The sequence below is a fragment of the Alcaligenes sp. RM2 genome, from assembly GCF_052931795.1.
Genome location: NZ_JBRFIO010000003.1, coordinates 342,264 through 399,062 on the forward strand (window position 1 = coordinate 342,264; position 56,799 = coordinate 399,062).

The 56,799-nt window shown below is 56.6% G+C and carries 49 protein-coding genes (2 of these 49 running past the window's edge); 28 read left to right on the forward strand and 21 right to left on the reverse strand.

Annotation, left to right across the window (positions count from 1 at the left end; genetic code table 11):
• Window positions 1–782: the beginning of a BTAD domain-containing putative transcriptional regulator gene (locus ACU6HM_RS13235; RefSeq protein WP_336974787.1), read on the reverse strand. Its footprint begins 2,827 nt before the window's first position; 782 of the gene's 3,609 nt are visible here — the first part of the coding sequence; it begins with the start codon at window positions 780–782; its stop codon lies beyond the left edge, outside the window.
• Window positions 783–977: 195 nt separating this feature from the next.
• Here ACU6HM_RS13235 and ACU6HM_RS13240 point away from each other — a divergent pair, with 195 nt between their 5' ends.
• The 3 genes from ACU6HM_RS13240 (at window position 978) to ACU6HM_RS13250 (ending at window position 3,792) form a co-directional block, all read left to right on the forward strand.
• On the forward strand, window positions 978–1,724 hold the full coding sequence (locus ACU6HM_RS13240) for a GntR family transcriptional regulator (RefSeq protein ID WP_336974789.1): 747 nt from the start codon (window positions 978–980) through the stop codon (window positions 1,722–1,724).
• A 178-nt stretch (window positions 1,725–1,902) separates the two neighbouring features.
• On the forward strand, window positions 1,903–2,796 hold the full coding sequence (locus ACU6HM_RS13245; RefSeq protein WP_035273671.1) for an MBL fold metallo-hydrolase: 894 nt from the start codon (window positions 1,903–1,905) through the stop codon (window positions 2,794–2,796).
• 21 nt (window positions 2,797–2,817) lie between these two features.
• Window positions 2,818–3,792, forward strand: coding sequence for a Bug family tripartite tricarboxylate transporter substrate binding protein (locus ACU6HM_RS13250; RefSeq protein WP_250756056.1), 975 nt, complete (start codon window positions 2,818–2,820; stop codon window positions 3,790–3,792).
• 1,204 nt (window positions 3,793–4,996) lie between these two features.
• Here ACU6HM_RS13250 and ACU6HM_RS13255 read toward each other — a convergent pair.
• Together ACU6HM_RS13255 and ACU6HM_RS13260 are read right to left on the reverse strand one after the other, a co-directional pair.
• Window positions 4,997–5,968 carry a Bug family tripartite tricarboxylate transporter substrate binding protein gene (locus ACU6HM_RS13255; RefSeq protein ID WP_446763929.1) on the reverse strand — a complete coding sequence of 324 codons (972 nt, stop codon included), beginning with the start codon at window positions 5,966–5,968 and terminating at the stop codon, window positions 4,997–4,999.
• 37 nt (window positions 5,969–6,005) lie between these two features.
• Complete coding sequence (locus ACU6HM_RS13260) at window positions 6,006–7,595, reverse strand: sulfatase family protein (RefSeq protein ID WP_031232491.1); 1,590 nt, start codon at window positions 7,593–7,595, stop codon at window positions 6,006–6,008.
• A 106-nt stretch (window positions 7,596–7,701) separates the two neighbouring features.
• On the opposite strand from ACU6HM_RS13260, the gene ACU6HM_RS13265 reads away from it, so the two are divergent.
• Window positions 7,702–8,616: a LysR family transcriptional regulator gene (locus ACU6HM_RS13265; RefSeq protein WP_009464011.1), complete on the forward strand. Its 915-nt coding sequence runs from the start codon at window positions 7,702–7,704 to the stop codon at window positions 8,614–8,616.
• A 115-nt stretch (window positions 8,617–8,731) separates the two neighbouring features.
• Window positions 8,732–9,844: a diguanylate cyclase gene (locus ACU6HM_RS13270; RefSeq protein WP_446763930.1), complete on the forward strand. Its 1,113-nt coding sequence runs from the start codon at window positions 8,732–8,734 to the stop codon at window positions 9,842–9,844.
• Between the two features lie 73 nt (window positions 9,845–9,917).
• Here the strand turns inward: ACU6HM_RS13270 and ACU6HM_RS13275 are convergent, their stop codons facing one another.
• Window positions 9,918–12,350 (reverse strand): penicillin acylase family protein, encoded by a 2,433-nt coding sequence (locus tag ACU6HM_RS13275; RefSeq protein ID WP_446763931.1) that lies wholly within the window; start codon window positions 12,348–12,350, stop codon window positions 9,918–9,920.
• A gap of 186 nt (window positions 12,351–12,536) precedes the next feature.
• Between ACU6HM_RS13275 and ACU6HM_RS13280 the strand changes: the two genes are divergently transcribed.
• The 6 genes from ACU6HM_RS13280 (at window position 12,537) to ACU6HM_RS13305 (ending at window position 18,859) form a co-directional block, all read left to right on the forward strand.
• The gene (locus ACU6HM_RS13280) at window positions 12,537–13,124 is read left to right on the forward strand and encodes a hypothetical protein (protein ID WP_009464005.1); all 588 of its coding nucleotides are present in this window, start codon (window positions 12,537–12,539) and stop codon (window positions 13,122–13,124) included.
• A 417-nt stretch (window positions 13,125–13,541) separates the two neighbouring features.
• Window positions 13,542–14,759, forward strand: coding sequence for an ABC transporter substrate-binding protein (locus tag ACU6HM_RS13285; protein ID WP_446763932.1), 1,218 nt, complete (start codon window positions 13,542–13,544; stop codon window positions 14,757–14,759).
• Window positions 14,760–14,826: 67 nt separating this feature from the next.
• The gene (locus ACU6HM_RS13290) at window positions 14,827–16,722 is read left to right on the forward strand and encodes an ABC transporter permease (protein ID WP_369327120.1); all 1,896 of its coding nucleotides are present in this window, start codon (window positions 14,827–14,829) and stop codon (window positions 16,720–16,722) included.
• Window positions 16,719–17,486, forward strand: a complete 768-nt coding sequence (locus ACU6HM_RS13295) for an ABC transporter ATP-binding protein (RefSeq protein ID WP_035273692.1) — start codon at window positions 16,719–16,721, stop codon at window positions 17,484–17,486. Before ACU6HM_RS13290 ends, ACU6HM_RS13295 begins: the two co-directional genes overlap by 4 nt.
• Entirely contained in the window at window positions 17,486–18,262 is a 777-nt protein-coding gene (locus tag ACU6HM_RS13300) for an ABC transporter ATP-binding protein (protein ID WP_088453187.1), read from the forward strand. The genes ACU6HM_RS13295 and ACU6HM_RS13300 overlap by 1 nt, the downstream gene beginning before the upstream one ends.
• 48 nt (window positions 18,263–18,310) lie before the next feature.
• Window positions 18,311–18,859 carry a DUF924 family protein gene (locus ACU6HM_RS13305; protein ID WP_045931264.1) on the forward strand — a complete coding sequence of 183 codons (549 nt, stop codon included), beginning with the start codon at window positions 18,311–18,313 and terminating at the stop codon, window positions 18,857–18,859.
• A gap of 155 nt (window positions 18,860–19,014) precedes the next feature.
• Here the strand turns inward: ACU6HM_RS13305 and ACU6HM_RS13310 are convergent, their stop codons facing one another.
• On the reverse strand, window positions 19,015–21,855 hold the full coding sequence (locus ACU6HM_RS13310) for a c-type cytochrome (RefSeq protein ID WP_446763933.1): 2,841 nt from the start codon (window positions 21,853–21,855) through the stop codon (window positions 19,015–19,017).
• The gene (locus tag ACU6HM_RS13315; RefSeq protein WP_009463902.1) at window positions 21,852–22,328 is read right to left on the reverse strand and encodes a (2Fe-2S)-binding protein; all 477 of its coding nucleotides are present in this window, start codon (window positions 22,326–22,328) and stop codon (window positions 21,852–21,854) included. The genes ACU6HM_RS13310 and ACU6HM_RS13315 overlap by 4 nt, the downstream gene beginning before the upstream one ends.
• A gap of 400 nt (window positions 22,329–22,728) precedes the next feature.
• Here ACU6HM_RS13315 and ACU6HM_RS13320 point away from each other — a divergent pair, with 400 nt between their 5' ends.
• From ACU6HM_RS13320 to ACU6HM_RS13335, 4 genes are all read left to right on the forward strand, one after another.
• Window positions 22,729–24,987, forward strand: a complete 2,259-nt coding sequence (locus ACU6HM_RS13320; RefSeq protein WP_022983291.1) for a xanthine dehydrogenase family protein molybdopterin-binding subunit — start codon at window positions 22,729–22,731, stop codon at window positions 24,985–24,987.
• A gap of 61 nt (window positions 24,988–25,048) precedes the next feature.
• Window positions 25,049–25,873: an alpha/beta fold hydrolase gene (locus ACU6HM_RS13325; protein WP_115634365.1), complete on the forward strand. Its 825-nt coding sequence runs from the start codon at window positions 25,049–25,051 to the stop codon at window positions 25,871–25,873.
• Window positions 25,874–25,954: 81 nt separating this feature from the next.
• The gene (locus ACU6HM_RS13330) at window positions 25,955–27,007 is read left to right on the forward strand and encodes a 2,5-dihydroxypyridine 5,6-dioxygenase (RefSeq protein ID WP_446763934.1); all 1,053 of its coding nucleotides are present in this window, start codon (window positions 25,955–25,957) and stop codon (window positions 27,005–27,007) included.
• Between the two features lie 7 nt (window positions 27,008–27,014).
• The gene (locus tag ACU6HM_RS13335; RefSeq protein WP_446763949.1) at window positions 27,015–27,617 is read left to right on the forward strand and encodes an N-carbamoylsarcosine amidohydrolase; all 603 of its coding nucleotides are present in this window, start codon (window positions 27,015–27,017) and stop codon (window positions 27,615–27,617) included.
• A gap of 123 nt (window positions 27,618–27,740) precedes the next feature.
• Here the strand turns inward: ACU6HM_RS13335 and ACU6HM_RS13340 are convergent, their stop codons facing one another.
• The 3 genes from ACU6HM_RS13340 to ACU6HM_RS13350 all read right to left on the reverse strand — a co-directional run bounded on the left by ACU6HM_RS13340 (window position 27,741) and on the right by ACU6HM_RS13350 (window position 32,534).
• Entirely contained in the window at window positions 27,741–31,043 is a 3,303-nt protein-coding gene (locus ACU6HM_RS13340; protein WP_446763935.1) for an autotransporter outer membrane beta-barrel domain-containing protein, read from the reverse strand.
• An 814-nt stretch (window positions 31,044–31,857) separates the two neighbouring features.
• Complete coding sequence (locus ACU6HM_RS13345) at window positions 31,858–32,277, reverse strand: type II toxin-antitoxin system VapC family toxin (protein WP_250756047.1); 420 nt, start codon at window positions 32,275–32,277, stop codon at window positions 31,858–31,860.
• 2 nt (window positions 32,278–32,279) lie between these two features.
• Window positions 32,280–32,534, reverse strand: coding sequence for a type II toxin-antitoxin system prevent-host-death family antitoxin (locus ACU6HM_RS13350; protein ID WP_009454760.1), 255 nt, complete (start codon window positions 32,532–32,534; stop codon window positions 32,280–32,282).
• A gap of 159 nt (window positions 32,535–32,693) precedes the next feature.
• Between ACU6HM_RS13350 and ACU6HM_RS13355 the strand changes: the two genes are divergently transcribed.
• Entirely contained in the window at window positions 32,694–33,308 is a 615-nt protein-coding gene (locus ACU6HM_RS13355) for a nucleotidyltransferase family protein (protein ID WP_446763936.1), read from the forward strand.
• Here the strand turns inward: ACU6HM_RS13355 and ACU6HM_RS13360 are convergent.
• Both ACU6HM_RS13360 and ACU6HM_RS13365 read right to left on the reverse strand, forming a co-directional pair.
• Window positions 33,305–34,045 carry a flagellar brake protein gene (locus tag ACU6HM_RS13360; protein WP_009454764.1) on the reverse strand — a complete coding sequence of 247 codons (741 nt, stop codon included), beginning with the start codon at window positions 34,043–34,045 and terminating at the stop codon, window positions 33,305–33,307. The two genes, ACU6HM_RS13355 and ACU6HM_RS13360, sit on opposite strands and share 4 nt — an antisense overlap.
• Before the next feature lie 112 nt (window positions 34,046–34,157).
• The gene (locus ACU6HM_RS13365; RefSeq protein WP_009454766.1) at window positions 34,158–35,078 is read right to left on the reverse strand and encodes a delta(1)-pyrroline-2-carboxylate reductase family protein; all 921 of its coding nucleotides are present in this window, start codon (window positions 35,076–35,078) and stop codon (window positions 34,158–34,160) included.
• 215 nt (window positions 35,079–35,293) lie between these two features.
• Between ACU6HM_RS13365 and ACU6HM_RS13370 the strand changes: the two genes are divergently transcribed.
• Entirely contained in the window at window positions 35,294–35,710 is a 417-nt protein-coding gene (locus ACU6HM_RS13370) for a YidB family protein (RefSeq protein WP_022983226.1), read from the forward strand.
• Window positions 35,711–35,858: 148 nt separating this feature from the next.
• On the opposite strand, the gene ACU6HM_RS13375 is transcribed toward ACU6HM_RS13370, so the two are convergent.
• A complete protein-coding gene (locus tag ACU6HM_RS13375; RefSeq protein ID WP_446763937.1) occupies window positions 35,859–37,139 on the reverse strand; it encodes a bifunctional O-acetylhomoserine aminocarboxypropyltransferase/cysteine synthase in 1,281 nt (426 codons plus the stop codon).
• 273 nt (window positions 37,140–37,412) lie between these two features.
• On the opposite strand from ACU6HM_RS13375, the gene ACU6HM_RS13380 reads away from it, so the two are divergent.
• Window positions 37,413–40,112, forward strand: a complete 2,700-nt coding sequence (locus ACU6HM_RS13380; protein ID WP_250756045.1) for an AsmA family protein — start codon at window positions 37,413–37,415, stop codon at window positions 40,110–40,112.
• Window positions 40,109–40,501 (forward strand): MOSC N-terminal beta barrel domain-containing protein, encoded by a 393-nt coding sequence (locus ACU6HM_RS13385; RefSeq protein WP_031232400.1) that lies wholly within the window; start codon window positions 40,109–40,111, stop codon window positions 40,499–40,501. Before ACU6HM_RS13380 ends, ACU6HM_RS13385 begins: the two co-directional genes overlap by 4 nt.
• A gap of 62 nt (window positions 40,502–40,563) precedes the next feature.
• On the opposite strand, the gene ACU6HM_RS13390 is transcribed toward ACU6HM_RS13385, so the two are convergent.
• The 3 genes from ACU6HM_RS13390 to rsmD form a co-directional block, all read right to left on the reverse strand.
• Window positions 40,564–40,821 (reverse strand): YfhL family 4Fe-4S dicluster ferredoxin, encoded by a 258-nt coding sequence (locus ACU6HM_RS13390; protein ID WP_009454772.1) that lies wholly within the window; start codon window positions 40,819–40,821, stop codon window positions 40,564–40,566.
• Between the two features lie 85 nt (window positions 40,822–40,906).
• Window positions 40,907–41,413 carry a pantetheine-phosphate adenylyltransferase gene (gene coaD / locus ACU6HM_RS13395; protein ID WP_009454773.1) on the reverse strand — a complete coding sequence of 169 codons (507 nt, stop codon included), beginning with the start codon at window positions 41,411–41,413 and terminating at the stop codon, window positions 40,907–40,909.
• A 20-nt stretch (window positions 41,414–41,433) separates the two neighbouring features.
• Window positions 41,434–42,063: a 16S rRNA (guanine(966)-N(2))-methyltransferase RsmD gene (gene rsmD / locus ACU6HM_RS13400; protein ID WP_009454775.1), complete on the reverse strand. Its 630-nt coding sequence runs from the start codon at window positions 42,061–42,063 to the stop codon at window positions 41,434–41,436.
• A gap of 55 nt (window positions 42,064–42,118) precedes the next feature.
• Between rsmD and ftsY the strand changes: the two genes are divergently transcribed.
• Complete coding sequence (gene ftsY / locus ACU6HM_RS13405; RefSeq protein WP_446763938.1) at window positions 42,119–43,525, forward strand: signal recognition particle-docking protein FtsY; 1,407 nt, start codon at window positions 42,119–42,121, stop codon at window positions 43,523–43,525.
• 141 nt (window positions 43,526–43,666) lie between these two features.
• On the opposite strand, the gene ACU6HM_RS13410 is transcribed toward ftsY, so the two are convergent.
• Together ACU6HM_RS13410 and ACU6HM_RS13415 are read right to left on the reverse strand one after the other, a co-directional pair.
• Window positions 43,667–45,196: a CYTH and CHAD domain-containing protein gene (locus ACU6HM_RS13410; RefSeq protein WP_022983223.1), complete on the reverse strand. Its 1,530-nt coding sequence runs from the start codon at window positions 45,194–45,196 to the stop codon at window positions 43,667–43,669.
• 119 nt (window positions 45,197–45,315) lie between these two features.
• Window positions 45,316–46,143: an IclR family transcriptional regulator gene (locus ACU6HM_RS13415; protein ID WP_022983222.1), complete on the reverse strand. Its 828-nt coding sequence runs from the start codon at window positions 46,141–46,143 to the stop codon at window positions 45,316–45,318.
• Between the two features lie 115 nt (window positions 46,144–46,258).
• On the opposite strand from ACU6HM_RS13415, the gene ribBA reads away from it, so the two are divergent.
• Genes ribBA through ACU6HM_RS13445 form a run of 6 tightly spaced genes read left to right on the forward strand, consistent with a single transcriptional unit; the run spans window position 46,259 to window position 50,437 of the window.
• Entirely contained in the window at window positions 46,259–47,425 is a 1,167-nt protein-coding gene (gene ribBA, locus ACU6HM_RS13420; protein ID WP_009454780.1) for a bifunctional 3,4-dihydroxy-2-butanone-4-phosphate synthase/GTP cyclohydrolase II, read from the forward strand.
• Between the two features lie 14 nt (window positions 47,426–47,439).
• Window positions 47,440–47,958 (forward strand): 6,7-dimethyl-8-ribityllumazine synthase, encoded by a 519-nt coding sequence (gene ribH, locus ACU6HM_RS13425; protein WP_009454781.1) that lies wholly within the window; start codon window positions 47,440–47,442, stop codon window positions 47,956–47,958.
• Window positions 47,912–48,427 carry a transcription antitermination factor NusB gene (nusB, locus tag ACU6HM_RS13430; protein ID WP_042488795.1) on the forward strand — a complete coding sequence of 172 codons (516 nt, stop codon included), beginning with the start codon at window positions 47,912–47,914 and terminating at the stop codon, window positions 48,425–48,427. Before ribH ends, nusB begins: the two co-directional genes overlap by 47 nt.
• Before the next feature lie 13 nt (window positions 48,428–48,440).
• The gene (gene thiL / locus ACU6HM_RS13435; RefSeq protein WP_369327112.1) at window positions 48,441–49,403 is read left to right on the forward strand and encodes a thiamine-phosphate kinase; all 963 of its coding nucleotides are present in this window, start codon (window positions 48,441–48,443) and stop codon (window positions 49,401–49,403) included.
• 9 nt (window positions 49,404–49,412) lie between these two features.
• Window positions 49,413–49,934 (forward strand): phosphatidylglycerophosphatase A family protein, encoded by a 522-nt coding sequence (locus ACU6HM_RS13440; RefSeq protein ID WP_009454786.1) that lies wholly within the window; start codon window positions 49,413–49,415, stop codon window positions 49,932–49,934.
• Window positions 49,931–50,437, forward strand: coding sequence for a CinA family protein (locus tag ACU6HM_RS13445; RefSeq protein ID WP_009454788.1), 507 nt, complete (start codon window positions 49,931–49,933; stop codon window positions 50,435–50,437). Before ACU6HM_RS13440 ends, ACU6HM_RS13445 begins: the two co-directional genes overlap by 4 nt.
• 4 nt (window positions 50,438–50,441) lie before the next feature.
• On the opposite strand, the gene ACU6HM_RS13450 is transcribed toward ACU6HM_RS13445, so the two are convergent.
• Entirely contained in the window at window positions 50,442–51,242 is an 801-nt protein-coding gene (locus ACU6HM_RS13450; RefSeq protein ID WP_022983221.1) for an IclR family transcriptional regulator domain-containing protein, read from the reverse strand.
• A 149-nt stretch (window positions 51,243–51,391) separates the two neighbouring features.
• Here ACU6HM_RS13450 and ACU6HM_RS13455 point away from each other — a divergent pair, with 149 nt between their 5' ends.
• Together ACU6HM_RS13455 and ACU6HM_RS13460 are read left to right on the forward strand one after the other, a co-directional pair.
• Complete coding sequence (locus ACU6HM_RS13455; protein WP_254498881.1) at window positions 51,392–52,378, forward strand: Bug family tripartite tricarboxylate transporter substrate binding protein; 987 nt, start codon at window positions 51,392–51,394, stop codon at window positions 52,376–52,378.
• A 10-nt stretch (window positions 52,379–52,388) separates the two neighbouring features.
• Window positions 52,389–53,657 (forward strand): CaiB/BaiF CoA transferase family protein, encoded by a 1,269-nt coding sequence (locus tag ACU6HM_RS13460; RefSeq protein ID WP_254498882.1) that lies wholly within the window; start codon window positions 52,389–52,391, stop codon window positions 53,655–53,657.
• Window positions 53,658–54,058: 401 nt separating this feature from the next.
• Here ACU6HM_RS13460 and pyrF read toward each other — a convergent pair whose 3' ends face one another.
• The 3 genes from pyrF to groL all read right to left on the reverse strand — a co-directional run.
• The gene (gene pyrF / locus ACU6HM_RS13465) at window positions 54,059–54,886 is read right to left on the reverse strand and encodes an orotidine-5'-phosphate decarboxylase (protein ID WP_009454796.1); all 828 of its coding nucleotides are present in this window, start codon (window positions 54,884–54,886) and stop codon (window positions 54,059–54,061) included.
• 5 nt (window positions 54,887–54,891) lie between these two features.
• Complete coding sequence (locus ACU6HM_RS13470; RefSeq protein ID WP_009454798.1) at window positions 54,892–55,275, reverse strand: diacylglycerol kinase; 384 nt, start codon at window positions 55,273–55,275, stop codon at window positions 54,892–54,894.
• Between the two features lie 154 nt (window positions 55,276–55,429).
• A protein-coding gene (groL, locus tag ACU6HM_RS13475; RefSeq protein WP_009454800.1) for a chaperonin GroEL crosses the window boundary here: on the reverse strand, window positions 55,430–56,799 show its 3' portion. The gene runs 277 nt beyond the window's last position; only the last 1,370 of its 1,647 coding nucleotides appear in the window; its start codon lies beyond the right edge, outside the window; the stop codon is at window positions 55,430–55,432.

Here is a 56,799-nt window from a genome sequence, read left to right on the forward strand (position 1 = left end):
ACCGTCGTGGGTAAGGATTTGGCAGGGCTGATCGAGCGTGCCGGCAAATCCACCAGACTGCGTGTCTGGGCACTGGGTTCGCAACCCAGGCGGTCGGCCAGCAAGACCGAGCATTGCTCGTAGGCGTGCAGGGCGGCTTCATGCTGGCCTTCCTGTTTCAGCAGCCGAATCAGCTCTTGATGCAGTTTTTCTTCTTCAGGCCAGATCAGGAGCCAGCGTTTAAGGTAACTGACTGCTTGCGGTGCAGGCAGCGTGCTCAGGCCAGACTGTATGTAACGGTCACGGCATTGCGACAGAGTTTGACGAATGTTTTGCTGTGTATCCTGCAACCAGTCCTGTAACTGCTCGCCATGGTGCAGTTTTACCTGCCCCAGCAAGGGGCCCTGATACAGGTTCAGGCGCTCCAGATCGTTAAGCGATGGCTGACTGGGGTGTTGCAACAGGCTGAGCACATCCACCTGGGTGTGGCTGGGGTCCAGGGCCAGGGTGTCATTGGTAATGTGCAGGGCCTGATCACAACCTTCAAAAGCGCGGCGCAAGGCGTGCAGCGCGTGGCGTAAACGAGCGCGGCCCACACTGATGGGGTCTTCATGCCAGATCGTTTCAGCCAAACGGCTGCGACTAATCGGCTTGCCCTGGGCCAAGGCCAACATGGACAATAAAATACGCGCTTTATCGTAGTTAATGATTTGTGCGCGGCATTGTCCTTTCACCAGGAGTCGGTAGGTACCGAGCAGGTAAATTTGGGCCAAGTGCGAGGCGGAGGAAGGCAAAACATCCATGGGCTCGGGCTCGTATCAAGAGTTAAGCAATGATTGGGATAATGTATCCGATACGTTTAATTTTCGTTTACCAACTTTTGCAAAAATAAACGCTTTGCTTGTTCAAGATTAAACCTTTTTGGGACATCTCCGGCTTAACTCATCGCAGGCTATGATGTGGACTTGTCACTTTCCTGTGCTTGCTTGCCTCTTGGTATGGTCGATCCCACACGTTCATCGCTGCGCAAACAGTCCAAATTGCCTCTGTCGCTCAAGGTGAAATATACCTTGCGAGCGCGCCTGGAGCGTGGCGAATGGCCGGTGGGAACGCGTATTCCCACGTTAGAGGAGTTGATGCAGGAGTATGGCGTCTCGCGCGCTACCGTGCGGGCGGCACTGGATGAGCTGGAACACGAAGGCCTGATCGAGCGCACACGCGGCAAGGGCACGTTTGTTATTGGCGACGTCGCGCAAGACCATTGGCTGATGTTGCCCACCAATTGGGATGCCTTGATTGAACATCTGACGCGTCTGGATTCGGTCATGGTGGAGCTGGACAATGGTCTGGGATCCTTGCCCATTGAAATTACCGGGCAGTCCTTGCCCGATGAATATTGGTGGACCAGCCGTGTGAATTACGCTGATGGCGTGGCTTACAGCCTGAATACGGTCTACGTGTTGAATACACTGGCCCAGACCTTGCAACCGGAATTAAGTCAGGAACCTGTGCTGCTGGTGCTGAATCGTCTGGCTCGCGAGCAGATCCATACTATTCGTCAGACACTGACCGTGCGGGTTGCCGATGCGGATTTAGCACGCCATTTGAATATGGATATAGGCATGCCTGTGGTGCGGGTAATTCGCCTGATTGTGAACCGTGCAAATCAACTGGTTTATGCGGCACAGGTCTTTTATCCCGCTAAATATCTCAGCATTCAGACCGAGCTGACACCTGGCCTTTAAGACTGCCATCCCAGGCGCGCTGCGCCTTTACGACACTCCTAGGTAAAAACACCAAGTTATGCCGCTCGATAGCGAGGTGTACACTTTTTCCATAAAGTCCTAAAAATAGAACTTTATGACTTTATAGGGAAGGCACTGTTCTGGTGCTGGATGTTTTTATTGTTTGGAGGAGTTTTACGTGAAGATAACCATGCTTGGCACCGGCGCTGCGTTGCCAGATCCCGATCGTGCTCAGTCGTCCATTTTGGTGACGCTGGAGAATGGCAAGAATTATCTGTTTGATTGTGGCGAAGGGTCCACGCGTCAGATGGTGAAGGCCAATATCAATCCAGCCGATGTGCCTTGGGTGTTTTTAAGCCATCTGCACTATGACCACGTGTGCGGTCTGCCTTTTTTTGTACTGTCCAGCTGGGTTTTTAACCGTGAAGGCAAGCTGAAGGTTTTTGGCCCCAAAGGCACGCAGGATTTTGTGGATCATTCCTTCGAGAATGGCGCGTTTCGTGTGGATATTCAGGCTCGTGCGGCTTATCCGGCTCGTCAGAAAAATATTGAAGCGGTACGCCCCGAGGTCTTCGAGGTGGAGCCAGGTCTGATGTACGAGGACGAGGACGTCAAAATCTACATTGATGTGGTGGACCACATTCCTAGCGAAATTACGGACTGCTTTGGTATTCGTATGGAGGCTGAAGGCAAGGTTGTGGCGTTCAGTGGCGACACGGCTCCGTGTGAGTCCATGATTCGCCTGGCGCAGGATGCGGATCTGCTGATACATGAGTGCACTTTTCCGGAGTCTTTCCTGAAGCATCGCGCGCAGTCAGGGGTAGGCACGTTTGCCCATACCAGTCCTTTGCAGTTGGGCGAGATCGCTCGTAAAGCCAATGTGAAGAGTTTAGTGGCCACGCATTTTGGACATTACGACTCCACCAGTCCGGTGATTAAACGTGCGGCGGGCAATCATTTGCCGGTTGATTTGATGGGGCCGGAGCGTCTGGATGAAGTGGCTCGGGATATTCGCAAAAGCTACAAAGGCGATTTGCGTTTGGCAACGGATTTGATGCGCATAGACCTGTAAAAGGCGCGCGGGGGAGACAAGATGCAAGCAATTAAAAAGACGGTGGTGGGCTTGGTGGCTGCGCTTGGTCTGGCTGCGGCAGGTCCGGTCTGGGCGGATTATCCCGATCACCCTGTGCGAGTGGTGATTCCTTACCCTCCAGGAGCGGCGGGTGACATTATTTTCCGTATCTTGCAGCCCGAACTGTCGATGGAGCTGGGGCAGACGGTAATTACGGATTACAAGACCGGCGCGGGCGGCAATATTGGCACGCAGATGGTGGCGCGCTCCAAGCCGGACGGCTACACCTTGCTGTTTTCAGCCACCAATAATTTTGTGATCAATCAGTTCTTGTACAAGAACATGGGTTATGACCCGTTCAAGGATTTGTATGTGATCAACAAGGTGGCGGATGCGGCGGCTTTTGTTTATGTGAATGGAGATTTGCCGGTCAAGAATATGGCTGAATTCCGGGATTATGTTCAGCAGCGCAAAGGGCAGGTGAATTACGGGACGCCAGGAGCAGGCACAACGCCGGAGCTGTCGGCCTGGAAGCTGTCCGAGGCTCTGGAGGGCGACATGCTGGGTATTCATTACCGAGGCTCGGCGCCGGGGATTCAGGCTTTGTTGAGCAATGAAGTGCAGATGTTTGTCAGCAGCTATGGTTTGGGGGCGGCTTTTTTGCCTGAAGGTCGTTTGAAGGCCTTGGCAGTGGCCTTGCCAGAGCGCTTCCCGGCTTTGCCTGATGTCCCCACGATGGAGGAGCTGGGCTACAAGGACGTGGTGATCAGCAACTGGTGGGCGTTGGCTGTTCCTGCCGGGACGGAGACGGAGATCGTGAGCAGGATTGAAGGGGCTTTGGAGAAGGTTCTGGCTGATCCGGCTATTCGCAGCAAGTTGCTGGATCAAGGGTATTTGCTGTCCAAGGTTTCTGCTGAGGAGTTTCGGAAGGGACTGCCTGCGGAGGCGGATTATTGGCACGATATCGTGACTAAGGCTGGGATTAGTTTGGATTGATATGTCGCTTGGGTACAGGGTTGGCTTGATTGGGATTGAGTGTTTTGTCGAGCCTTGTATGCGAGGGCTTGTTTGAAGTGGGAGGGCGCTGGTTTTGACAGGAGGAGGCTTTCTTCTGGACGTGCTGTTTGGGCTTTGCGTGAGGCCGGTGGATAGTTTTCTTGTGGGGCCCGGGTACGGCTTGTCTTGGCGGGTCTCTTGCCCACGCTGCGCGTGGGTACCCTTGTCAGAGTGCTGGGGCGGGCGGGTCGTGAACTCGGAGCGCGGTTTGTCCCCCGGACAAACCGCAAGCGTGCTCCTCAAACAGCACGACCCTTGCATCCCGCCCCAGCACTCTGCCTGCGGCAAGAGCCCTGACTCGCCCGCCAAGCCGTACCCGGGCCCCACAAGAAAACAAGCAACATCGTGTACATAGCCCAAACAGCACTGGAGAGTAGAAATGGTTTGGACTTGTTGAACGGTGGTTTCGTTTTTCTTGGGACGCTTCAGACAGGTTTTGAGCTTGGTTTGAGTACGTGGGTCATAGGCGAGGTGACTGGAGTTGAGGAAAAAAGGGGGGGGGATTAAGTAGCTTTTTTACGATGCTGGAGGAGGCTTTAAGGTTTTGGGGCGCTACTTTTTTGGCTTTGGCTTTGGCTTTGGCTTTGGTTATTGTTGTTGTTGTTGTTGTTGTTGTTGTTGTTGTTGTTGGCCTCTTCTGGCGCCATAGCTTTCACACCTTAAACAGGGCGTAAAAGTAGCAAACCTCATATCGCATTGAGCCATTCAGTTGGACTCTTGAAAAGAAGGGAACAGAGTAATGTGAGTTTGCCGGTTGGTGCAGGTGTAGTGGTGTTCGGGCGATTCAGAGTACTTGCCGCGGTCAGTTTGGGAATTCGGGATGCAAGCCCTGTGCTGTTTGAGCGGGGCGTTTGTACTTGGTCCGGGGGACCAAGTACCCCGCGAGTTCACAGGGCGCCCGGATTCCCAAACTGACAAGGGCACCGGTGCGTAGCACCGGCAAGTGCTCAGCCCGAACACCACTACACCTGCACTAACCGGCTCCCTGCTCCTGCTCCCTTCTTTGTACGAGCAGCCTTCTCACCAACCGTTGAGTCCTTACCCCAAAGCAACTCACGAAGAAAGCCTGCTCTCAGTAATCCCCTCGAACCTATACAGCCTCAAAAAAAACAGCCCCTGAAACCAGGGGCTGTAATTCCAACAATTACTGATCAGAACGAATATTGTTATCCCGCACAATCTGCTCCCAGCGAGCGTTACGCTGCTGCACCCATTGGGCTGGAGAAACCTTGGACGAGTCGTAGGCTTGAATATCCAGCATCCGCAAAGTCTCGGCGGTGGACGGACGCTTCACGATATCGCTGAGTAAATCGTTCCATGCCTTGATCTTCTCTGGAGGCGAACCCTTGGTGGTGAAAACCAGATACGAGAAGCTCTCGTTAAAGTTTTCCAATCCAGGCAGCTTTGCTTCGGCCAAAGTAGGAACCTCAGGCAGTAAAGGATTGCGCTTGCCGCCAGAAGTCGCCAAGGGAGTCAGCAAACCTTCCTTGATCGGACCCAAGACACCGGCAATCGTCAGAAAGCCGCTGTCCAGACGCTCGCCATACATATCATTGACCACAGCGCTATTACTGCGATACGGAATGTGATCCAGCTTGATACCGCTATCCTGCGTCAAGGCCGACATCATCAAATGCCCAGGCGAACCCATACCGGCCGAGCCGTAATTCATGGGCTTGGCGCGGGCACGCTCCAGAAACTCGGCAGGCGTTGTGATGCCGGTCTTGCTGGGAACCACCAGAACCTGGTCAAAAGTACCCAGCAAAGACACCAGGTCCAGGGAGTCCCCGATCTTGAACTTGCTGTTGACGTAAATATGCGGATTGGCTGTAGCAACCGTATCCAGTGTCAGCAGCAAGGTATTGCCATCCGGCTTGGCCCGGCCCACCGCCTCTGCAGCAATCGTACCGGCTGCACCCGCCCGGTTCTCCACCACAATCGTCTGGCCGGTGGTTTCAGTGGCTTCGCGGGCCAACATGCGACCCAGGACATCTAGCGGGCCTCCTGCCACGGAGCTGACCACAATGGTGGCCACCTCGGCACTCTGGACTGGCGTAGCCAAAGGTAAGATCAGCGCACAAATGCTTACTTTGCGCAGCAAGGAAAGGGTGGGCATAGATGTCTCCAGATAGAGGTAATTAACAGTGTTCAGCTCACGCTATCGCCAAAGGCAAGGGACTGGTTTCGCTGTGAGCCATCATGGTATCGATCAATTGGCACAAAAGCGTTGTTTTTAACGCTTGCGCGTCAGGTTCATTCCACAAATTATGTTGTTCCAGCGGATCGGCTTGCAGATCGTACAGCTCGCCAATTTGACCGCCTTCATACAGGCTCAGACGGTGCTGCTGCGTGACCAGCGAACGCAGCTTGGTGCGAATGGGCGTATTGAACAGCTTGCGCTGGTTTTCTTCTTCGATCAGTACGCCTTTGCGCCATTCCACAGGCTCCTTGTGCATCACTTTCAGCAAGGAGCGACCCTGGATGCCGTTGTAGGGCAGCTGGCCGGCACGTTCCAGCACCGTAGGCGCGACGTCAATGGTAGAGCAGACCGCCTCACTTGTGCCTTGAGTTTTCGCATCCTTGGGGTCAAACCAGATAAAGGGGCTGCGAATAATGCTTTGATAATGCACAGGGCCCTTCAGCATCAATTGATGGTCGCCCATGAAGTCGCCATGATCACTCATGAAAATGACGATGGTGTTTTCCGCCTGACCAGTGCGCTCCAGATGGTCCAGAATGCGCCCGATCTCGGCATCAATATGCGTGATGGAACCGTAGTTCAGCGCAATCGCCTCGCGGGCCTCGCGCTCGGAACAGGCAAACAGCGTAGGAGTGTGCTTGATGGCTTTGCCTTCATCGCGCAGTTGATGCAGCAATTGCAGATGGGCAGGCAGGGGATGCGGGCCCAGGTGGAAGGAGTCGGGCAGGCTGACCTCTTCAGGCTTGTACATATCCCAGTACTGACCGTGCGGAGTGAAGGGATGATGCGGGTCCGGGAAGGAGCACTGAATAAAGAAGGGCTGTTGTTCCTGGGCATATTTGTCCAGCACAGCGCGGGTCCGTTCACCAATCCAGGCCGTGGTGCTGTACTCTTCTGGCACACGGGTACGCCAGGCCTGGCCAATTCGGCTTAACTCGTAGTCCGGAGTCGGGATGGCGTTTTCAGGGCCGGACAGGGCGGCGATTTCAGGATGTTCATCCTGCAGCCAGCGGCCATAGTCGCCCCAGACCTGATCGCCGTGATCAATGGCCAGGTCCACGTGCTCGTAGCCGTAAAAAGGTAGCTGAACACCGTGATCGGCGCGATCGCGCCACCATTGGCCACATTCCTGGCCGTAATCGTTGGTAGGCAGAGGAGGGCGAGCTTCTCCCTTGGTCGGAGGATCATCCGGCCGTGGGTAGAGCGGGGGCGTATCCGTTATATTTTGCAGGTGCGCCTTGCCGACCAAGGCTGTGCTCCAGCCTGCCTGGCGCAGTACATCGACAAAGGTGCTGGAATCCAGTGGCAGGGGCACACCATTGTGACGGGCGCCGTGCACCGAGGGCATGCGACCTGTCATCAGGGACGCACGGTTGGGCATACAGATTGGGGTGGCGACGTAAAATCGGTCAGCACTCCAACCACGAGCGGCTAAAGCATCCAGATTGGGCGTTTTAACTTCTTTATTGCCGTAACAAGCCAAATGGTCTGCGCGGAGTTGATCCGCAATGATCAATAAAAAATTGGGTACTGACTGAGACATGAAGTGCCTATTTTGTAGCTTTGGGTATCCCCATTATGGAAGCAGTAGCCATAATGTTAAATTGAATAACTTGCAGGTATATATACCTCTTTCATATAGGTAAGTCATGAGCTGGAGTGAACGCATTCGCTTGAAGCATCTGCAGGTTTTAATTCGTTTGTGCGAAGAAAAAAGCATGAGCGATGTGGCCCGGCAGTCCAATATGACTCAGCCTGCCTTGTCAAAATGGCTCAAGGATTTTGAAGACAATATAGGCATGCCCTTGTTCGAGCGTCATGCTCGCGGCATTGAGCCTTTGCCAGCCGCCCTGGCGCTGGTTTCCCAGGCCCAGGGGGTGTTGAATCGCCTTGACCGCATGAATGCAACTCTGGAGCAATACAGGCAGGGTTTTCGCCAGCAATTTACTTTGGGTATTTCGCCTATGGTGGCTGCGGTTTATTTGCCGCAGTTGCTGGTGTATTTGCACGAGCGCGATCCACAATGCCATATCCGTATTCAGGAAGGCACGCTGGATATTTTGAGCCGTAATCTGGAACAGGGCGAACTGGATCTGGTCATTGGCCGTGTAGATGAAGCAGGCCGTAACCCGGCGATGGCGTATTTGCCTTTGGGTATGGTGCCTTTGGGGGTAGCGGCTTGCCGCAAGCATCCTTTGGCACAGCAAGATGAAGTGACCTGGGAGCAGACGTTGGAGTATCCCTGGATATTGCCACCACGAAACAGCCCGATGCGGCGCAGTTTTGAACTGGGCCTGGATGCCAAGGGCTTGCCGTATCCCACCTGCGCCATTGAGTCCGCCTACGCACACACCAATGCCCGTGTGGCAGTCAATAGCGACTTTTTAGTGCCCATGACACGCAGCATGGTGCCGGTCTACCCGGAGCTGTGTATCTTGAACCTGGACTGGAGCGACCCGCGCTTGCATGGTCAGTTGGGTCTGTTGTGGCGCCCGCAGGATTCGGGCGAACCGATGTTGGAAGAGGTAATTAGCTGGATGAGTAAGCAACCTCAAGTGGTGTGATTGTAAGTCGGGGTCAGCGCGGGCTGACCCTGAAAGAACTGACAGCTTGTTTTTCAAACTCATGTAACTAAAAATTGCCGTTATGTTACTTTGTTTCTTCTTAGCGAATTGATTGATGGGAACAATTCTGGAAGGCTGGAAAAACTTGCAAGCGATCAGTATTAGCTCGGTGCGCGACACACTGAGCGGGAAATATCATTCTCGTGACTTCATTCATGCCCGAATGGAGTATTTGCGCAGCCGTGTCATTCTGGTCGGCTTGTTATTTGCTTTGCTGACCCCCCTTTGGACTTTGATGGACTGGCTGGTCTTGCCCAGCTGGCCCGCGCATTTGATGGCGATACGGGTTTTAAGCCTGGGGGGATTGATCTTGTGCGTATGGCTGGCTTTCAATGGCCACCAGCGCATTACCCGCATTTATGTTTTAAGCGGCCTGGTCTTTATTTTGCCGGCCTCTTTTTACGCTTATATGCTGCTGACCCTGTCCGGGGCCGGCCAGTACGTTGTACTGGGGTATGGCTTTATTCCTTTCCTGCTGGTGGCCACCTTAAGCATTTTTCCTTTCACTTTGCTGGAATCAGCCTTGGTGGGGGGCGCGTTAATTGCTTTGCAGGTTTTGGCCAGTGTCAGTTCGGGAACCTGGCTAAGCATGAAAGGTTTACAGGATCTTTGGCTTTTGACAGCCTTGCTGGTCGTCGCTTTAACAGCCAATTATTTCCACCTGGGACTTTTGCTGCGTTTATATCGGCAAGCCACACACGATACCTTGACCGGCTTGTTGAACCGGGGCGCGATTGGCCGTCAGCTGGGACAGGGACCAGTGCATGAAAGGCTGCATGTGCTGATGGTGGATCTGGATCATTTCAAGCAGATCAACGATACCCACGGTCACTCGGTAGGGGATGACGTGCTGACGCGTACTGCCTCTTTATTCAAGGCGCAGCTGGGGCCGGATGATCTGGCGGCCCGTTATGGTGGCGAGGAGTTTGTGCTGATTCTGGCCGGACGTAGTGATGCGCAGGCCTTGAGTTTTGCCGATCTGCTTTTGAGCCAGGTACAGGCACAAACCTTTTATAACCACGACCGCGAGGCTTTTCAGATTACGGCCAGTATGGGTTTGGCGGTATGCCAACCCGGTCAGGTGATTGAGGATGTCCTGATGCAGGCTGACCAGCGCTTGTATCAAGCCAAGCGCGCTGGTCGTAACCAGGTGGTGGCGAGGGATTAAGCCTGCCGGGTGAAACAGAAAGAAACGAGGCCTGGAGCGTGTGCCGCTCCAGGCCTCGTTTTCTATTGACGGCTTAGTAGCGCAGTGTTTGGCTATCCTGGCTGGCCTTGTCGATGTCCTGAGCGCTGATGGCATCGCTCTTGCACTTGAAGGCAACAAACATCTCCAACTGATCCGAGTGATGGGCGCTGGCTTCGCCTTCAGGATTGATGAAACCGCTTTGACCGGGAGCCATAACCGAGCACATGCGCACGCCGGTGGGGTCCAGCACATACTGGAATCGGGCGCTGCCGGTGTTCAGATAAGGCATGATGCGGCGCTCGTGCGCAGGGTCAGACCAAGGCACCCCAATCGCATTGCGTGCGGCGAACAGCATGGATACGGCTGGAGCACGCCATTGCTGGGCTTGTGCACCCTGTGATTTCTGTAGCGAGGCAGCAGCTTGCTCCAGTGCGTCCAGCACCAGTTCCTGGGCCGGGCGACCTTGCAGGAAATCAATTGTTTGTGGCACACCAGCAGCCGGGCCCTGGATGGCATTCCAGATCAGCTTGGCGGCCGCAGCGGGCTGGGCACTGCGCGGATCATCCATGGCCGGGTACAGGCTTTGTGTGTAGGTGTTGTAGACGCTGTCAGGCAAACGACCTTTCAGGAATACGGGCACTGCGGCTTGCATCCAGGCCTGCATCACGGCTGGGGCGCTGCCTTCGTACTGTTTGCCATTGCTGGCCACGTGCAGCTTGTAGTCCCAGCCTTTCAGTTGTTCGGCAGCCTGACGGGCCAGGGCACTGGCACGTGGCAGCTTGGCAGCTTCCTGGATGATGGGGGCGAAGTAGCGCGCATTCAGATCAGAGCGGGCACCCAGGGAGTCAATGCCCCAGATTTCTTCGTCACTCAGGCGCTGCTTGGCCTGTAGCGGTGCCAGCAGTTCCTGCACACGGTCCACATAGGAGAAGTTGGAGTTGTCTGCCAGCAAGGCACCGTAGGCCTTGTTGTTCCAGCTGGCGATATAGCCTTGCTGCGGGTTCAGCACTTTGGGGTTGTGATCAAAGCTCAGGAAGCCTTGCCATTCCATACTGCCGTCGCCCGCTGCAGGGAACTGGATCGCCTGATTGGCTGGGCGCTTGGGCAAGAGGCCCAAGGCTGCCGCACCGATATTGTTCTGGGTGTCGGCATAGAACCAGGTAATGGAAGCGCTGACGCGCGAGGCCTGAGCCATGAATTGATCCCAGTTCTTGGCCTTGGCCGCATGGGCCCAGCCCAGCAAGGTTTCAATTTCCCGGCCTTCCCAGGTGCGACGGTTGGCGTAGGCGGTGTTGTTCTTTTTGTCCCAACTGCTGACATAACCTTGAGCTGCGCGGTAAACGTCCTGCGTCACATCGTCCTGACCACGCACCTTGATGCGTACCTGCTTGTGCTCCATGGGGTGCCAGGCATTGTTGTACCAGTAACTATGCGGGTCACCGTCTTTCAAGCGCAATTGGTAGACGTCATTGGTGTCCAGTGAACCCACGGTGGAGCCCCAGGCAATCTGGCCATTGGTGCCGAACAAAATAGCGGGCAGGGCAACTGCCGTGCTGCCGGTCAGGTCGTAGCCGGCACCGTGCAGGCCGACGCTATAGGTAATGGACGGGGTGTACCAGCCTTGTTGCGGGCCGTTGTACAGCACGGCATGACCGTGGCTTGTCTTTTCGGGGCCCAGCAACCAGGCATTGCTGGCAGTAGGTGTGCCTGCGGCCACGGTGGGGCCCAAGGCCACGGCTTGCTTGTGCAGGTAGTCCTGCGCCGCTTGTGCGGACAGAGCCTGCAAATGCGTAGGCAAATCGGCCAGCGCTGCCTTGGCGTCAGGCTGCGGAATAATGGTGGGGGCAGTCGGGTCGTTCAGCCAGCGTAGTTGTTTGTAAAGCTGTTCGCCACGTTCCGCGCCCTGGTCTGCTTTCAGGGTTTCCAGCAGACTCAGGTTGGCCACTTCGGCCGTGCCAGCAAAGAAGCGGTTCAGAATCAGGCCCACCCAGACCATGGCAATGTCTTCAGGCTGCCACTCAGAAGGCTCAAACCCTTTGTCCAGAAACTCCTTGGGCATCAAGGTGTCGCGCTGGGCTTTCACCTCGCGAACGCGTTGGGTGAAACCAGCGGCATAGCCCTCGAACATGGCGCGGTCCTCTTGGGACAGAGCGGCCAATTGCTTGCGGATAGAGTCCGGATCGATATTGTTGTGAGTGACTTTATCCAGCTCCAGGAAGTCCGGTCCCAGAACTTCTGCCACGGTTCCCCAGCCAGAGCGCTTGGCAATTTCCATCTGGTATAGACGGTCTGTAGCCACGGCATAGGCATAGCCATAGAACAGGCCATAAGTGCTGTCGGCATAGATATGAGGAGTGCCGTAGCTGTCGCGCTTGATGGTGACGCTGCGCTCACTTAAGGGGGCGCTGGCACAGGCGGCCAGCAAGACGCTGGTGGTCAACACGCCAAGAGTCAGTCGGGATGGAAAGCGACGGGGAAAAGTCAAAATCTTGTCTCCAAAAGAATAGCCTGGAAGGCTACGTTTTTTTATCTCTTGAGAATATAACGTCAAAATTCTTTAGGCATTGATATTTCCAGGTGAAACCTTATAGAGGATTTCCCCAGTAGAAGCGGGGTTTGGGAACGAAACTTGCTGGTTCTTTGGTGAACACATTTATTGGGGAGCCTTGTTATGGAACGCATTATTGCGGCGGAATTTGATACGTTTGATCAGGCCCAACAAGCTGCGAGAGTCCTGCAGGGGCTGGGCTTGGAAAGTCAGGATCTGCAGATTTTCTACCTTAAACCAGGAGGTCAGCATGCGCAGTATCCGATTGGAGGTGACAGAACTTTGGACAAGGCTGCCCGAGGAGGTGGTTTGGGTGCCATCCTGGGTGTCGTTCTAGGGGCCGTCTTGGGGATCGCCTTGGGCTGGTGGTTATTGAGCATGACAAGCTGGCCTCAGCTGCTGTTGCTTGCCTTTGCGGCCTTGGGGGCTTACATCGGCGCCATGGTGGGCGGCATCGTGAAGCTGGGTGGCCATAAGCCTGAAAAAGAGCCTTTAAATCGTGTTTCGGGTGTCATGTTGGCGGCGCGTCTGGGGTCGGCCGAGGAGGCGGTACTAGTGCGCGAATTGCAGCGCAATGGGGGCTACGCGATTGAATGGGCCAACGGCAATTGGAGTGATGGCCAATGGCAGGACTTCAACCCAACGCGCACCCCTCAGTTATACGATTTACCCTCGGCGGGGCAGAAAGTTCACGAGACTCGCAGTGGCTGATTGCCACTTTGGCGCGGTGACTCCAGAGCAGTAGCTCATAAGCCTTTCTAGCGTTTTTAGCCGTTTGCTTCCCGTTTGCCGGATATGATGGAGCAGTTTATGAAAACCATGATTCGGCGCGTGCAGGAACCAGGCGGGGTGGTTGCGTTTTAATCCTTGGGCTTATTAAGTGTAGTCACTGTATATCGGTAGTTATCTTCGTTTCAGGCTATCTACTTTTTCTGCTCATTTCTTCTTGATCTCCTTGCTGTAACGGCTTTCTGCTTGGCTTGTTGTGTTTTATGCTTAAAGTGTTCAAGGGTATATCCCTAGGTCTTGGCCGATTTACTCCAAAAAATACCATGTGTACACTTTAAATCACTAGAACAAGACAAGTTGCTGAGTCGTGTTTCGCCTCACAAGCCCACGGAGAAGACAATGAACAAGACATTTGCAGGGGTAGCACTGGCAGGAACGATAATGTTGCAAACCTTGGGGGCCACCGCTGCCGCCGAGGGGGTGATCAAGATCGGGGAGCTGAACAGCTATAAATCCCAGCCCGCGTTTTTGGGGCCCTATCGAAACGGGATGGAGCTGGCGGTTGAGCAGATCAATCAGGCCGGGGGAATTCACGGCAAGCAGCTGCAATTGATCATCAAGGATGACAACTCCAATCCCGGCGATGCGGTACGTGCGGCCGAGGAATTGATCTCGCGTGAAAAAGTGGATGTGCTGACCGGGACCTTCCTGTCCAATATCGGTCTGGCCATTACCGACTTTGCCAAACACAAAAAAGTATTCTTTCTGGCCAGCGAGCCGTTGACCGACAAGATCGTCTGGGCCGATGGCAACCGCTACACCTTCCGCCTGCGGAACTCTACCTATATGCAGGTAGCCATGCTGGTGCCCGAAGCCGTCAAGCTGAACAAGAAGCGCTGGGCGATTGTGTATCCCAACTACGAGTATGGACAGTCCGCCGTGGCCACTTTCAAGACCTTGATGAAAGAAGCCCAGCCCGATATTGAATTTGTGGCTGAACAGGCTACCCCGCTGGGCAAGGTCGATGCCGGTGCCGTGGTGCAGGCCTTGTCCGAAGCCAAGCCTGATGCGGTCTTTAACGTACTGTTTGCGTCCGACCTGGCTCGTTTGGTCCGTGCCGGTAATCAGCGCCAGTTCTTTAGCCCTGCCTTGCCGGTAGTCAGCATGTTGACTGGCGAGCCGGAGTACCTGGATCCCTTGGGTGAAGAAACGCCGGAAGGCTGGATTGTGACAGGCTACCCCTGGTACGCCATCGACACGCCCGAGCACAATGCCTTCCTGAAAGCCTATCAGGACAAGTACAAAGAGCACCCACGCCTGGGCACGATTATTGGCTACAGCACGATTGTGTCGATTGCCGCCGGTATTGAAAAAGCCGGTTCTACCGACACGGAAGCCATGATCAAAGCCTTCCGTGGTCTGGATGTGGTCACGCCTTTTGGCCCCATCACTTACCGTACGCAAGATCAGCAATCCACGCAGGGGGCGTATGTGGGTGTGCTGGCCAAACAAGACGGCAAGGGCATCATGACCAATATTCGTTATGCCGATGGCAAAGATGTACAGCCTACGGATGAGCAAGTCAGCCAGTGGCGTCCTGCCGCGGCCAATCAATAATTCCAGGAACGCAGTATTTCGTAGATCGGCGCACCGTCTGGTGCGCCACTTCTGACGCGAGGCAGTAATGGCCTTATCGGGTTTATGGGTGCAGTTCCTTAACGGGCTGGCCGAGGCATCGTCTTTGTTCCTGGTGGCGGCGGGTTTGTCCCTGATCTTCGGGGTGACACGCATCGTCAACTTTGCACACGGTTCCCTGTATATGCTGGGCATCTACATGGCGTACTCCACCGTGCAGTTCATGGGGGGCTCGGCGCTGGGGTTCTGGGCAGGCTTGATTGTGGCGGCCTTGCTGGTCGGCGCCTTGGGGGCCTTGCTGGAGATCGTGCTGCTGCGGCGTATTTATAAAGCGCCCGAGCTGTTCCAGTTATTGGCCACTTTTGCCCTGGTGCTGGTGATTAATGATGGCGCTTTGGCCGTGTGGGGGCCGGAAGATCTGCTGGGGCCGCTGGCTCCGGGTTTGAGCGGTTCTATTTCCATTGCAGGGCGCTTCTTCCCGATCTATGACCTGGTGCTGATCGTGATCGGTCCGGTAGTGCTGGGCTTGCTGTGGCTCTTGCTGACCCGTACCCGATGGGGGGTGCTGGTGCGCGCCGCGACCCACGACAGACAAATGCTGGGTGCGCTGGGTGTGAATCAGGCCTGGTTGTTTACGGGTGTGTTTGCCTTGGGTGCCTTCCTGGCGGGTTTGGGTGGTGCTGTGCAATTGCCGCGTCAGCCCGCCAATCTGCTGCTGGACCTGAGCGTGATTGGGGATGCCTTTGTGATTGTGGTGGTCGGCGGCATGGGCTCCATCCCCGGTGCTTACGTGGCTGCGCTGATCGTCGCTGAATTGAAGGCCCTGTGTATTGCGCTGGGCACGGTCACCTTCTTTGGGGTGGACTTTGCCTTTCCGAAGTTGACGCTGGTGGTGGAATTCATCTTCATGGCCGTGGTGCTGGTGTTCCGGCCCTGGGGCTTGTTCGGGCGTGCTCAAGCCGTCAGCCGTAACTCGGCCCCTATCGAAGCGCCTCTTCGTGCTGGTAGTGGAGCGTTCCAGGTCATGGTGCTGGTAGTTCTGGGTGTGATGGCGGCCTTGCCTTTGATGAGCGACTGGTTCCCGTATGCGCCCGTGCTGGCTCTGGATATTCTGGTTTTGTCCCTGTTCTCCTTGAGCCTGCATTTCATGATGGGGCCAGGGGGCATGAACTCCTTTGGTCATGCTGCTTACTTTGGTCTAGGCGCTTATGCGGCTGCTCTGTTGTTCAAAGCGGCGGCCTTGTCCATGGGCTGGTCCCTGGTACTGGCTCCAGCTGTCGCAGGCTTGGGTGCGCTGATCTTTGGCTGGTTCTGCGTGCGTCTGTCCGGTGTTTACTTGGCCATGCTGACTTTGGCTTTCGCACAGATTATCTGGTCGATTGTGTATCAGTGGGACAGCTTTACGGGTGGCTCCAATGGCGTGGTCGGTATCTGGCCTGCGGAGTGGCTGTCGGGTGATCGCTACTATTACTTTGCCTTGCTGCTGGTGGTGGCAGCGGCCTTCCTGTTGCGTCGCATCTTGTTCTCCCCCTTTGGTTACGCCATGCGTGCCAGCCGGGACTCGGCCTTGCGGGCCGAGGCCATTGGTATCCCCGTCAAGCGTGTGCAGTGGCTGACCTTTATTCTGGCAGGTACGTTTGCTGGTCTGGCCGGTGCCTTGTTTGTCTTTTCCAAAGGTAGCGTCTCGCCTGAAGTGATCGCAGTGAACAAGTCCGTGGATGGCTTGGTCATGGTCTTGCTGGGTGGTTTGCAAACTCTGGTTGGGCCAGTGGTGGGTGCAGCCGTATTCACGTTGCTGCAGGATTTCTTCCTGGGCATTACACAGTATTGGCGCGCCTTGTTCGGTGGCGTGATTCTGCTGCTGGTTCTGGCTTTCCCGCAGGGTATTGCCGGCTTTTTCAAACGCTGGGCGCATCGCCGCGTAGCACCGGAGGCATCGTCATGAGTTTGCTGCAAGTACGAGGTCTTAAAAAAGCGTTTGGCGGCAATCTGGCCGTAGACGGTATCGAGTTTGATGTGCAGGCCGGAGAGTTTCTGGCCTTGATCGGCCCCAATGGGGCTGGCAAAACCACCACCTTCAATATGGTGGGCGGGCAATTGACGCCTACAGCCGGGTCAGTGCGTTTGGGCGATCAGGAACTGGTAGGGCTGGCCCCGCGCAAGATTGCTGCCTTGGGGGTGGGCCGTACCTTTCAGATTGCTGCGACTTTTGCGTCTCTGACGGTGGTGGAAAACGTGCAGATGGCCTTGCTGGCACATCAGAAAAAACTGTTTTCCTTCTGGCGTCGGGCGGCTCAGTTCGAACGGGCTCGTGCGCTGGATTTGCTGGATCAGGTGGGTATGCTGGCGCAGGCTGAACGCCCTTGTAGCGAGCTGGCTTACGGGGACGTGAAGCGGGTAGAGCTGGCGATTGCATTGGCCAACGACCCCCGTCTTTTGCTGATGGACGAACCCACGGCAGGCATGGCACCCAAAGAGCGTAATGAGCTGATGCGCCTGACCAAAAAACTGGTGATCGAACGCAATATGGGTGTGCTGTTTACCGAGCACAGTATGGACGTGGTGTTCGAGCACTCGGACCGCATGTTGGTGCTGGCCCGTGGTCGGCTGGTGGCAGAAGGGGATGCAGACTATATCCGTCAGCATCCCAAGGTGCAGGAGGTGTACTTTGGCACAGGCAAAACATTCGAGAACAAGGAGCCCGCATGATGCAGGATTTAGTAGCCGGTTCTGAGCGGGTTGCCACAGGCGTGGCCGACAAGCAGCCTTTGCTAAGTGTGGATGGCTTGAATGCCTGGTACGGTGCTGCGCATATCTTGTTTGACCTGTCACTGACCGTGCAACGTGGTGAAGTGGTCGCCTTGATGGGGCGTAACGGCGCGGGCAAGTCCACTACCTTGAAATCCATTATGGGTTTGATGGAGCGCTGCGACGGTCACATTGAATTCATGGGCCAGGCCATTCACGACAAGCAGCCATTTGAAATCGCACGCGCAGGTTTGGGCTTTGTGCCCGAAGACCGGCGTATCTTTACCGACCTGAGCGTCACGGAAAATCTGGAAGTGGGACGTCAGCCAGCACGGCGCTGGCCCGATGGTACAGCAGCTCCGCACTGGCAGCCCGAGCGCTTGTACAGCCTGTTTCCGAATCTGGGTCAAATGCAGGATAGGCCCGGTGGGCAGATGAGCGGGGGCGAGCAACAAATGCTGACCGTCGCGCGCACCTTGATGGGCAATCCTTATCTGGTCTTGCTGGACGAACCATCCGAGGGCGTGGCTCCCGTGATTGTGGAGCAGATGGTGCACATGATTCTGGAGCTGAAGCAGGCCGGTGTCAGCATCTTGCTGTCCGAGCAGAATTTGCATTTTGCCGAGCTGGTGTCAGATCGGGCTTATGTGCTGGAAAAGGGGCAAATACGGTACAGTGGCGCCATGCAGGAATTAAGTGCCAACGAGCAAGTGCGGCGCACTTACCTGTCCGTCTAACTTCGGGCCTTCCCGTATTGGAGGCCAGACCGGCTCCAGGAGAACACCATGGCAGATGCACGTCCCAATCCTCAGGCAGTGATTGATTTCTGGGTTGAATCAGGGCCAGAGAAATGGTTTCGCAAGTCCGATGACTTTGACCGGGAATTTCGCGAACGGTTTTTGGACTGGCACGAACGTGCGGCCAAGGGCGAGCTGGATGATTGGGCACAGACGGCAGAAGGAGCCTATGCCTTGCTGATTCTGCTGGATCAGTTTCCGCGCAACTCTTTTCGCAATACCACGCGCATGTATGCGACCGATGAGAAGGGGTTGGCGATTGCCAAGGAAATGGTGGCCAAGGGGCTGGATAAACAGATTCCGGTGGAGCGTCGGGTGTTTTGCTACTTGCCGTATTCCCATGCAGAGAACCTGGCCGATCAGCAAGAGGCCGTGCGTCTGAATCAGGAAATTGGCCGTCCCTGGCTGGACCACGCTGAGGAGCATCTGGATGTGGTGGAGCGCTTTGGGCGCTTCCCGCACCGTAATTCGATCCTGGGGCGTACTACGACTGCGGAGGAGCAGAAGTTCCTGGAGGCTGGTGGTTTTTCCGGCTGATGGGTTTTGAGTCCGGGCCAGGCTGGGATCTTGGGCTTGGCCTGGGCCAAGTCTGAAGGCGATGCACCATAAAACAGAGGCGGCCAAGTGAAAACTTGAAGCCGCCTTTGTTTCGTTTGCCGCGCGTCCAAACACTCTCTGCGGACACCCCCCGTCTACAAGTGTCCCTTCTGTTCCCTGATGGTCGCAATCTTGTCTTTCAGTCCTGTCCAGGCCGGTTTGTCCGGAGCAAAACGCGCTCGCATATAGTTCAGCAAATCTTCCATCTGCTCGTCATTCATGCTGTTCTTGAAACCGGGCATGGAGCCCAGAGCAGGCTGTGCCGGACGGGTAATGCCGTGCATCAATACCTGAATCGTATTGTCCGGATGCTCGCTGTGCAGATTGCTGTTCAAGGCCAGGGACGGGCGGGCACCAAATAGCACCGGCCCACCGCGCGGGTCGTGACAGACAGCACAAGCGCCGTTGAACAGGTTTTCACCCGGCATCAACATCACTTCCTTATTGCTGCGGCTGTTCTGCTCCAAAAGCGCGGCCTGGGCGGCGTGCGTTTGTTCTTGTTCGCTCTTGACCGGGTTCAGGCTGCTTAGATAATGCGCCATGGCGCGGACGTCGGACTCAGGCAGCTCTGCCAGGCCTGCTACTACCGGTCCCATTGGTCCTGCTGCTACGCCATGTCGGGGCGAATAGCCGGTACGCAAGTACTGGTACAGCTCCTGTTCTGTCCAGGGAATGGGGGCTTTGGACAAGCTATTGAGTGCAGGCGCTTCCCAGTTGTCCGCAAAACCACCGGCCAGGAAATTCGCTTCACCCCCTTTCTCGGCACCCAGCATATTGCGCGGGCTATGGCAGGCGGCACAGTGGCCGCTGCTATTGACCAGATAGGCTCCCCGGTTCCACTGCACAGTTTGCGTGGGGTCCGGCACGTAGGCATTCGGATCACGGTGAAACAGCAGGTTCCAGCCCGCTACCAAAGGCCGCATATTCATGGGGAAGGGCAGTTTGGTTTCAGGCACTTCGGATTTCACCGGCTCTTGCGTCATCAAGTAGGCGTACAGGGACTGCATGTCCTCATCGCTGATCTTGGCAAAGGCCGTGTAAGGGAAGGCCGGGTAAAGGTGGCGACCGTCCTGATGAATACCTTCGCGCATGGCGCGTTCAAAGGCTTTGTAGCTCCAGCTGCCTATGCCGGTTTCCTTGTCCGGGGTGATGTTGGTGGTATAGATCGTGCCAAAAGGCGTATCCAAACCCAGACCGCCCGCATTGGGTGTGCCGCCTTCAGCAGTGTGGCAGACCATGCAGTCGCCCGCAATTGCAACCAGGCGGCCGCGTTCGATGGCAAGCTCTGAAAAGATGGAGGTATCCACCTGGCCGACCGGTGCAATGGCAGGTCGCCAGGGCAGGGCACTCAAGACTGTGCCGGTGGCGACCGCGGCCAAGGCACCCCACCAGGCTTTGCGTTTTTTGCTGCTGCCTGTCTTATCGGCCTGATAGCCCAGTGCCAAAGACTGTTCGCTAAAAGGCGCGCTGGTCAGACGTATGCCACTGGCATTGAAAATTGCATTGGCAATGGCGGCAGCGGCAGGCAGTTCCACGCCCTGATTCCAGGCCAAAGGCTGGCCTACAGCAGACTCCCGTTTGACCAGCTGAACGGCTGGCTTGTCGGCTGTTTCTTTGACGGGGCTGTCGCTATGACCTTCACCGCCTTTGCCCACGCCGTTGTTTAGCAGTTGCTGCGCCCAACGACTCAGTCGGTCGGCCAAGGCAGGCGCGGACTCCGTGGCCTGCTCGGGAGTGCCCAGCTCGGTGCTGTCGTGGCCAATGGTCAGCTTGTCTATGCTGAGTGTGCCTTGGCGGGTATCGACGCTAACATCCACGGCCCAGGCGGACCACTGCTCGCGTGCAGCTTGCCCGGGGACGTGTTCAACAATATGGCTGTAGGCCAGCCCGCGACCCTTGCGTAAAGGGCCTTGATGGGCGGGCAAGGGTTCGGACCAGTCCGACTGTTCGGCAACCCGTTGCAGCAGATCTCGACCTTGGGGACTACTGACTTGTTCCAGTCGTGCCGCCAAGGGGTCCAGTCCCAGGCTGTGGCAGTCTTGATCGAACTGCGACTCTTGAGCAAAGATCGTGGCCTGGGCCAGGCTGTCGGGGTCGCTGCTGGCGGCTGCGCCATCATAGTTAGGTGTAGGGGCGGAGAAGTAATCGTTTTTTACGGCCGGGCCGCTGCTGGGCAAACCTGGCTGACCGCAAAGAATGGCCGCCAGAGAAGGGCGCGCACCGGACAAGGTATTCAGTTGCCAGCGGGTGGCCCGCAAATGGGCATTCAGATCGTTTGGCTCTGCAGTGCCTTTAAAGACACTCAGGCGAATGATGTCTGCACTGTGGCTGGCACGAACTTGTACGGCCTGGGGGCGCCCAAAGGCCATGACTGCCGCATCCATGGCACAGTCGTAAGCATCGGCCTGATTGCCGGCAATATCCTGCAAATGGATCTGTTCGCTGGGCAGGCCGCTCAAGGCTTGCAGCTCAATCAGCAGGGCCGCGGGGCGCTGCGTATGCGCCCAAACATAAAGCTGTTTGTCGTGATAACAGGCACGGGCCCAGGCAGTTTCCTGATGCTCGGCGGCAGATTGCCATTCATAGCTTTGATCGGGGGTGCTAAGCGTAGCAGCAACATCCTCATTCGCTGGAAGCGTAGCCTGGTTTGCCGCTACGGGCGTAGCCCAACGTGCATCCAGCAAAGCAGCGCCTTGCTGAGCCTGCTCGGCTTGCACCGCCAGCACACCCAGAAAATTGCCCATACGCACACAGGCCACGACACCAGGCACTTGCAGGGCGGCCTGCTGGTTTACGGTCTGTAATTCAGCACCCAGATACTGCCCGTTTTCGTAGGACCAGTAAGGAGGGCGTACAACAGCGCCATGCAGCAGGCTGGTGCCATCAGGCAGTTCCGGCCACAACGCTCGGGAAAGGTCTTGTACTGAATGACTCATGGCCTAGCCTTTGCGACGCGTACAGCGGCTTGCATGATTTCTACGTGCGTGCCGCAACGGCACAGGTTATAGCGCAGCTCGTCCCGAATTTGCTCTTCGGTGGCTTGCGGATTGCGTTCCAGCAGGGCCTGCACGGTCATGACCATGCCATTGAGGCAATAGCCGCATTGTGCGGCCTGGCAGTCAATAAATGCCTGCTGAACATCATTAGGCTGGCCGTTCCGGGCCAAGCCTTCCAAGGTAGTGATCTGGCGGTTTTCTACCAGGCTGACAGGCACAACACAGGAGCGGGCGGCCACACCATCGACCAGCACCGTACAGGCGCCACATTCACCCAGGCCACAGCCGAATTTGGGGCCATTCAGTTCCAGGTCGTTACGCAATACATAAAGCAGCGGCGTATCGGGTTCCACCTCGATGATGTGGGTCTCTTGATTGACCCGCAAGGTGTGCGGGCGAGTACAAGGGTTCATGGGTTTCACCTTTGGTAGATCGCACCTTGTTGTCGGACAGCGTGTGCGGTGCTTTTATCAGCTCGGTATTGATATGCTTAAATTAAGTGTATACACTTTAATTTATCGAGTAAATAGATTCTACTACTCCCTTGAGGTATCAATCAAAGCCCTCCTGGGAAGGCGTTCGAAATTCGGTCTAATCTTATTTAATATAGGGTTTACACTGATTATTAAGCCCTTGATTTTCTCTTTATAGTAGTTGCGATAAATGGGTTGAAGCGCACGGCATTTGTTTTTATTAGGGCGTGTACGCTAGTAATCAATGTTTTGCCAGGGGGCGTTTCAGGCAGGTTTTCAGGGATGGAGCCCTGATGGCCGGTTTCCAGCCCCTTATATCAAGCCCAGCCAGGAGAGTGTGATGTCTTACGATGCGCCGCGCCACCAGCAGCAAGACTTGCTCAGGGCGTCTGGCACCTTGCTGATTTTAGCGGCACCGGCGCGGCCTCCCAAGCCTTCGCCCGGCCAGCCCGGCGTGGTGTCCGAGTATTTGCAGGCGCACGACGATGTCTTTGTCGCCGTGTCCGAACAAGGCTGGGTGCGCGCTTTTAATGGGCACGTGGATCTGGGTACCGGCATTCAAACTGCACTGAGTCAGATTGTGGCCGACGAGCTGGATGTGCCCATGGCACGCGTGCAAATGGTGCTGGGTCATACCGATGCGGTGCCCAATCAAGGCCCCACCATCGCCAGTGCTTCGATTCAGATTCATGCTGTACCGCTGCGCAAGGCGGCGGCTCAGGCACGTCAATTGCTGCTGGCACAAGCCGCAGAACGCTGGGCACTGCCTGCCGATCAATTACGCGTGGAAGACGGCACCATCATTGCCCCGGACGGGCGCAGCCTGACTTACTGGAAACTGCTGGAGGGTCTGGAACTGCGGGCCTATCTGGATAAAGAAACTCCCACCAAACCGGCCGAACAATTGCGCATTGTAGGGACAGCCCAGGCGCGTGTCGATATTCCGGGCAAGGTCGCAGGGCAGTGGGTGTATGTGCACGATGTGCGCGTGCCCGGTATGTTGCATGGCCGCGTTGTGCGTCCTCCTTATATAGGGCGTGATAGCGGCGACTTCATCGGTCGCAGTCTGGAGTCCGTGGACGAGGAGTCCATCCGTCATATTGGCGACGATGTGCGGGTCGTGGTGATTGGCGACTTTATTGGTGTGGTCGCGCGTCGTGAAGAACACGCCATGCGTGCTGCCCGCGAATTGAAAGTGCGCTGGAAAGCGATTCCTCCGCTGGAGGATATGAGCAATCTGGAGCAGCTGATTCGTCGTCAGCCCATGACAGAGCGTTTGCTGGCCGATAAAGGGCCGGGTTTTGACGAGCTGCCGCCAGAAGGCAAACGCTTGAAGCGTAGCTATGTCTGGCCTTTTCAACTCCATGCCTCTATTGGTCCGTCTTGCGCGGTGGCGGACTATCAGCCCGGTCATAGCCGGATCTGGTCAGGCTCGCAGAACCCGCATATGTTGCGCGTTCATTTGAGCCAGTTGCTGGACGAGGACGAGGCCGGTCTGGAGATCATCCGTCACGAAGCGGCCGGTTGCTATGGCCGTAATTGTGCTGACGATGTGTGTGCGGATGCCTTGCTCTTGTCCCAAGCCGTAGGTGCGCCGGTGCGTGTGCAACTGACGCGAGAACAAGAGCACGGCTGGGAGCCTAAAGGCGCTGCTCAGTTGATGGATGTCGAAGGCTCCATTGATGCCCAAGGGCAACTGCGTCATTACGATTTTGTGACCCATTACCCCTCCAACGATGCGCCGAACCTGGCGCTCTTGCTGACGGGGCGGGAGTCGGCGGCCCCCCGTCAGTTGGAAATGGGGGATCGCACGGCAGTACCGCCTTACAGCTATCCCAAGCAGCGCATTGTGTGTCAGGACATGCCCGCGATTGTGCGCGCTTCCTGGTTGCGCGGCGTGTCGGCCATGCCCAACTCTTTTGCGCATGACTGCTTTCTGGATGAGCTGGCAGTGGAAGCGGGTGTGGACCCCTTGACCTATCGCCTGCGTTATCTGGATCAGGATGAACGTGCTCAGGAGCTGCTGCAGGCGGTGGCGGATAAGGGGCACTGGCAGATTGGGCAGCGTGGTTCGCGCGGGCAGCCGGATGAGCAGGGCTATTTGTATGGCCGTGGTCTGTCGTATGCCCGTTATATACACAGCAAGTTCCCTGGTTTCGGGGCGGCCTGGTCAGCCTGGTTACTGGATTTGCGGGTCCATATAGAAACGGGCGTGATCGACGTGCAGAAGATTTATGTGGGTCAGGATACCGGGCAGATGGTGAACCCGGCCGGTGTGCGCCACCAGATTCACGGCAATGTGATTCAGTCCTTGAGCCGCACGTTGTATGAACAGGTGCGCTTTAACGCACAGGGCGTGGTCAGTGCGGAGTGGGGCGCCTATCCCATCGTTGATTTCCCACGTATCCCGCCCATAGAGGTGATTTTGATGGACAGGCAGTCCGAGCCGCCTATGGGGTCGGGCGAATCCGCCTCCGTACCCTGTGCCTCGGCCATTGCCAATGCTTTGTTTGATGCAACTGGCCGACGTTTTCGGCAGGTGCCTTTTACACCGGATGTGGTCCGGGCCGCGCTGGCTGCTACGCCTCAAATGGCCTAGGCAGCAGCAGTTTTCATGGGTCGGGCTTAGGGCCTGACGGTTTCAATCCAAGGACAGATTAATGAGTACCTTTCTTTACGGCGGCCATGTTCATGCCAATGGCATTCGTCAGCATTACTTGCGTTACGGTGGTTCCAGCGAGGGTCGCGATCAGCGCCCAGCCGTCATCATTGTTCCTGGCATTACCAGCCCGGCTGTGACCTGGGGCTTTGTGGGCGAGCAGTTCGGCAAGCACTTTGATACCTACATTCAGGACGTACGTGGTCGCGGTTTGAGCGAAGCGGCTGAAGGTATGGATTACAGCCTGGATGCGCAGGCGGATGACTTGATCGCACTGGCTCAGGCGCTGGGCCTGAAGGACTACATCGTGGTCGGTCACTCCATGGGTGCCCGCATTGGTTTGCGTGCCGCTCACAAGAACAGCGATGGCCTGAACCGTCTGGTGATGGTTGATCCGCCAGTGTCCGGCCCAGGTCGTCGCGCTTATCCCTCCAAGTTGCCCTGGTACGTGGATTCCATGGCGATGGCTCGCAAAGGCTGCACCGCAGAAGACATGCGTGCCTTTTGCCCGACCTGGACCGAAGAGCAATTGCAATTGCGTGCCCAGTGGCTGCACACCTGCCATGAGCCTGCGATTCTGGCCAGCTTTGAGGGCTTTCATACCGACGATATTCATGTCGACTTCCCGCATTTGACCGTGCCTGCCTTGCTAATGACAGCCGAGCGTGGTGACGTGGTGCGTGACGAGGATGTGGCCGAGATTCAGCAGCTGGCCCCTGGCGTTCAGCACGTTCGCGTGCCTGATGCCGGTCACATGATTCCTTGGGATAACGAAGCAGGCTTTTACGAAGCTTTCGGTGACTTCCTGGGCCAGCGCTTGGTGTGATGTTGAAAGGGCCGCATGGGCGGCCCGTCGTGATGCAAAGGTTCCGCGTCAGTGTCGGAACCTTTCACAAGGAGAGACAAGATGGCAGTTAGTGATTACCAACTTATCGAGGCATGGCAAGAAGTGCTACGCCTGTCCAAGCTGCAGGCAGGTCAAACCGTGACCTTGCTGACCAGCTCGACCACGCACCCGCAAACCATGCAGTGTGCGCAGATTGCTGCTCAGTCCATGGGTGCGATTGTGAATCGCCTGGACTTGTTGCCGGTCAACGCGGAAAAAGCCTTGAGCCGTGACTCGCTGGCCTACCTGGGTACGACCCCGCTGACGGGTAACGAAGCAGCGATTGCAGCCCTGAAGGCCAGTGATCTGGTGCTGGACTTGATGACCCTGTTGTTCTCGCCCGAGCAGATCGACATTCTGAAGTCGGGCACGAAGATTCTGCTGGCGGTGGAGCCACCAGAAATTCTGGTTCGCACGGTGCCAACGGAAGCGGATCGTGCACGCGTGACTGCGGCAGCCGCTTTGATCAAGGCCGCCAAGGAAATGAGTATTACCTCTCCTGCCGGTACGAACCTGCGTTGCCCGCTGGGTGAATTCCCGGCGATTCGTGAATACGGTTTTGTGGATGAGCCGGGTCGTTGGGACCACTGGCCCAGCGGTTTTGTGCTGACCTGGCCGAACGAGCTGGGCACTAACGGCACCATTGTGATCGACAAGGGCGACATCCTGCTGCCGCAGAAAAAGTATTCCTCCGAGCAGATTATTCTGACTGTGGAGAATGGTTATGCCACGAAGATCGAAGGAGGCATTGAGGCGCAATTATTGGACGAGTACATGAAGTCCTTCAATGACCCCGAAGGCTACGCTATCTCGCATATCGGCTGGGGTCTGCAACCACGTTGCCATTGGTCCACACTGGGTCTGTACTCGCGTGAAAACACCATTGGCATGGATGCGCGTGCGTTCGAGGGTAACTTCCTGTTCTCCCTGGGCCCGAACAACGAGGCTGGCGGCAATCGCACGACGGCCTGCCACATTGATATTCCTTTGCGCAATTGCACGGTCAGCCTGGATGGCCGCGCTGTCGTGCGTGATGGCAAAGTACTGGACGGAGGCGTTGGTGAGTACGAATGAAGGAGCGGTGTACGCTCAACAAGGTTTTGGGTCGACGCTGGAGCCTAAAGCTCCTTACGGCTTGTTGATTATTGATCTGGTGAATGGCTTTGCGAATCCTGCCGTGTTTGGTGGCGGCAATATTCCTGAAGCTATCGAGAACACACAGAAGCTGTTGGCAACGGCGCGTGAACAGGGTTGGCCGGTGGCTCATACGCGTATCGTGTACGCCGATGATGGCGCTGATAACAACATCTTCAGCATTAAAGTCCCCGGCATGCTGGGTCTGATCGAAGATGCGCACAACAGCCACATTGTGCCGGAATTGGCTCCTGCGCCCGGTGAGTTCATCGTTCGCAAGAATGTGCCTTCGGCGTTTTTCGGTACGCCCTTGGCGGCTTGGTTGACCCAGCGTGGTGTGCAAACACTGCTGGTTGCTGGCGCCGTGACCAGCGGTTGTGTGCGTTCCAGCGTGGTCGATGCGATGCAACTGGGTTTCCGTCCCTTGGTGGTATCGGATTGCGTGGGTGACCGTGCGATTGGCCCTCACGAGGCGAACCTGTTCGATATGCGTCAGAAGTACGCCACCGTGGCAACGCGTGAAGAAGCGATGAAGTTGATCGGACTTTGATCGAGCGAGTATCGGTGGTCTGCCGCTTGGGGGCAGGCTGTCGGACCTGTGCCCCTGGGAGTCGAACGACTCTCGGGGGCTTTTTTATAGTTGCTGTTCAGGTCCGTGTGAGGCCATCTGTTTTTAAAACGCCCAGCGCAGATTCATCTGTCCTTGCAGCGATGAATACCCGCCGCCGAACTGTGAACTGATGCTGGTGCCAATCGACAGACGCTCACTGCGTTGCCAGGCCAGGCCAGTTCGCAGGCTCATCGTGTCGCGGGGCAGTACGCTATTGCGGGTATTGAACGTCGTATCTGTGGATGCAATGGCGAAACGGGCAGCTTGAGTCAGGTCGCGATCCAGCCATTCGTGATTCCAGCCAATGTCAACGTTCACGGCCAAGTTGCTGCCATCAGCCAGGGCGCGCTTCCATTCTGCCGTCAGCCCCAGGCTGGAGCGCAGGGCGTCTACGCGCTTGCTGTCCAGGTGAAGTCGAGTGGCCGCATTGCCAGATTCGTCGACCGATGGGCGGGACACCAGGGCATAGTTCATGCTGGCAAAGGGTCCGACAGAAAAGGATGGGTCCAACTGCCACAGGTAGCCTGTGCCGGCGTCAATCGACAGATTGCGTCCTGTCCAGTCGGACGAGTGCGTGGCCTGGTAGTCTCCAATGGCAATTTGTCTGCGCATATCGGCTTGTTCCAGACCCAGGCGCAGCCCGCTGAATGCAAAAAGACCTTCCCGAGCACCGGGGCGGTATTGCAGATGGGCAGCCAGACCAAACGCGGTGGCTTTGCTCTTGCCGGAGTAAGGGGCATCTGGTTTGACCGACAGGTCTGAAATATCCAGCTGCGCTCCCACGGCGAAGTCGGGGGCCGTTTCCAGGGCGCGTCCAGCTCCAACGATCAGGCCATAGCTGTTGGCATCGTAGCCAAGCATGGACCCGCGCGTGTTTTGATCGCCACTGGCACCGAATACCAAGGCGTAGCCCTGCCAGTCAGTACCGGGTCGCAGCATACTTTGGCTCAGGCCTTGGCGGGCGGTTTGCATGATCGAGCGCTCATGCATCAGGGAGCCGGCCATTGCAGCGCTGTAGCCTGCCGGTGAGATCTGGTCCAGGGCGGCGGATATTTGTGAACCGTCGGTAGCGGAGAAGTCGAGCGTCTGGAACAGGCCTTGTGCGGATGCTGGCCCAGCGGCGGCTAGTTTGAACAAGGCTTGGCCAGCTTCTTGCTGGTTCTCGTCGCGGCCATACTGGCTATAGGCATTGTTGGCTCGCGTGGCCGACAAGCGATAGCGTTCATTACCCAAGGGAGCGGCGTCAAATTGCAAGGTGGGTGATACGGAAGCGATTTGAGTGGTGCCGAAGCTGCCGCTGTAGCTGGCTGCTTCCACAAACGAGTTTGTGTCGACGGACCAGGCGTTTTGATACCAGTCGGCGGCGGGCGTCAGTTGCAGCGTGCCGGCCAAGTCAGCATGGCCACTGACGGCAAGGGTGTCATGGCCGCCTTTACCATCAAATTCGGCTAACAGGCGGCCTGTTGCTGTTTGTTGGAAGTTGCCATTTACATTGATGCGTCCGACGGAGTTGCCGGGCGCCAGGGTGCCGGCATTAATCAGAGCATTGCCGCTGGCCAGATCGAAACTGGCATTCCCGCCCAAGGTTGCTGCTTCCTTGATGGTGGCGCTGTGAACCTGCAAGGTGCCGTTCAGTTGCGTTGTGCCGCCGTCAAATGACAGGGCCAGATTGTCTTTGCCGGTGATGTTGCCGGCGTAGCTCAAGTGGAATGTGGCATCGGGCTGATCAATGCTGCGGCCCATCTTGTTGGCAGCCTGACCAAAGGACAGCGTAGTCAGACGCAGCTTGTTGTTGTCGTCGCGTTCTGCGTAATGCGACACTATATCGCCTTCAATTTGTGCGCCTTGCATCAGGTTGATGCGCTCAACGTAGGCATTGTCAGAGATCAGGATGGCCGCTTCTTGACCTGCAACTCGCCCGCTGATGTCGGCTTGTTGAACCAGGGGGCCGTTCAGTTCGGGGAGCAGGGCTTCATTGCTGCCCTCGCTGCTGCGGATGTAGGATCCACGTCGCTCGGTCTCGTTGCCTAGCGAGTTGGTGCCAAAATCAAAACGCAGGCCTACACCCTGAGGGCCGCTAGCCTGGATATCGCCGCGATGAACCAGTGTGTGTCCGCGACCATAGGCAAATTGAACGCCTCGCCCGTTCAAACCATCTGCGTAGATTCTGACGCCTGGGTCGATGACAAGGGTGTTGTTCTCGCCATCGACCCGTATGCCTGCACCGCCTGATCCTGCTGCCAGCAGGTCAGCGGCTTGTCGGACCTGATTATTGCTGCCATAGATATGCAGGCCCAAGCCTAAAGTGGATTGGTTGTACTGACCTGGAAGGTAGTGGGTGCCCTGGGCATTGCGGGCAAAGAAGCCTTGTGTATTCACCAGTTTCAGGCCATCGCCGTAGATCGAGCGCCCGAAGAAGTTGGCCCGGTCAATGGTGTAGCCCAGGTCTTGCAGGACGGCCAGTTCAGCTTCCATGAAGCCCGAATAGTTACGGAAATTCTGGTGGCTCATGACGCTGTTTCGAAGTTCGATGTGGCTCATGAAGTTGTCATCTACGTCGCCGTTTTCCCCCAATATCTTGACGGGCACGCCCTGCAGGCCTCCAGCCAGGACTTGCTCGATATTGGCACCGACCAGGAAACCCTTGTCCTGGCGCAGATCGAAGGCATCAGGGTCGTAAGAGGTGTTGCAGCCATTGCATAGAACTTTCTGTCCTGCCTGTGCTGGATTACCGTTGTCGTCCCTTAGCAGTTGCGTCCAGCTACTCAGCTGGCTTGTGAAATACGGTCGTATGTCATGGTCATCGCCTCTGTTTTCTACGCTGCTTAAGATACCCAGGCCATGAGCAACTTCGTGAATGGCCGTCAGGAGTACGCTGTCTTTACCGGTCTGGGGTGTTTGTGTAAGCGTCGGTTTTGTTGCGTAGTCGTCTGTGCCCAGGCCAAAAAACCCATGCCCACCTAATGGCAGCGTGCCTGCCGCTGGCGTCAGGCCGAAGATATTTTGCTGCATTTGCGTTAACGCACTTTGGCCGTCATTGGCTTCGGGTGAGCCACCGTAGGCGTTGCCCGACACATTACTCGTACCTATATTGACGATGCTTGGAGGATTGTTACCTTGGGTCTGGAGTATTTCAGCCCAATAGCCCAAGCCGTCAACGATCTCGTTTTTGTAGGCTTCATGACCTTGCCAGCTCCAGTAGGATGTATTGCCCTGGTTGTCGAACGGACCATCGCCAATTTCAAAAAAACGCGCGATAAAGACGGGGCGTCCCGAGGCGTTTTCTATGATTCTGTCTTCCAGGGCTTGAGCAGACAGTGGGGCAATGACAAGCGCCAGGGCGGCACACAGTTTTGTTGGTTTCATTGTTGAGCAGGTGTTGAAGGCGCGAGATATTGTTTGCACTGGATGGCCCCTGAGGTAGAGGAAACAGTTTGATTAGAGTGGGGCGTTCATTGTTGCTGCATCGGGGCAGGGCTGATGAAGGGTGGTGCCTTGGCCTGTGTCGGAAAAATATAGCAGATGTGTCAAATTGATATTGTTGGTTTTAAACCCTTGGTCGGGGTTTTTAAACGGCGTGCATCTGCTCTTTTGAGCTTTGAGCTTTGAGTTTTGGGTTAAAGGGTTGCGGGGTTGCCGGGGGAGTCGCTTTTTTTGGGCGGCTTTCTTCTGGACGTGCCGTTGGGCTTTGCGTGAGGCCTGTGGATGGTTTTCTTGTGCGGCCCGGGTACGGCTTGTCTTGGCGGGTCCCTTGCCCACGCTGCGCGTGGGTTCCCTTGTCAGAGTGCCGGGGCGGGCGGGTCGTGAACTCTGAGCGCGGTTTGTCCCCCGGACAAACGGCAAGCGTGCTCCTCAAACGGCACGCCCCTTGCATCCCGCCCCAGCACTCTGCCCGCGGCAAGAGCCCTGACTCGCCCGCCAAGCCGTACCCGGGCCGCACAAGAAAACATGTGACACTGGTTAAAGCCCAAACGGCACTGGGGCGGAGGAAAAGAAACGAGGAGGGTGGGAATTGGAGGGGAAAGTAGTCAGATAGTCAGGAGCGAGTCTGCCAGCCAAGGCCAGGATTGGGAAACTGAGCAGGCCGGAATGGTGACGCTGCTAAGAGATGATATTTGCTGGTGGCCGGGTATCTGAATAGAGGATGCTGGGGGCTGCTGATTTTGGAGAGCTGTTCGGCTCAGTTTTCCCACGGGTTGAGGAGGGTGACAGGGGAACCTTTGAAGTCTTTGGTGTTGCGCGTGACGACGGTCATGTTGTGAACCAGGGCTGTTGCCGCGATCAAGGCGTCCCGTTCGCCCTTCTTGTTTGGAACATGCAATTGGGCACATTGTCGTGCTACCGCTGCATCAATGTTCAAGGTGGCTTGGGAGAATGCGGGTAGCACCTGATTTTCAAACCAATTGCGCAATATGGTTCCCTGGGCGGCATCTTCCCGCTCTTTGCTCAGGATGCCTTGTTCCAGTTCCAGGACGGTAATGACGGATATGTACAGGGTGGCGGCGTTGACGCTGTGAATCCAGGCGGTGACATTTGCATCGGCTTTGCCAGATTTCATTTTCCGTATTTCGGAGACGACGTTGGTGTCCAGAAGGTACATGGTCAGAAATCAACGGGGCGAGTGTTGATGTTGCTATGAGCAGGTTCAAAGTCGATGTCGGCGTCATCGTCTGACATGGCCAATTCATCAATAATGTTGCGGCGCTGCTCGGTCAGTTGCAGGTAATTCTGGAATGTCATTAGCACGTGTGAGGGGCGACCACGATCGGTAATGATGACGGGACCATTGCGCGCGGCTTTTTTGGCCTCACTGGTGGCCTGGTTGAATTCTCGGCTTGAAAGAGTGGTGATAGTCATGATGCACCCTCCTGCGGTATTTGAATGTAGTTATGTTACTACATTGAGTGTTGCTTGGTTTCTTCGTGCTTGTTTCTATCAATAAATTTATCCTGTACGCAGGGGCGTGAAAAGACATGGTGTGACAGAGTAGTCACGTGAGACTGGAGAGGTGAATCAATGGCAGGGCAGCAGCATGTATCTGGGGTGACCGGCATTATTCTGGCGGCAGGCTTGGGGCGGCGGTTTGATCCGTCGGGCCAGCAGTTGAAACTGTTAGCCAAGACTGAAGATGGTAGAACGATGGTGCGCCGCGTCTGTGAGACGGCTTTGTCTGTGCTCGATGAGGTGCTGCTTGTTTGTGATATCCATGAGCAGATTTTGCGTCAGGAGTTGGGTGACTTGCCGATCAGATTTGTTCAGGCACCTGAGGCCATCCGCGGTATGGGTGTTAGCCTGAAAGCCGGTATCCGAGCTAGCAGTCCCCGTTATGGGTATGTTGTTTTGCTGGCGGATATGCCTTGGTTGCGGCCAAGCACTGTAGCGGCAGTGGCCCAGGCTGTGCAGGATGGGGCCGGAATTGTACGCCCCGTTTTTAATGGCCAGCCTGGCAATCCGGTTGGCTTTGGATTGGAGTGGCATCAACCGCTTTTGGAGCTGGTAGACGAGCAGGGTGCGCGCGACTTGTTGCAAGCCAACAAGGATCAGACCTTGTTTGTGCCTTTAGTGGATGAGGGGATCTTGCGCGATGTGGACACCCCCAGCGATTTGGGGATGTCTCAAACATCCAATTAGCCGTGACCGCGCTGTTTGGCGATCTGCTGGCGCTCCAGGCGGCCGATGTAGTGCTGAATTGCCATCTGCGTGGAGGCAGACAGGTCAATGAAGGTACAGCCCAAACGTTGAATCTGTTTGCCATTAGGCAACTGCTGTGTTTCCGTACGCGCTACTTGTAGTGCCACAACAAAAGAACCGGCTTGCGGCAGTTCGAGCAGGGATTCGGTTTTATGCGTGCCGATCACTTCTGCCAGACTTTGCGATTCGTCCACCAAAGACAAGCCGCCACCGCTGATGTCGTGCAGCAGAAAGCTTTTGGATTCGTTATTCAAGCGCAAGATCACCATGGCCGGTTCGCTGACGGGTACGTTGACGCGGAAGAACTCGCGTCGCTGCAAGCGGCGAATGGATTCGGGGATCGGGATCGCCAGGGCTGGCTGACCTTCGTAGGACACGACCTCTGGGGTGGGGCCTTGAAACGTCACCTTGATCTTGTCCAGCGAGGTCTCGAAATGGGTATGTTCGGACTGCAGCAGATTGCGGGTTTTTTCTTCTTTGTTGGCGGTATCAATCACCACCACGTTGTTGTCCAGATCAATATCCAGAATGGTGGTGACAATCCGGTCATTGCCCTGATTGGCTTCCATGTGCAGTAACAGGCCCCCTTTTTCGATAGCCTGTAAAACACGCAGAATTTCAAATTTGGACTGGATCTGATACGGATCGTCTTCGGTGGGAGGGAGCGTAGAAGTCATGGGCAGGGCGGCAAAAAGAGATCGGTAAGTGACTGTAAGGGATTGTACGCGCCAGAGTAACACTCTGGGCGCGCTTTGGCGTGTGAAGTCAGCTAGTTAATAGCCTAAGTATTTAGGCTTGGTTTAAATGTTGCAGGGCGCAGCGTGCTGCTGCCAAATCCCACGCAGCCGAGCCTACCGATTTGAAGAACAAGGGCTTGTCTTTGGGGGCTGGGGTACGCAGCGCCTGGTGAATGCTGTGGACTTGCTCCCAGTCCACGCCGGCCTGGATCAGGTCGCCTGCTTCCTGGCGGGCACCGGCGACATCATCCGCATATAGACGGCTGGCCAGCAAGGTGTGGGCCTCGAACTCGGCCATATCCGGTTGAAAGGCTCCCAAGCCAATCAGCAAGCGATCAAGGCGTGCGGGTTCGTGATACACGGGTGTCAGGCTGGAGGTCAGAGCGATCAGCACATCCGTTTTTTCCGGAACAGCTGTGGTGGCTTGGACCCGGTCCCCGAATCTGGCTTGCAAGGATGTGGCCACAGCCTGTGCACGGTCTGGGTTACGGCCCGTCAGGGTGACGCGTGCTTTGGGGTACAGCGTCATGATGGCATCGCAATGCGCGACAGCCTGTTGTCCGTACCCCAGCAAAGTAATGTGCTCCGGCCCTTGGGGCCACAGGGCTTGAATACCCAGCATGGATACCGCTGCAGTACGGCGTCCGGATAGGGTGGGTGCATCCAGAATCAGTAGCGGCAAACCGTTCTGGGCGTCGTAGACGCTGACCAGGCCCTGGATACTGCCCAGTTCCTGCTGCTGGTTGTCCAGCATCACATTAGCCAGTTTATGAACACCTATATCGTGTGAAACCGCTGGCATGGACAGCATTTTCCCCGTTTTGGGATAGTCCAGAACCTGACGGGTTGGGGCGACGATAGTGCCAGCAGCATACTGGGCCATGGCTTTGCCTAGCTGGGCGACCAGTTCAGGATAAGGCAGGGCACGAGCAGTCTCTTCAGAGGACAGGACGGTATAGGAAGTTTGCGTCATTCCAGGGTCTCCATGGAGTCGGTCTGTGGGGGATGCCGGACTATTGAGAAACCAGTGTAGCGTAGGCCCAGCCCAGGGCAATAGGGCCTTTCCGCCAGTGATCTATTGACCCACCTTGACAATTAATCCGCCCCGCCTGGCGGCCTGTCGCGGCATAATGAGGCCTGATATCAGCACCTGCCCACGCGCGGTGCCGTGCATTGGGGAGAAAAATAATGAGTTTGCTTAATTCTGTTGTGTCGGCCTTGTCGGCTACGGATTCCAAATCCAAAGAGCAGGGCGCTTTGTTGCCCGCCCTGATTCAAGTCATCAGCAGCTATCCAGGCGGTTTGAGCGGCCTGATCGAGCGTTTTCGCTCGGGTGGTTTTGGTGATGTGGTGTCGTCCTGGATTTCGCAGGGCAGCAATCAGGAAATCGGCCAGCAGGATTTGCTGGGCGTGATGGGGCAACCGGCCATCAAGCAATTGGTGGACCTGTCGGGTTTGAATCAGCAAAGCGTGCTGGATAATCTGAAGATCATGCTGCCGTCCTTGATCAATCAAGCCAGCCCCAATGGTCAGTTTGACCCATCTCACATTACCGATGCCAGCAGCCTGCTGGGTGGTTTGACGCAGTTGTTTCGCAAGTCCTGATTCTCTTGCGTCCGTGACACGGTCTGTCTGACGGCCGTATTGCCAAGAATGAAAAAAGCCTGGAGTCGGTGCAATACCGATTCCAGGCTTTTTTGCTTGATGCCGAAAAACCTGTACAGCAATTCCGGCCTGTACAGGTTTTTGGGTCTTAGCCGCGTGCCGCTGCTTCCAGAGCTTGTTCCAGATCGGCCAGAATGTCGTCGATGTGTTCCAGGCCAACGGACAGACGCACCATGTCTTCGCTCACGCCTACGGCGGCCAGTTCTTCGGCATTGAGCTGACGGTGAGTTGTGCTGGCAGGGTGGCAAGCCAGGGATTTGGCATCACCAATATTGACCAGACGCAGCACCAGGTTCAGCGCGTCGATAAAGCGAGTACCGGCTTCAATGCCGCCCTTGATACCAAAGGACAAAATCGCCGCAGGCTTGCCACCCATATAGCGCTTGGCCAGTTCATGATCCGGATGGTCAGGCAAACCGGCGTACTTCACCCAGGACACTTGTGGGTGCTTGTTCAGATACTGGGCTACTTTCAGGGCGTTTTCTGTATGACGCTCCATGCGCAGAGGCAGGGTTTCGATGCCTTGCAGGATCTGGAAAGCGCTCAAGGGGGCCAGGGCAGCGCCGGTATTGCGCAGCGGAGCCACGCGGCAGCGGCCGATGAAGGCGGCTGGGCCAAAGGCGTCGGTATAGACCACGCCGTGGTAGGACGGGTCAGGCGTATTCAGGATGGCAAAGCGATCTTTGTGCTCGGCCCAGGGGAACTTACCGGAGTCCACGACCATGCCCGCAATGGTGGTGCCGTGACCGCCCATGTATTTGGTCAGCGAGTGCACGACAATGTCGGCACCGTGCTCGATAGGACGGCACAGGGCAGGCGAGGCCACGGTATTGTCTACAATCAGGGGTACGCCATGGCGGTGAGCGGCATCGGCCAGTGCACGGATATCGATGATGTTGCCAGCCGGGTTGCCGATGGTTTCGCAGAACACGGCACGAGTGCGGTCGTCGATCAGGGCTTCCAGTGCGTCGATATCATTGGGTTGGGCAAATTTGACGGTAATGCCCTGGCGCGGGAAGGAGTGCGCGAACAGGTTGTAGGTGCCGCCGTACAGTTTACTGACGGACACAATGTTGTCGCCGGCCTCTGCAATCGTTTGGATAGCATACGTGATGGCTGCCATGCCAGAGGCTACTGCCAAGCCCGCAATCCCGCCTTCCAGTGCTGCCACGCGCTCTTCGAGCACGGCATTGGTCGGGTTCATGATGCGGGTGTAAATATTGCCGGGCACCTTCAGGTCAAACAGATCCGCGCCGTGTTGCGTATTGTCGAAAGCGTAGGAAGTGGTCTGGTAAATCGGAACAGCAACGGCTTTTGTGGTCGGATCAGGCTGGTAGCCAGCATGAATGGCGAGAGTCTCTAGTTTCATGGTTAATTCTGGAATTGATGATCAAGTGGCTTATATAAGACAAAGCAAGCATAACCCCTGTATGTAGAGAAAAGCATCTAAGGGCGCAGACATTAATACTATGCTTTTATTTCTTTTGGTAATAATGGCGAATTACTGACAACAGGCTCTGCTTTTTAAAGTGCGGGTGGATATTTCTTATTTTCGTTACTTCGCAATGGCCCGACATGGGTTAGCATTTCGTATCCGGGCAGATGGCGTGTTGCATCCTGCCCCGAGGTCCTAGAGGCTTACATGAAAGTATGGTTTAAGCGGGGCTTATTCAGCCTCGTCGTTTTAGCTATTGTCACGGTGGTAGGCGGGGCGATTTTCCTGCTGACATTCAATCCCAATTCGTACAAGCAGAAGCTGGCTGACATCGTCCAGCAAAAGTATCAGCGTACGCTCAAGATTGACGGTGATATCGAACTTTCTTTATTTCCCCGCATTGGCCTGTCCGTGCAGGGGCTGTCCCTGTCTGACCGTAATTCGGAAGATCCTTTCGCTTCTTTGGAAAGCGCCCGGTTTGCGGTGGCCTTGTGGCCTTTGATCAATAACCGCCTGGTGGTGGACCACGTTGCTGTTACCGGCTTCAAAGCCTGGATTGTGCGCGATGAGGAAGGCAAGCTGAATTTTGACGACTTGCTGCAAGCCCCGCCTGCCGGCCCTCACCTTCCCCTTGCCCGCTCGGGCGTATCCTTGTTGCCCGCAGCACAAGCTGCCGAGGCTCCTCAGACAGCCGAGCCTGCACCCGAGTCCTTGCCCGTTCCCGAGTTGATTGCCAAGCGCTCGGGTAGCGAAACGGATTTCCAGATTGATATTGCGGGTCTGAGTCTGAAGGGTGGTGAGATTCATTACTTCAGCAAACGCAGCAATGTAATTGGCCGTTTGTTGCAGCTGGAAGTGAACACGGGCCGCATGACGTTTGGTCAGCCTTTTGATGTGGCTTTCAAGAGCCGCTTGTCGGGGGACTATCCCGTGGCGGATGGTGTGCTGGAAGGGCAAGGGCAGCTGAGACTGGACCCTGCTTCCAAATCCTACGGCGCGCAAAAGCTGAACTTGAGCTTTGTCGGTGATCTGGACCAGTTGCAGGCACAAAGCCTGACTCTTAAGGGCAATGTGGCCTACAAGTCGGCCCAACGCCAGTTCAGCGCCACCAATCTGGATACCCAATTGCAAGGTCAGTGGTTGGGCGCTTATCCGGTTAGTGATCTGAATGCCACGTTGAATACGCCCAAGATGGAAATCGACAGCGTCAGCGACCTGGTGTCTTTCGAGAAGCTGGCTTTGCGTGTTCGTGGCAAAAATGAAGATCAGAATCTGGATCTGGCCCTGGACGTGCCTCGTATCCAGGTATCGCCTGCCCAGGCTGAAGGTTCGCCTGTCGTTGCCAGCCTGAAAGTCAGCGGCCCCAAGGTCCTGGGTTTGGGTTTGACGTTGCAAGGCTTGTCCGGTAACAGCCAGGAATTGATATTTGAGCAGGCCAAGCTGGACGGCGCCATCAAGCAAGGCAGCCGTGTGGCGCAATTGAAGGCCAGTTCCCCCATGCAGTGGCAGCCATCGAATGAGTGGCTGCGTCTGCCCGAGGTTAAAGCCAATATCCGCGTGGAAGACGAGGCCGACGCAGGTAGCCGGTTCGAGATGCCGCTGACGGGTCAGGCAGACCTGAACAAAGGCAAACAAGAATACAGTGCGCAGCTAAGCAGTAGCACCGAGCAGGCTCAAGGCAGTCTGGATGTGAGCTTGCAAGATAAGGGTAAAGGGCCGTTGCTGAACGCGGTACTCAAAGCGGACAAACTGGACCTGGACGAACTGCGTTCGATTTTCTGGGTGACAGCCCCCGAAGTGGTGACCCCACCGGAGCCGGAGCCAGAGGCTGAAGCGCCGGAAGTCGCTACCGAGCAGGAGCCGGCTGCAGAGGGGACTGAACAAGCCGAGCAGCCCAAGGCAGAGCAGGCTCCCGCAGTCGAAGAAGTGGTTGAAGAAGCCTCCTCTTACGCTTGGCTGGATACGCTCAGCTTTGATCTGCGTTTTGAAATCGAAAAGCTGCGCAGCCTGGGTGTAGTAATGGATCAGGTGAAAGCTCAGGTCAAGAACCAGGGTCAGTTGATCAATTTGTCGCAGTTCAATGCGCAGGCGTATGAAGGTCAGCTTCAGGCCAAGGCCAAGGTTGAGCCCGGCAAGCGCTTCGAATTGGGCCTGAAGTTGCAGCAAATGCAGGTCGGTTCGCTCTTGCTGGATGCGTTCGGCAATGACTACCTGGCAGGCAAGGGCAATGTGGATCTGAACCTGAAGGCTCAAGGCGCCACAAGCCAGGAGCGTCTGAATGCTCTGGAAGGTGGCCTGACGGTCGATTTGCATGACGGCAGCTGGCGCAGCGTTGATCTGGACCAGAGCGTGCGCGATATCAACGAAGCCGTGCGCAATGCCTTTGGCGGTCAGATTCCTTTGCTGCTGCCCCAGTCCGATCCTTTGCGCCGCACGGTGTTGAACCGTTTGCAGGGCAGTCTGGATATCAAGAAAGGGCAAGCGACTTTCCGTAATTTACGGGCCACCACCCCGATTCTGACGGTGACAGCGGCTAAAGGCGCCACGCTGGATTTGGTAAATCAACAAGCAGATGTGACTTTGCAGGCTCGCCTGAACCACAACAATCTGGCCGTGGAAGAGCGCAAGTCCTTCCAGGACCTGCGCAATGTGCTGATTCCTATCCATATCTCCGGTCCCTGGACAGGGCTGTCCTACCAGATTCAGTGGAAAGACATTGCCAGCAACTCCATCAAGAAGGCACTGCAAGACGGTTTGCTGGATTTGTTGAGCCAACAAGCGTCAGAAGCTAAAGCAGAGTCCACCCCCGATGTGAAGTCCGAGGTGAAGCAGATCATCAAGGAAGAGTTGGGGGCCAAGGTTCCACAAACCGTGGGCGAAGCCATGAAGCAGTGGTTCAAGCCATGAGCACAAGTTCAGCGTTAAGTTCGCCTGACCAGACGGTTTGCCTGTTGCAAGGCGGCCCGTCCCTTAGTGACGGCAAGGCACTGGCCTGCAAGGGGCGATGGGTGCTGGGGAATGATCAGGGGCAGGTCCTGGCTGCCGATGCGCTGCCTGCCTTGGCCGAGCTTAGTATGGAACTGCGTTTTGGCCAGCTGGTGTTGCGCGCTCCGGGCATGTTGCGCCTGGATATCGAAGTGGACGTTATTGAAGACGATCCGGATTCCTTTTCCCTGTGGCAGGAAAATGGGCAATCCGTGCAATTGGTAGACGAAGGGGATTTGCCTGCCCAGTGGTTCAGCCGCTATACAGGCCAGCCGCTGCGTCTGTTAAAGCGTTTGCCCCAGGCTGAGTAAGCTGTCTGCGCGGTGATCCATATAGAACAAGCCCTGCTCATGGCAGGGCTTTTTTTTTCTGCTTATGTCGTAGGTTCGGACTGCAGCCGGTGATAGCGGGCAAGCAGCGTTTCCTGGCTTTCCTGATGCTGGGGGTGAACCTCGATACATTCGACCGGGCACACTACCACACACTGCGGCTCATCAAAGTGGCCGACGCATTCTGTACACAGGTTGGGATTGATCTCGTAGATCTCCTCGCCCATGTAAATAGCCAGGTTAGGGCACTGCGGCTCACAAACGTCGCAGTTAATGCATTCTTCAGTAATGTGCAGTGCCATAGCGCAGTGTCCTGATAAGCGTGGTCCTTGGATTTGACCAGTCGGTCACCCCACAGTGTAGTACGGACCGCTGCGCAGGGCGAGTTCAGGTGGCTGAAACCGTTTGCTGATTGCGTTCCTTGGCTTTGGTTTGTAGCCAACGCTCCACGGACGGGAACACAAATTTGCCTACATCACCGCCCAAAATGGCAATTTCGCGCACGATGGTGCCGGAGATGAACTGGTACTGATCCGAAGGAGTCATGAACATGGTCTCGACTTCGGGCAGCAGGTGACGGTTCATGCCCGCCATTTGAAATTCGTACTCAAAATCGGACACGGCGCGCAGGCCACGTACGATAACGCGACCATTTTGCTCGCGCACAAAGTCCTTGAGCAGGCCGGAAAAGCTTTTCACTTCCACGTTTGGATAGTGGCTGAGCACTTCGGAGGCGATCTCAACACGCTCTTCAACGGTGAAGAAAGGGCGCTTGTTCTGGCTGGAGGCCACACCGACCACAACGTGATCGAAAAGGTTGGCGGCTCGCCGGACCAAGTCTTCATGGCCTCGTGTCAGGGGGTCGAAGGTGCCGGGGTAAACAGCTGTGATCATGGTGCATCCGCGTAAGTGGTTCAAGTTGGCAGGTCGGAGTCCGGGGGGAGCGGTGCAGGCGTCCCGGAAAATTCGGCATTATTGACTGTTTTTTGCATCGCAGCAAATCGCAACAAATGATAATGTACCTGCCCTGCCTTATCCTGTCGTAGTATCCCGTATTGATCTGGGGCTTGTATAGGGGTTTCGGACTCAATGTAAACCAGTGCGTCCGGTGCCAGCACATTGGGCAGCAAGGGCCAGATACGTTCCATCCAGTCCTGCGCAAAAGGCGGGTCTATGAAGACCAGATCGTAGCGCATCTGGCTGCGCTCCAGAATATGGAGGGCGTCGCCCGCATGGATACGGACGTGGTCTGCCTTGAGTTTGGTACGCAGGCTGCGCAAATTGCTGACAGCGGGTCCGTGGCGTTCCACCATTTGTACAAAGGCGACACCGCGCGAGGCCGCTTCAAAGCCCAGGGCTCCGCTACCGGCAAACAGATCCAGCACGTTCTTGTCGCTGAACTGACCGCCCCAGAAGTGGTTAAGCCAGTTAAACAGCGTTTCGCGCACACGATCCGGGGTGGGCCGCAGACCGGGTGCATCGACGACTGAAATCGGTGTGCGGCGGTAATCACCACCTACAATACGGACAGCATGTTTTCTCATTAGCGCTTTGATCGGATAATGTGGTCATTCAACAGAATTTTCTAGTGTAAATCGTATGTTCAGTTTTTTTAAAAGAAAGAAGGCCAAGCCAGAGCCACAAGTCACTCAAACGGAGCTGACCGAGCCGCTTTCTCCTGCCCCGTCTCAGCCCCAGGCTGACGCGGCAGATGCATCCCCCGCTGTATCGCAGGAGCAAAGCACGCCGGTTCAAACGCCGGTGGCCTCGCCTGCTGTGGCTTTGGATAGCCAGGCAGCCAGTCAGGCTGAACATCGCGCTGCTTCCGAGTCTACGCCCACGCAGCCAGAGGTGCCACAACCGGCCCCGGCCAGTGTCCCGACCCCAGCGCCTGCCCGTGTCCACGAGCCGCAAGTGCAGCCTGTACCTGAACCCGAGGTGCAGCCAATTCCCGAGCCGGTGCCGCAGCCAGAACCCGAGATACAGCCGACTCCTGAACCGGAGCCAGAGATTGTTCCAGTTCCTGCGCCACAGCCTGAACCAGCTCCTGCCCCGACGCCAGAGCCAGAAGCCGCCGCGCCTGTGGTGAAAACTTCCTGGATGGCACGCTTGAAGCAGGGCTTGTCGCGTACAGGCCAGAGCCTGAGCAGTCTGTTCGTCGGTGCCAAGGTTGATGAAACCTTGTTCGAGGAACTGGAAGACGCCTTGCTGATGGCAGACGCGGGTGTTGAGGCTACCGAGAAACTGATTACCGCCTTGCGTGCTCGTGTCCGTAAAGAAAAAGTCAGCGATGCGGCCCAGGTCAAACAGATCCTGTGTGACATCCTGACCGATCATTTGAAGCCCCTGGAGAAATCCTTTCCTTTGGAATCGAGCAAACCACTGGTAGTCATGATTGCCGGGGTGAATGGTGCAGGTAAAACCACGTCTATCGGTAAGTTGGCTCACACCTTCCAGGAGCAGGGCGCAAAAGTCTTGTTGGCCGCCGGTGATACCTTCCGTGCTGCCGCTCGTGAACAGCTGATTGAATGGGGCACCCGCAATAACGTCAGTGTTATTGCTCAAGACGGTGGTGACCCCGCCGCGGTGGCGTTTGATGCTGTGCATGCAGGCCGTGCCCGCGATATGGGCGTGGTCATGGTGGATACCGCCGGCCGTTTGCCAACCCAGCTTCACCTGATGGAAGAGCTCAAGAAGATCAAGCGCGTCATCGGCAAGGCCGATGGTCAGGCTCCTCATGAAATTCTCTTGGTTGTGGACGGCAATACCGGCCAGAACGCCATTTCCCAGATCCGTGCCTTTGATGCGGCCTTGGGGCTGACTGGCCTGGTGGTTACCAAGCTGGACGGTACGGCTAAAGGCGGGACGCTGGCTGCCGTTGCTGCCTGTGCGCAAGGCGTACGTCCTATTCCGGTGTACTGGATTGGCGTGGGCGAGGGCATGCAGGATCTGCAAGCCTTTGTGGCCCGTGAGTTTGCGTCGGCCTTATTGGGCATGAACGCTTAAATCCAAGTTTGGCTGTCAAAAAAGCGGCGATGCCTGTAAAGACATCGCCGCTTTTTTATCCCCGGGCCGACCAGGAAAAGAGCGCTACGCAGTAGCAAGCAAAGGCTCAGTGCACAGTGGGCTTTTCAGTGCTTTTGGCGTTCAGCGTCGCAGAAGCTCTGTTTGCGGCTGATGCTGATCCAAGGCATTGAGCGCATGCTGTGCATGGGCGGCACGACCTTGGCGGGCATGCGTCAGCCAGTCCCGCGCAAACTGCGCTTGTTCGGGGTTGGCCGCATGTTGGGCATACCAATCCAGCGCCACGTCCACGTCGGTGACTGCACCAATCAAGGCCTGACATTCGCGCAGTACTTTGTGCAGCCCTTGCTTGTCGGCTGCGCTGGGCAAAAACTCCAGGCAGTAGCGCAGGCTCTTGATCCGGTTGCGCAAACGATGCTGCTTGTCCTGGCTGATCTGCGCAAAGCGTTGGCTGCGTAGTTGAATTGTCTGGAACCAGCGGCTGATACGGGCTTCGATCAAATGTTCGGGCTGAGGTACACCGTTCAGTTCCAGCGTAGGGCCGCAAATCAGGCTTTGCAGATTACTTAACAGCAGGGACTGAAACTCGGCTGCACTGGCCAGTTGGACCGGGTCGTGCTCCAGATGGGCAGGAGTAGGCTCAGGTGCGGGGCCGGGCATTCCCGCCTGCAGCAGCAAGGGGGTGATTTCCAGGTGTACCAGGTCATGGTCGCGTGCCTGACCAAACAGACCAAAATAATGTGTCAGGCGCGTATTGGCATACCCTTCGCTAGCCGATAGCCACATTTTGAACAACTTGCGGCAGGAGCGCAGACGGCGTAGACCCACTCGCATCAAGGCCAGATAGTCAGCCTGACGGGAAGAGTCCGGACGTATGCCATCCACGCCGGCCAGCAAGGCGGCATTGCGAATGACCTGCTCCAGGCTCATGGTGGCACTCAGGCTATAAAACTGTTCCAGATCTTCGGTGTCAACAAAATGCGGTTTGGGCAGGTCGTAGGCTTTGCGCGTCAAGGCTGCAGCTACCTGTTCGGGCGTCAGATCCAGACTTTCCGATTTGGCCCGGCGGCGGTCCGCCAGACTGGCCAGGGCATCACCACGCTCGGACTTGCTGCGCATCTCCAGAATCAGGCCATGTTTGTACAGCCAGCGCTGGCCAACCTCAAACATGGTCAGGCTCTCGCCCTTGATCAGCTCAATTTCCAGCTCGTTGACCAGCAGCTTCAAACCATTGGATTCGATATGGCCCACATCGTAGGCCAGCTCCAGTTCAGACTGGCCTTGCTTGATCAGGGCCAGCTCGCGCTGGATGCGGGTTTGATAACGGGCTTGGATTTGATCCGCGTAACGAGCCAGCGCAGCGTGGGCGGGTGTGTCCTGATACAGGCTCAGGTCCAGTTCCGGGCCGGGACGGGGGTGATTGATTTCAATGCGGGACAGGGTATCAGGACCGGGCAGTTTGACGGTCTGAACCCATTGCTCGCCTTCCTTGCGCAGACGCAAGGCGATACTCGAGCGCGCCAAATCGCGTTCGGGCGTATCAAAGTAAATGGCATTTAAGGTAATGCTACCCGTGCGTACGGCGTCAAAGGCGGTCAATAAACCGGGACGGGCACTCTCGGGTACAAAAAATTTCAGTTCTTGTTCTAGCACAGCATCGCACTCGAGAAATCACCCACAACAGGTGGGCGGATAAAACGATTATTTTGCATGTAAACCAGCCAAACTTGAAGTGTCGACACCCGTATAAGTGTGTGTAGTCATGTCAAGTTTTATAAAGGGGGAGTACCTAGCGGCTCGCGCCAGCCCAACTGGTGTGAAATGCTGTTGGCGCACTGTCGCAACTGAGCCAGGATGGGGCTGTTGATACTGGCATCAAACAGCGTACTGGGGCCCAGACTGGTCAGGGCCAGCACAATCTGGCCGGAGTGATCAAATACGGGGACGGACAGGGCATCAATACCGGGCAAGGGGTTGCCCAGTGCCTGTGCCACACCTTGTTCACGGATTTTTTCCAGCATGGCAGCCAGTTCTTTGGGGCTGGGGCGCAGCGGACTGATACTGGTGACAACAGCGCTGTCGCCTGCCTCGCGCTCAATGTAGTGGCGCGCCACCTCAGGGGGCAGCCAGGCGGCAAAGACGTGGCCGGTGGCCGTGTGCAGCATGGACATGACCGTGCCGCAGCGCATGTTTACATGGACCGGGTAGCTGGCCTCGCTGATATGAACCATGGTGGGTCCGTGTGAGCCCAGCACCGCCAAGCCCAGGGTGTGCCCGATGCGCGAGGCCCAGGCTTGAACCAGGGGCAGGGCAATCTTCACCGGGTTCTGGCTTTGCAAGCTGACCAAACCCATCTGCAAGGCAAACGGCCCAAGCTCGTACAGGCCGGTAGCCGGAGCCTGCTGCACCAGTCCTACGTTGGTAAAACTGACCAGATACGGGTGGGCTTTGGCCGAACTCATCCCAGCTTGCGTGGCCAGATCTCGCAACATCATGGGTTGTCCGCTATCTACCAGCACTTTCAACAGGCCAAAACCCGTTTCAATGGATTGGATACGGCGACGCTTTTCGTCCATAGCAGGCAAAATGGGTTCGGTCATAGGGGTTTGGAGCGGTTTGGCACGGTCTTCAAGTGTACCGACTAATGAAGCTGCCCGCCGGGCCTTGGGTGTCGTAAAATGGCCTTAATTATTATCTGTCTGAGCAAAGAGCACGATGAATCAAGAAATTCAGTCCGACGCTGGTCAACTGGGCGCCAGTCCAATCGCTCCCGTTCCAGAGATTGTTGAAGAGCTGCGCGCCGGTCGCATGGTTATTCTGGTTGACGAAGAGGACCGCGAAAACGAAGGCGATCTGGTCATGGCCGCCGAATTCGTAAATGCCGAGGCGATCAACTTCATGGTGACGCATGGCCGCGGTCTGGTTTGCCTGACGCTGACCGAAGAGCGCTGCCGTCAGCTGGACCTGCCTTTGATGGCCACCCGCAACGGTACACGCTTTGGCACCAACTTCACGGTGTCGATTGAAGCGGCTGAAGGCGTGGAGACCGGCATTTCCGCTGCTGACCGCGCCCGTACTGTGCAAGCGGCCGTGGCCCGTGATGCACGTCCGATTGATCTGGTGCAGCCTGGCCACATTTTTCCCTTGAAGGCGGCCAAAGGTGGTGTGCTGGTGCGTGCCGGTCATACCGAAGCGGGCTGCGATTTGACGGCGATGGCAGGCTTGACCCCGGCTGCTGTCATTTGTGAAGTGCTCAATCCTGACGGCACCATGGCGCGTTTGCCCGATTTGTTGGTGTTCGCCCGCGAACACGGCATCAAGGTTGGCACTATTGCGGACCTGATCCAGTACCGCAGCGAACACGAGTCCATGATCGAGCGTTTGCACAAGAAGTCCGTCAAGACTCCTTATGGCGAATTTGAATGCCACGCTTACCGCGATCTGTCTTCCGGTGGCTTGCATCTGGCACTGGTGCACGGTGAAATCAGCCCGGAAGTGGAAACCCTGGTGCGTGTACATGAACCGACTACCGTGCTGGATGTTCTGATCGAGGGGGATGTGGGCCACAGTTGGACCCTGCCCACTGCGTTGCGTACCGTGGCCAAATCCGACAGCGGTGTTGTCTTGCTGATGAACTGCCAGAGCTCCGAAGAAGAGAGTTTCGAGCAGATTCAGGCTTGGGCTGCAGACAGCCCGGCCCAGGCGCCACGCGGTCGCCCTAGCCGCAACGATCTGCGCACCTACGGAATTGGTGCACAAATTTTGCGTGACCTCAATGTTGGTAAAGCCCGTTTGATGTCGCGACCACGTAAAATGCCAAGCATGGCCGGGTTTGCATTGACCGTGACGGGTTACCATAGCGAACCAGACTCTCAATCCTAAGCGGAGCTTCCAACATGAATCCTTACATTGTTACCCCTGACCTGAATGGGGAAGGTCTGCACATTGGTATTGTGCGTGCGCGTTTTAATGAATCCATCGGTCTGACCGAGTTGGAAGCCTGCTTGAAAGAGCTGGAAGCTTTGGGTGTAGACGAGCGCGATGTGACCGTTCTGTCCGTCCCCGGCGCGCTGGAACTGGGCATCACCCTGGGCCAGATGGCTGAAACCGGCGAATTTGATGCCCTGATCGCTCTGGGTGCTGTTATCCGCGGTGACACCTACCACTTTGAAGTGGTCAGCAATGAAAGCGCTTCGGCCATTACTCAAGTCTCCCTGGCAACCGGTATTCCTGTTGCCAACGGTGTACTGACCACCAACACAGATGAACAAGCCGAGATTCGTGCTGCTGAAAAAGGTCGCGATTGCGCCCGTACAGCGGTCGAGCTGGGCAATCTTATCGCCGTCCTCGAACCCGAGCTGGACGACGATGAGGACGAAGATTACGAGGACGAAGATCTTGACGACGACAAATAAAGTCCCGGCCAGCAAGGCCAACGGACGATCCGCGCGCCGCCGCTCGCGCGAATTTGCCCTGCAGGGCATCTACTCCTGGCTGTTGCGAGGTGCTGATGGCCTGCAGGAAGCCACCTCCATCGACGCCCATATCCGGGGCGACGAGGAGTTTGGCGAAGCCGACGCAGCCTGGTTCAAAACCTTGCTATTCGGCGTCATGCGCGAAGCCCCTGTGCTGCGCGAACGCTTTTTGCCGTATGTGGATCGTCCTTTGGAAGAGCTCTCTCCCATCGAACACGGCATCTTGCTGATTGGCAGCTACGAATTGGTGCATCACGTTGAAGTGCCTTACCGCGTTGCCATTAACGAAGCCGTTGAACTGGCCAAGTCCTTTGGCGGCACCGACGGTTTCAAATTCGTGAACGGCGTGCTGGACAAATTGGCCGCCGACGTACGCGCACCTGAAGTTGCCAAGCAGGCCCGCCGCTAAAACGGGGCGTGCCGTGCTGAACGAGTTCGGTCTTATCCAGCAGTATTTCAATCGTCCCGCTCCCGAAGGCTATTTGGGAGTGGGCGACGACTGCGCCCTTTTTACTCCAACACCCGGCTGGCAACTGGCCAGCAGCGTGGATCTATTGATCGAAGGGCAACATTTCTTTCCCGATGTGGACCCCTTTCTCTTGGGGCACAAGGCGCTGGCCGTGAACCTGTCGGACCTGGGTGCCATGGGCGCCAAGCCACGAGCCTGCCTCCTGGCTTTGTCCATGCCTGAAGTCCGGCCCGAGTGGCTGGCCGCATTCTCCAAAGGTTTGTTTGAACTGGCCGATCAGGCGCAATGCCCCTTGATCGGTGGCGATACCACGCGCAGCAAGCAAGGGGTGGTCATCAGCATTACGGTGCTGGGTGAAGTCCCGGTAGGGCAGGCCTTGCAACGCAGTGCGGCTCAAGCTGGTGACGACATCTGGTTGACGGGGGCGTTGGGGGCGGCAGACATTGCCTTGCGCCTCCTGCAGGGTCGACTGGCTGCGGACCCGGATCGTCTGGCTGCCAGCCGCCCAGCCTTGGAACAGCCCTGGCCGCCTTACCGCCTGGGTCATGCCCTGGCAGGTTTGGCTCATGCTGCCATTGATGTGTCTGATGGCCTGGTTCAAGACCTGGGTCATATCGCCAAAGCCAGCCAATGTGCCGCCCATCTGGATTGGGACGCCTTGCCGCTGGATCTTTCCTTAAAGGGTTTGCCTGCCGAGCTGCAACGCGAAGCGGTTCTGGTTGGTGGTGACGTTTTTCAATTGTGTTTTACGGGGGCTCCCCAACAACGGGAGTCCATCATGGCGCTGGCCCAGCGCGAAGGCGTGCAGCTTAGCCGTATTGGCTCCATGCACGCTGGTAGCGGGGTGTACGTGCGTGATCAACAGGGTCTGCATCCTGCCCCTGCCCAGGGCGGTTTCGATCATTTTGGTGGCTGAGTCTGTGTCATGAGCACATTTCCTGATCCTTCCTTGAATCCCATTCAACGTCCTACCCTGGATTGGGTGGTGAAAAAGCCTTGGCGCCTGATTGCCTTTGGCGGCGGTACCGGCGTATTGCGTCCGGGGCCGGGTACCTGGGGCACGGTGCTGGCCTGGGTCTTGTGGGTCTTGGGTCTGCATGTGCTGACCGACACGCAAATGGCCATTTTCTTGCCACTTACCTTTTTCATTGGCTGCTGGGCTTGCCACCGCACGGGCTACGACCTGGGCGTGTCCGATCACAGCGGCATGAATTGGGATGAGATGGTCGCCTTCTGGCTGGTGCTGTGGCTGATTCCGCAGACCTGGCTGGCACAGGGCATCGCATTCGTTTTATTTCGTTTCTTTGATATTCTCAAACCACCGCCGATCCGCTATTTTGATCGTCGTCTGCATAATGGTTTTGGCGTTATGTGGGACGATCTCCTGGCAGCAGGCTATACCTTGTTGCTGATGGCTGTCTTGGTACGTTTTGGAGTTTTCTCATGAGCGATTACGAGCACGGCAATGCCGCCCTGGCCCTGGGGCGAGCCCTGAAAGATCGCGGCTGGATGGTGGCCTGCGCCGAGTCATGTACCGGTGGCCTGCTGGCTGCTGCCCTGACGGACCTGCCCGGCTCCAGCGCCTGGTTCGAGCGCGGTCTGGTTACCTACAGCAATAAGGCCAAGGTTCAGGAACTGGGCGTGAACCAGGACACGCTGGATCGTTTCGGTGCGGTCAGTGAAGAAACCGCCATGGAAATGGCGGCGGGTGCGCTGCAAGCTACCGCAGACGCGGAACTGGCGATTTCCACGACCGGCATTGCCGGTCCGGATGGAGCTACAGCGGGCAAGCCGGTTGGCCTGGTGTGCTTTGGTTTTGCACAGCGCCGGGGTGATGGCATTGTGACCCGCGCCTCTGCCCGTATCTTTGACGGAGACCGGGCCCAAATCCGTCAGCAGGCCGTGGAATACGCCTTGGCCAGTGCGCTGACCATGCTCAATCCCGCCTGATTGCTCAGGCCGGCAACATCAAACCCAGCTGCCTGGCGCTCGAACGTAGTTCGGGCAGGCAGCGCTGGATCAGCTTTTCTTCTGTGTCCTGCCAGTCCTTGATGCTGATGCTCATCCCGGCCACAACGCGCCCGCTGGCACTGCGCACGGGTACGCCAATTGCCGTTAGACCCAGTTCCAGTTCTTCCTTGATCAAGGAATAATCCTTTTCCTGCACCTGCTTCAATTCGCGCAGCAAGGCCTCGCGAGTATGGGCGGTGTATTGCGTCATGATCTTGAAGGGAGCCAGCTCCAGGTAGGCATCCAGCCTGCTTTGCGGCAACTGCGACAGCATCATTCGCCCGATAGAGGTGCAGTGAGCAGGCAGGCGGCTACCCAGGCCCAGAGACACAGTCAGTACACGCTGTCGTTGGGCGCGTGCCAGATACAGAATTTCGTCCCCATCCAGCAAGGCCAGTGCACAGGTTTCACCGACGCGGTCACTCAGGTCGTCCAGTATGGGCTGGGCCAGACTGACGATGGAGGTCGAAGAAAAGTAGGCATGGCCCAGCTGCAAAATCGCCGGACGCAGCTTCCAGAACGGACCTTCCTGCTCTGCATAGCCCAGGGCTTGCAGCGTGTAGAGGCAGCGCTGCACCACCGCCCGTGCCAGACCCGTTTTCAGGGCAATTTCTGCGGCCCGCAATGGGCGTCTTCTATCTGAAAAAGCCGTAATCACCTGCAAACCACGGGCTAGCGATTGCATGTAATCCGGGTCGCCTTTGTAGCTGCTGGTGGCGGGGCCTGTCTCTTTATTTGTTGTCATGGCTCAGGAAGTGGCAAGGTCTAGTTTTGTTCGATTAACGAACTTGATGGGATTCACAAGAATTATCGATGATAAATTGTAAAAAAAACAAGACTTAGCAATTTAATAATCAAGTTCGATTATCGGACGAAATAAGTTTGGAGTGATGCATGAAAAAAATTCTAGCCCGTAAAGTGGCTCCTCTTCTGGCCGGAATGGGTTTGTTGTTTTGTTCCTTGGGCGCGCAAGCCGCGTATCCGGACAAGCCTATCCGTCTGGTTGTGCCCTTTACGCCGGGCGGTGTGACTGACGTGATTGCCCGAGGTGTCGCGCAGCAACTGTCCAAGGATCTGGGCCAGATCATCATTGTGGAAAACAAGCCCGGTGCCAGCGGCATTATCGCTACGGACTTCGTCGCGAAATCTGCCCCCGATGGCTATACCGTCCTGCTGGCTGCGGTTGGTCAGGCCGTGGTGAACAACCACCTTTACAAGAAACTGCCTTACGATCCGGCGCAGGATCTGGCCGCTGTTTCTCTGGTGGCGGAAGGGCAGAACGTGCTGGTGGTGAACGCCAAGCAAAGCCCATTCAATACGGGCGAGGAGCTGATCAGTCATGCTCGCGCCAAGCCCGATGATCTGACTTACGCTTCCTTTGGTAATGGCTCGTCCTCGCACCTGTCGGCTGCCGCCTTTACCACGATGGCCAATATCGACGTCATCCACGCTCCTTACCGTGGCAGCGCACCTGCCATGACCGATCTGCTAGGTGGTCACATCTCCTTCATGTTCGACAGCATGGGCACCGCAATTACGCACATCAACGCCAATACTGTGCGTCCCCTGGCTGTGTCCGGTCCGGAGCGTTCCTCCTTGTTGCCAGAGGTTCCAACCTTTGCAGAGTTGGGCCTGAACCAGGGCTATAACGTGACAGCCTGGTTTGGTTTCCACGTCAGCAGCGGCACGCCTATTGAAATTATTGATCGCCTGAGCCAGGCCATGAAAACCGTCAGCGAGAACAGCGAGTTTGTTGAAACCTTCCGTCGTCAGGGCGTGGACATCATTTCCTCCACCCCTGCCGAGTACGCCGAGTTCCTGCGTCAGGAAGACGAGAAATTGGGCAGCCTGATCAAGCAAGCCAATATCACGCTGGACTAATTGTTTTTGAATGGAGCACTGTAACGTGAGCGATCAGCACGCCTCGCAGGCGACGCGTCCTGCCCCTTTGGATGGTATCCGGGTTCTGGATCTGACACGTATTCTGGCTGGCCCATGGTGCACACAGAACCTGGCCGACCTGGGGGCCAATGTCTACAAGATAGAGCGACCCGAAACCGGCGACGATACCCGCGCCTGGGGCCCGCCCTTTTTGCAGACACCTGAAAAGGAAGATACGGCTGAAGCGGCCTATTACTTGTCGGCCAACCGTAACAAGCAGTCGATCAGCCTGGACATTGCCAGCCAGGAAGGGGCGGATGTGGTGCGTGCCATGGCGCGGGAATGCGACATTCTGGTGGAGAACTTCAAGGTGGGGGGTCTGGCTAAATACGGCCTGGACTACGCCAGCTTGAAAGAGATCAACCCTCGCCTGATTTATTGCTCGATTACCGGCTTTGGCCAGACTGGTCCTTATGCCGAGCGTCCGGGTTATGACTTCATGATCCAGGCCATGGGCGGCATGATGAGCCTGACGGGCGAGCGTGATGACAAGCCCGGCGGTGGTCCTCAGAAAGCGGGGGTTGCCGTCGCGGACTTGATGACGGGCATGTATGCCACCAGCAGCATTCTGGCCGCCTTGTTTGAACGCTCACGCAGTGGTTTGGGGCAGCATATCGACATTGCCTTGCTGGACTGTCAGGTAGCCATGCTGGCGAATCAGAACATGAACTATCTGGTCAGTGGACAGGCACCGAAGCGAGCCGGTAATGCACATCAGAATCTGGTGCCGTATCAGGTGTTCCCAACGGCAGATGGCCACATCATTGTGGCTATCGGCAATAACCGTCAGTTCGCGGCTTATTGCGAAGCAATTGGACACCCGGAAATTGTTGAGGATTCGCGTTTCAACATTAACAGTCAGCGGGTCAAGCACAGGGATGAGCTGGAGCAGATTCTGAGTGCCGCGATGCAACAGCATCCTAGCGCTTATTGGCTGGACGTCCTGGACAAGATTGGCGTGCCAGCCGGACCTATCAATGATCTGCATGGTGTGTTCTCCCACCCGCAGGTCCAGGCCCGGAACATGCGGATCGAGCTGGACCACAGCCAGGCCGGCAAGGTCAGCATGACGGCCAGCCCCATGCGCTTCTCTGACAGTCCGGTGTCCTACCGCATGGCTCCGCCGCAGTTGGGTGAGCATACCGAGCAGGCGCTGGAGAGTTTGCTGGGAGCGGATAGCCCGGAGCTGAAGCAGTGGCGCAACCGGAACCAGGCTTGAGCAGGGTTAAAAGCCGAAGCCAAACCAGAATTTGAACCAGTGTCAGAGTCGAGGCGCAGGCCTAGTTTAGCGTTTGGACTTGTGGCAGAAGTAGTGTCTGATTGACACCGCCCCTGCTACCTGAAATACAGGTCAGACCCTGGCCTAGGCCTCGTGACTCAGTAGGGGGAAGCTGCTTCTTACGCTTAAGGCTCAACTGAGCCTGAGCGGGTCCTATCGGTCATAGCTTAATAAATAAGAAGCCCCACTCACTTTGGATTGAATCCAAGTGAGTGGGGCTTTCTTGTATCTACACTAATTGCTGTCGCTGTCGCTGTCGCTGTCGCTGTCGCTGTCGCTGTCGCTGTCGCTGTCGCTGTCGCGATCCCCGGACTTGTTCGACAAGCCGGGAGGGCCATCAATCAACGCTGCTTGTTGCGCGCATCATTAATCGCATTGCGCGTAGCAATCGCTGCAGCTTGTGCCGCATCACGCCAGTCATCGCCACGGCTGGCGTACAGAATGGCGCGCGACGAGTTGATCATCATGCCGTTACCGTGCGAGTCCATACCAGCAGCAACGGTGGCGACCACATCGCCACCTTGTGCGCCAATGCCGGGCACCAGCAAAGGCATATCGCCAATACGGGCACGTACCTTGCCAATTTCCTCGGGGAAGGTTGCGCCCACCACCAAAGCACATTGGCCGTTTGTATTCCATTTCTCTGCCACCAGGCTGGCTACGTGCAGGTACAACGGGGTACCGTCGGCCATCTCCATGAATTGCAGGTCCGAGCCACCAGGGTTGGAGGTGCGGCACAGCACGATCACGCCCTTGTCCTTGTGCTCCAGGTACGGCTCTACCGAGTCAAAGCCCATGTAGGGGCTGACGGTGACGGCGTCTGCGCGGTAGCGCTCAAAGGCTTCGCGTGCGTACTGCTCGGCTGTCGAACCCACGTCCCCACGCTTGGCATCGAGCACGATGGGCAGGTGAGGGTAGCGGCTGCGAATGTAGTCGCACAGGTCTTGCAACTGATCCTCGGCACCCTGAGCGGCAAAGTAGGCAATCTGTGGCTTGATGCCGCAGGTGTAGTCGGCGGTGACGTCCACAATCGCTTTGCAGAACTCATAAATCGCGCCGGGTTTGCTGGCCAGCTCCAAAGGCAGGCGGGCAGGGTCTGGGTCCAGACCCACCATCAGCATGGATTGGTTGTCCGTCCAGGCACGGTTCAGTTTTTCTATGAATGTCATGGGAATCAGGAAAGTAAACGGCTATACAAAAAGCTGAGCCAGACGGCACCAGCAAAAATAAGGGACAGCAGCACGGCAGCACTGGCCAGATCCTTGGCCCGCCCGATCAAGGGGTGGTGCTCCAGGGTAATCGTGTCGGCCAGGGCCTCCAGGGCCGAGTTCAGCAGCTCCACCACCAGCACAAAGACTAGTGTGCCCAGCAGGACCAGAATCTCCGCCGGGGTTTGCCCCAGCCAGAATGCCAGTGGCGTCAGGATGACAGCCAGCGCCAGTTCCTGGCGAAAGGCAGCCTCATGGCGCAGAGCAGCGGCCAGGCCCTGGCTGGAGTAGCGCAGGGCATTGAACAGGCGGCCAACACCGCCTTTGCTTTTGAATGGAGAGTCTGACATGAAGGACGCTGCAGATTGAAGTGCCCTGATTATAGGGGTTTGCTTGGGCGAAAAAAAACCGGATGGAAAAATCCATCCGGTTTTTGTACTAAAAGCGTGGCGATCAGGGCAGAAGTGATCAATTTCCGCCCGGATCGGGGTGCTGATAAGTGGCTTAGAAGCCGCCCATACCACCCATGCCGCCCATGCCACCCATGTCAGGCATGGCTGGAGCAGGTTTGTCTTCCACGATTTCGGTCACGGCCACTTCGGTGGTCAGCAACAGGCTGGCGATCGAAGCTGCGTTTTGCAGGGCAGTGCGAGTCACCTTGGTTGGGTCCAGAACGCCTTGCTCGACCAGGTCACCGTATTCGCCAGTAGCAGCGTTGTAACCGTAGGTGCCGGTGCCGCTGGCCACTTGGTTAACAACCACGCTGGCTTCTTCGCCGGCGTTGGAAACGATGGTGCGCAAAGGAGCTTCGATAGCACGCAGGATCAGCTTGATACCGGCGTCTTGGTCGGTGTTGTCGCCTTTCAGTTGGGCAACAGCTGCGCGGGCACGAATCAGTGCAACGCCACCGCCAGGAACGATACCTTCTTCGACGGCTGCGCGAGTAGCGTGCAGGGCGTCTTCAACGCGGGCTTTCTTCTCTTTCATTTCGACTTCGGTGGCAGCGCCAACGCGAATCACGGCAACACCGCCAGCCAGCTTGGCCACGCGCTCTTGCAGTTTTTCACGGTCGTAGTCGGAAGTGGACTCGTCGATCTGAACGCGGATTTGTTTCACGCGAGCTTCGATGTCGGTGCCGTTGCCAGCGCCGTCGATGATCGTGGTGTTTTCTTTGGCCACTTCAATGCGTTTGGCCTGACCCAGGTCGTCCAGAGTCGCTTTTTCCAGGGACATACCGGTTTCTTCGGAGATCACGGTACCGCCAGTCAGGATAGCGATGTCTTCCAGCATGGCTTTGCGACGATCGCCAAAGCCAGGAGCTTTAACGGCGGTAGTCTTCAGAATGCCACGGATGTTGTTCACAACCAGAGTAGCCAGGGCTTCGCCTTCCACGTCTTCAGCAACGATCAGCAAAGGACGGCTGGTCTTGGCAACTTGCTCCAGTACGGGCAGCAGGTCACGGATGTTGGAGATTTTCTTGTCGAAAATCAGAACAAACGGATCGTCCAGAACAGCAACTTGCTTGTCAGCGTTGTTGATGAAGTAAGGGGACAGGTAGCCGCGGTCAAACTGCATACCTTCGACCACGTCCAGTTCGTTTTCCAGGGATTTGCCGTCTTCAACGGTAATCACGCCTTCTTTGCCCACTTTGTCCATGGCATTGGCGATGATCTCACCAATGGAGTGGTCGCTGTTGGCGGAAATGGAACCGACCTGAGCAATTTCTTTGCTGGTGGTGCAAGGACGGGACAGTTGACGCAGTTCGTCAACCACAACGCCAACGGCCTTGTCGATACCGCGCTTCAGGTCCATTGGGTTGATGCCAGCGGCAACAAACTTCAGGCCTTCTTCAACGATGGCTTGGGCCAGCACAG

Bases quoted from the DNA above. Each gene is read 5' to 3' on its own strand.
- ACU6HM_RS13340 (WP_446763935.1), bottom strand. From the start codon at position 31,043: ATGAAACCAACAAAACTGTGTGCCGCCCTGGCGCTTGTCATTGCCCCA.
- ACU6HM_RS13255 (WP_446763929.1), bottom strand. From the start codon at position 5,968: ATGCCCACCCTTTCCTTGCTGCGCAAAGTAAGCATTTGTGCGCTGATC.
- ACU6HM_RS13375 (WP_446763937.1), bottom strand. From the start codon at position 37,139: ATGAAACTAGAGACTCTCGCCATTCATGCTGGCTACCAGCCTGATCCG.
- ACU6HM_RS13440 (WP_009454786.1), top strand. From the start codon at position 49,413: ATGAGCACATTTCCTGATCCTTCCTTGAATCCCATTCAACGTCCTACC.
- ACU6HM_RS13345 (WP_250756047.1), bottom strand. From the start codon at position 32,277: ATGTACCTTCTGGACACCAACGTCGTCTCCGAAATACGGAAAATGAAA.
- ACU6HM_RS13305 (WP_045931264.1), top strand. From the start codon at position 18,311: ATGGCAGATGCACGTCCCAATCCTCAGGCAGTGATTGATTTCTGGGTT.
- ACU6HM_RS13250 (WP_250756056.1), top strand. From the start codon at position 2,818: ATGCAAGCAATTAAAAAGACGGTGGTGGGCTTGGTGGCTGCGCTTGGT.
- ACU6HM_RS13315 (WP_009463902.1), bottom strand. From the start codon at position 22,328: ATGAACCCTTGTACTCGCCCGCACACCTTGCGGGTCAATCAAGAGACC.
- ACU6HM_RS13310 (WP_446763933.1), bottom strand. From the start codon at position 21,855: ATGAGTCATTCAGTACAAGACCTTTCCCGAGCGTTGTGGCCGGAACTG.
- ACU6HM_RS13325 (WP_115634365.1), top strand. From the start codon at position 25,049: ATGAGTACCTTTCTTTACGGCGGCCATGTTCATGCCAATGGCATTCGT.
- ACU6HM_RS13390 (WP_009454772.1), bottom strand. From the start codon at position 40,821: ATGGCACTGCACATTACTGAAGAATGCATTAACTGCGACGTTTGTGAG.
- coaD (WP_009454773.1), bottom strand. From the start codon at position 41,413: ATGATCACAGCTGTTTACCCCGGCACCTTCGACCCCCTGACACGAGGC.
- ACU6HM_RS13360 (WP_009454764.1), bottom strand. From the start codon at position 34,045: ATGACTTCTACGCTCCCTCCCACCGAAGACGATCCGTATCAGATCCAG.
- ACU6HM_RS13280 (WP_009464005.1), top strand. From the start codon at position 12,537: ATGGAACGCATTATTGCGGCGGAATTTGATACGTTTGATCAGGCCCAA.
- ACU6HM_RS13260 (WP_031232491.1), bottom strand. From the start codon at position 7,595: ATGTCTCAGTCAGTACCCAATTTTTTATTGATCATTGCGGATCAACTC.
- nusB (WP_042488795.1), top strand. From the start codon at position 47,912: ATGAGGACGAAGATTACGAGGACGAAGATCTTGACGACGACAAATAAA.
- ACU6HM_RS13295 (WP_035273692.1), top strand. From the start codon at position 16,719: ATGAGTTTGCTGCAAGTACGAGGTCTTAAAAAAGCGTTTGGCGGCAAT.
- ACU6HM_RS13455 (WP_254498881.1), top strand. From the start codon at position 51,392: ATGAAAAAAATTCTAGCCCGTAAAGTGGCTCCTCTTCTGGCCGGAATG.
- ftsY (WP_446763938.1), top strand. From the start codon at position 42,119: ATGTTCAGTTTTTTTAAAAGAAAGAAGGCCAAGCCAGAGCCACAAGTC.
- ACU6HM_RS13450 (WP_022983221.1), bottom strand. From the start codon at position 51,242: ATGACAACAAATAAAGAGACAGGCCCCGCCACCAGCAGCTACAAAGGC.
- rsmD (WP_009454775.1), bottom strand. From the start codon at position 42,063: ATGAGAAAACATGCTGTCCGTATTGTAGGTGGTGATTACCGCCGCACA.
- ACU6HM_RS13300 (WP_088453187.1), top strand. From the start codon at position 17,486: ATGCAGGATTTAGTAGCCGGTTCTGAGCGGGTTGCCACAGGCGTGGCC.
- pyrF (WP_009454796.1), bottom strand. From the start codon at position 54,886: ATGACATTCATAGAAAAACTGAACCGTGCCTGGACGGACAACCAATCC.
- ACU6HM_RS13370 (WP_022983226.1), top strand. From the start codon at position 35,294: ATGAGTTTGCTTAATTCTGTTGTGTCGGCCTTGTCGGCTACGGATTCC.
- ACU6HM_RS13290 (WP_369327120.1), top strand. From the start codon at position 14,827: ATGGCCTTATCGGGTTTATGGGTGCAGTTCCTTAACGGGCTGGCCGAG.
- ACU6HM_RS13385 (WP_031232400.1), top strand. From the start codon at position 40,109: ATGAGCACAAGTTCAGCGTTAAGTTCGCCTGACCAGACGGTTTGCCTG.
- ACU6HM_RS13265 (WP_009464011.1), top strand. From the start codon at position 7,702: ATGAGCTGGAGTGAACGCATTCGCTTGAAGCATCTGCAGGTTTTAATT.
- ACU6HM_RS13365 (WP_009454766.1), bottom strand. From the start codon at position 35,078: ATGACGCAAACTTCCTATACCGTCCTGTCCTCTGAAGAGACTGCTCGT.
- ACU6HM_RS13330 (WP_446763934.1), top strand. From the start codon at position 25,955: ATGGCAGTTAGTGATTACCAACTTATCGAGGCATGGCAAGAAGTGCTA.
- ACU6HM_RS13270 (WP_446763930.1), top strand. From the start codon at position 8,732: ATGGGAACAATTCTGGAAGGCTGGAAAAACTTGCAAGCGATCAGTATT.
- ACU6HM_RS13380 (WP_250756045.1), top strand. From the start codon at position 37,413: ATGAAAGTATGGTTTAAGCGGGGCTTATTCAGCCTCGTCGTTTTAGCT.
- ACU6HM_RS13460 (WP_254498882.1), top strand. From the start codon at position 52,389: ATGGAGCACTGTAACGTGAGCGATCAGCACGCCTCGCAGGCGACGCGT.
- ACU6HM_RS13285 (WP_446763932.1), top strand. From the start codon at position 13,542: ATGAACAAGACATTTGCAGGGGTAGCACTGGCAGGAACGATAATGTTG.
- ACU6HM_RS13320 (WP_022983291.1), top strand. From the start codon at position 22,729: ATGTCTTACGATGCGCCGCGCCACCAGCAGCAAGACTTGCTCAGGGCG.
- ACU6HM_RS13415 (WP_022983222.1), bottom strand. From the start codon at position 46,143: ATGACCGAACCCATTTTGCCTGCTATGGACGAAAAGCGTCGCCGTATC.
- ACU6HM_RS13240 (WP_336974789.1), top strand. From the start codon at position 978: ATGGTCGATCCCACACGTTCATCGCTGCGCAAACAGTCCAAATTGCCT.
- ribH (WP_009454781.1), top strand. From the start codon at position 47,440: ATGAATCCTTACATTGTTACCCCTGACCTGAATGGGGAAGGTCTGCAC.
- ACU6HM_RS13470 (WP_009454798.1), bottom strand. From the start codon at position 55,275: ATGTCAGACTCTCCATTCAAAAGCAAAGGCGGTGTTGGCCGCCTGTTC.
- ACU6HM_RS13355 (WP_446763936.1), top strand. From the start codon at position 32,694: ATGGCAGGGCAGCAGCATGTATCTGGGGTGACCGGCATTATTCTGGCG.
- ribBA (WP_009454780.1), top strand. From the start codon at position 46,259: ATGAATCAAGAAATTCAGTCCGACGCTGGTCAACTGGGCGCCAGTCCA.
- ACU6HM_RS13350 (WP_009454760.1), bottom strand. From the start codon at position 32,534: ATGACTATCACCACTCTTTCAAGCCGAGAATTCAACCAGGCCACCAGT.
- ACU6HM_RS13445 (WP_009454788.1), top strand. From the start codon at position 49,931: ATGAGCGATTACGAGCACGGCAATGCCGCCCTGGCCCTGGGGCGAGCC.